This is a genomic window from Halomonas sp. C22 (assembly GCF_007655045.1).
Taxonomy (GTDB): domain Bacteria; phylum Pseudomonadota; class Gammaproteobacteria; order Pseudomonadales; family Halomonadaceae; genus Vreelandella; species Vreelandella hamiltonii.
The window spans coordinates 1-55,401 of record NZ_VBVC01000001.1 but is presented as its reverse complement, the minus strand read 5'-3'; the positions used below and the strand labels follow the sequence as shown (position 1 = coordinate 55,401).

Genomic DNA, 55,401 nt, shown 5'->3' with positions numbered 1-55,401 from the left:
CAGTGCACGCCGGGTCGCTCCCCCATGGGAAGCCAGGTAAGTGGCCAGCACCGCCTTGCCATGACCAGGCCCCGCAGCATGAAACACGCCATAGGCGAAGCTGACTCCCAGCAGCGTCATCCACGCACCCGTAGACGGCGTGCGGGAGAGTTCCGTGATGGCCAGCGTCAGGCTGCGATGCAAGTCGCGCTGCCAGCCCAACAGCTGGTAGCTGACGCCCTGCAGATTGCTTTGCACGACCCAGACCAACAGGATGGCACACAGAATACCGCCTGCTGTCCAGGCCAACTGTTGTCGTGTTACCGGCATCCTCCCTCCACGGCAAAAAAGTTATAAAGTAACAAATTGATATACGATAGCAGGCGTCTGCGTCAGCGGCAATCCACCCTGCCGGTCTCGGCAAAGTGGCGGCCCAGGCCCGGCTCACCCTCTTCGTCCACGTCCAGCAGGGCTGCCTGCAGCACCAGTTCGGGGTCTGGATCGGCCGCGATGATGCTCAGCTCGCAGGCGGGCTCGCCATTCAACACCAGCGCCCCCTTGCTGGGGCCATCGTTATCGGCCTCATGCACCACTTCGATGTAATAGGTAGGGTCAAAGACCTGGTACTCCAGCACGTTGCCTTGCAACGGCTGAGGGCTCTCCAGGGGCAGTATGAACATGAAGGTCAAACGGCCATCCCGCTCCATGGCGGTATACTCCGTCACCTCGCCAAAGGCCAAGCGCTGGCGGTTGATACGCAGCTCGGTAAAGTAGTGCTGGGGCACCAGATTGTCGCGGATATCGCTGCCCAGCTGGTCCAGGCCCTCTTCCAGCGACGCGCCGGGCACCTGCTGCAGCTCCTCGAACACCACCAGGCTGTAAAACGGATCCATGCGCCAGGTTTGATGCACGCCAGTGGCCTCACCCGCCTCGTTGGTGATCACGCGCATGCTGAGATCGATCCAGCCATGGGGGTGCGCCCATACGTTACCACTGGCCAGCCCAAGCCCCATGCCCAGGGCTACTCCTTTCATCCACCCCCAGCGTTTGGCTGTTTTCCACGTCACGGTAACTCTCCTAATCTGCTTTGCAACTCCACCAGCCACGGGTCCAGCACGTACGGGGGAATCGGCTGGCTGCCGCTGAGCGCAGATACCCGCACCAGCGTGCCGCCGCCCGCTTCGCTCACTTGAAGCTGCAACCGGTAGCCGGGCCAGCGGGCCAGCACCGCTTCCGCCCGCCCCAGGGACATATCGGCATGGCGCACCACATACCCCTGTTCGATCATCATCGCGACGGCCTCACGGAACGTCTGCTCGGTATCGGCACGGTAGTGCAGGTCGCGGCTTTCCAGCGGCTGCGTCGTTGCACATCCGGCCAGCCACAGCAGTGTGACCAGCGCGGCTCCCCACTTGATGAAACGGCTCATAAGCCCCCCTGCCCCTGGGCCTGTTGAAAGGCCGTTTGAAAGCGTCCGCAAAAGTCATCGTTACTGGCGCTGTAGGCCTCGCGCTGCTCACCGAAGTGATCGAAACGGCGAATGTCCCGAGACAGGCGTAGCTGCGCGTCACTGACCAGCACCGATACACGCTCCACTTCCGTGGGCGTTTGCCCGACGCCCGCACCAAAACGCCCGCCAACCCCCAGGCCGATGCTGGAGCCGCGTCCCACGCCCATCCCGCCAAACAGCCGGAAGCCGCTGCCGTAGGGGGAGTAATAATCATAACGCTCATAATATCCCACCAGCTCGCGCTCGCGGGAGGCGCTCACCAGGCCAAGCCGAGTGTCGGTGGCGTCCAGGCTAAAGCCCCACTCTTCCAGCACATCGACAGCACGAGTGACCGCCGCCAGGGAGTCGGCCGCCTGATGGACCGGGAATGCACAGGCCGCAGCAGGCCCAGGCTCGGCCTGGGGCAAGCGGTCTGGCACTGTCTGGCAGCCAGCCAAGGCCAGCAGGCAGGTCATGCTGATAGGGATAACCTTCATGTGAATTCCTCTTGCCCTCTGTGCGACTGGTGTGTGGTCCAGCAGCACGCTAAGCTCGCTGGCTAGACACGAAAAAGAACGACAATACGCTGAGACAACGTTTCAAGGAGGTTGTGCGATGAATGTACTGCTTTGCCCGGATAGTTTTAAAGATGCCTTGAGCGCCGAACAAGCGGCCCAGGCCATGGCACACGGCATTACACGGGCGGCACCCTCGGCCATCACGCACCTTTGCCCGCTGGCCGATGGCGGCGAGGGCAGTCTGGATGCCTTGATGGCAGCCACGCAGGCAGAGTGTCGCACGCTCACCGTTCAAGATGCCCTGGGCAGACCCCGCCAGGCCCGCTGGGGCTGGCTTGGCGAGCAGCGTACCGCGTTTATCGAGCTGGCAGAAGCCAGCGGCTTGCAGCACTTGAACAGCGACGAGCGCAACGCCCTGCACACCAGTACCCATGGCGTGGGCGAACTGTTCCTGGCGGCCCTGGACGCCGGCGCCACCCAGGCCCTGCTCCTGTTGGGCGGTAGCGCCACCAACGATGCGGGCGCCGGCATGCTTCAGGCGCTGGGGGCCAGGCTGCTCGACCAGCATGGCCAGCCGCTGCCTCCCGGCGGGGCTGCCCTGCAGCAGCTGGCCACGCTGGACCTCTCCACCCTGGACCCGAGGCTGGCCAGCCTGGACGTCACGGCCGCCGTGGACGTGGATAACCCGCTGCTCGGTGAGCGCGGTGCCAGCGCCGTGTTCGGGCCGCAAAAAGGGGCCAGCCCCGACGACGTGGCCACCCTCGACCACGCTTTGGGGCACTTTGCCACGCTCGCCGCAGAAGCCTTGGGTCGCGATGACCGAGACATGCCGGGCGCGGGTGCCGCGGGCGGCATGGGCTTTGCCGCCAGCAGCTTCTTGAACGCCAGACTCTCGCCGGGTATCGACATGATCATGCAGCAAGCCCAGGTGAGCAGCCTGCTGGCCAAGGCGGATCTGGTGATCACCGGCGAAGGCCGCCTGGATGGCCAGAGTCTCTCTGGAAAGACCCCGATTGGCGTGGCCCGCGCCGCCCAGCGCCTGGGTAAGCCGGTCATCGTGCTGGCGGGCAGCCTGGGGGAGGGCTGGCAGGCCTGCTTGAATGAAGGCGTGACCGCCGCCTTTGCCCTGGCCGATGGCCCCATGGGCCTGGAAGACGCCCTGCCGCGTACCGCTGAACTGCTCAGCGACCGCTGCGACAGCATAGCCCGGCTGTGGCTGGCCCATTGACGGCGGCGGCCCCCTTGAAAAATCGCCGGGTCGCCAACATCTCTTGATAAGTCGCGATGAGTCAGCCGTCGCCAGCTCACCGCCGGTCATGGCAGGCCGCTATGGTGGCGATGCAAAAAACCTGTTTTGCATCGGTCAACCAGGGCCTTAAGCTGGAAAAAACGAAACGATGGAGGAGCAGACAATGGAAGATACCAACAGCATTGGCCTACACGAAGGCAGCGCCAGCCAGCTTGCGGAAAAGCTGAATCATCTACTGGCCAACTACCAGATTTTCTACATGAACGTGCGGGGCTACCACTGGAACGTCAAGGGTAACGACTTTTTCGAGCTGCATGCCAAGTTCGAAGAGTTCTATACCGACCTGCTGACCAAAGTGGACGAAGTCGCCGAACGCATCCTGACTCTGGGGCACAAGCCTGTCCACGCCTACAGCGACTACATCGCCCTGTCGCGCATTCAGGAAGACAAGGACGTTCACGACGGCAAAACCTGCGTCAAAGGCGTGCTCAGCGGATATCAGACATTGATCGAGCTGCAACGCGAGCTGCTGTCGCTGGCCTCGGACGCCGACGACGAAGGTACCGCTTCTCAGGCGGGCGATTACATTCGCGAGCAGGAAAAGACCGTCTGGATGCTCAACGCCTACCTGGGCAAGTAGGCCTCTCGGCGGCGCACCGCCGAGACACCACCCACGGCACCCTTGCGGTGCCGTTTTTGTTGCCCGCCAATGTTGCTGGGCGGGCATGGCAGATCAGACCTGGCGACTGGCCGAGTCGGCGGTTTGCCTGGCCAGGGTTTCGATCAGATCACGCAGCATGGCCCAGAACTCCGCCACGGAAGCGATTTCGACGCGCTCGTCCGGTGAGTGAGCCCCGCGAATCAAGGGCCCGAACGAGATCATGTCCAGATGAGGGTACTTGCTGCCCAGAATCCCGCACTCCAGTCCGGCATGAATGACCTTCACCTCCGGAGCATGCCCCATCAGCGCCGCATGGCGAGTGTTGAAGGTGGCCAGCAGCGGGCTTTCCGGGTTGGGCGCCCAGCCTGGGTAACCATTTTCGACCTTTACGCGGGCACCCATCAGCCCGAACAGCGCCTGGAAGCGCCCGGCCATGGCCATCGCTGCGCTGTCGTGCAGCGAGCGCACCAGTGCACAGAGGTGAAAACGTCCCTGCTCAACGCTCAGCACGCCAAGATTGTTGGAGGTTTCGACCACTCCCGGCACATCGGCGCTCATCCGCTCGACCCCACAAGGAGCCGCATGCAAGGCGGCCAGCAGCATGGCGCTGGCGTCGCGGGTCAGCGGTTCGGCCTCGGCAGGGGCCACTTTCGTAGCCGTCAGCACCAGGCCAGGATCACCGCTTCCCAGCTCCGCCTTGAGCGTTCTGGCAAGGGTTTCCACCGTGGCCAGCGCGGCCTCGACATCGTCGGCGGGCAGCGCCACCTGGGCAAAGGCTTCACGGGGAATGGCATTGCGCAGGGTGCCGCCCTGATAGCTCACCAGCCGTGCATCGAAGGCTTCCAGCGCCCACAGCACGCGTACCAGCAGTCGGTTGGCGTTGCCCAGCGGCTTGTCGATATCCATGCCCGAATGACCGCCCTTGAGGCCGGTCAAGGAGAGCGAGATGACCTGCTCATCGGGCTGCAGCGCAGTACCAGGCAGTTGGGCATCTACCACCACGTCGGCACCGCCCGCGCAGCCGATGTAGACCTGGCCACGGTCTTCACTATCGAGGTTGAGCAGCAGTGAGCCCTCGAGCCACTGCTCGGCCAGATTGAGCGCCCCGCCCATGGAGGTCTCTTCCTCCAGGGTGAACAGCGCTTCCAGCGGCCCGTGGGTCAGTTCCGGGTCCTCCAGCACGGCCAGAATGGCAGCCACACCCATGCCGTTGTCGGCCCCCAGCGTGGTGCCTTCAGCGTGCAGCCACCCCTCCTTGACCACCGTGCGAATGGGGTCCCGCGTGAAATCGTGGGCCTGGCCAGCGTTGGCCTGCGCCACCATATCCAGATGCCCCTGCAGGATGATGCCCGGCGCTGCCTCACACCCCGGTGATGCGGGCTTACGGATACGCAGGTTGCCGAAGGCATCCCGGTCATGGGCAAGCCCCAGGCCATCGGCCCAGGCTTCCAGCTTGGCGACCAGCGCTGCCTCGTGGCCCGATGGCCGAGGGGTATTACACAGCGTGCGAAAATGCTGCCACACCAACGTGGGCGCGAGCGCTTCTAGATGTGCGTTCATGGAAACTCTTCGTCATCGATAACCGGGCTACTTTAACCGCTCCTGCCCATCCGAGAAAAGCATCGACGCGGTCATCAGCTGCTGTGTCACTCGGCGCAGTTGTTGCGTGGCTTCGCGCGTGGCATCGGCCAGCGGCTGATTCTGATAGGCCCAGGCTACCAGCTGCTGATGCGCTAGCCGGGCCTCTCCCAGCGGCACACGGCTGGCCTCCCGCCCCAGCGCCTGCAAGGCAGCCCGCGCCAGGGCGGGGTCGCGATGGGCATAGGCCACGTCGTGGATCGTTTGTCGCTCCACGGCACTCAGCGGCCGTTCAGGCAGCTCGGACAGCAGCAGCGCTACCACCGGCGCGGGCAAGTCGCGTAGCTCGAAGGCCAATAGCCCCTGCAAAGACGCCACAAAGCCTTGCTGCATACTCTGCAATACGGCCTGGCCGGTCTCGTTCAACGGCTTGGCGACCATGATGGCATACTCCCCCGTGGCGGCTTCCCGCGTCACGCCCAGGCGTACCGGCGTGAACCCAAGGGCCAGCCAGAATGACAGCAGCCCCGCCTCCGCACCGAAGGTGGCGCCATACAGCGCGACGCCCTGCTCTGCTGCGCTGGCCATATCGGCTGCCAACAGCCTGCGCCCCAGCCCTTCGCGGCGCCGTTCAGGGTGAGCTGCAATGCGCACCACCCTGCGCCAGCGGGCGGTCAACGCCTCGCGATGGCCCCCGTGAGCCGCCAGGGACTGGGCCAGCAAATGCCCCTGGGGCCGCCGTTGGCCCAGCGCCACCTGTTCGGCCAGCGCCGGGTCAAAGCCGCCCTCCTCCCGAGTGACCAGCACTGCCAGCGGCGCCGTATCGGTGGCCCCCGTGGCAGCAGCCGAGGCGTGCCCCTGGCTTGCCATCACCATGCGCAGCCGCGTACCGGGGCCATCCATCAGCTGGCGCAAGTCGCTGGGGGTGGTGCGATAGTGCGACTGCACCAACAGGCCAAACAGCTGCTCCAGCAGTGGTTCGTTGGCGGCCAGCTGTGCCTGGCTCACGCTGAGGGTCTGCGCGTCGATGAGGCCATGCGCGTGGGCCTCAGGCAGCGGCGCGTTCAGCAGCAGCGCCTGTTGAATGACGCTTTCCAAAGGGTCATTGGCTGCCCAGCGAATCGGGGTTTCCAGGGTCAGCTCCCGCCACTGAGGCGTCTGGCGCTCGAGCACCTCCCGAAAACGCAGCGCAAAGCCCCGGCCAGAGCCCTCGTAACCATGCACCGTCGTGGCAAAGGCCATACGCGGGAACGCGGCCAGCCAGCGGGCCAGCATGGCCGCTGGGAGTGCCGCGGCCTCATCCACCAGCAGCAGCGCCCCGTTGCCTCCCAACGTGCCCTGATCCAGCTGGGTATCGAGCACGTCTGGTGGCAAGAAGCACAGCGAGCTTCCCGTGGCAGGCAGCTGCACCTCGTGGCCGCGGCGCTGCGCCTCAGGGCACAGCGCCATGACACGCTCGAACAGGCTGTCCACCGCGCTGGCTCTGGGGGCGGTGACCAGCAGCCGCGGGTAGCTCCCCTGCTGCAGCAAGCGTGTGCAGGCAATGCCCAGCGCCGCGCTTTTCCCGCGCCCTCGGTCGGCCGTGATGACCAGCGGGCGGCGACGCTTGAGCTTGCTCAGGGCCGTGACCGCCCGGGCCTGATCGGGCGTCAGGCAGGCGGGGTCTTCCGGGCGGCGTGGCGAGGGCTGCCCGGCGGGCAGCCTGGAAAGCACCAGCGGGCCAGCCACCGGCCAGCGCACCACCTGAGGCGAAGCACTCAGTTGGCGTGCCAAACGTGCCAGGTAAAAGCTGCTCAGCGCGGTCCATTCCCAGGGGTGGTCGGCAAACCGTGCGTAGTTCGGGTCGGGGCGCTCACCCCATGGCTCGGGGGTTACCAGCAGCAGTATGCCGCCCGCCGTCAGCGTGCCGGCCAGCGCGCCCAGGGCATCCGGGTCCAGCCCGTCACGGCCGCTGACGTCCATGACGATCAGCTGATGCTCGGCCCCCAGTCGCGTGCGCGCTTTGGCTGCGGGCAGGCAAGGCGACACGGGGGCTTCCTGCGGGCCGCCCACCCACAATGGCGCTTGCCACGGCTGGGCGTGCCACAGCGTGAGCGCCAGTCGGCGAGCCTGCTCGGCAGGCCCGCTGAGCCACACGAGCCCCCGCCAACGGCGGCGTTGCCAGCGCCGCGCATGGCCCACCAGTAGTGATATGCGGCGGTCATCACTTGCTTCGCTCATCACGCTCCTCAAGGGTCGATTGCTTACAACTTTGGTACAACAAGGCACACATTTTCAACGCTTCAACGCGCCATCCAGACCTGTCCAACTGTTTAAATAATGAATTAACCAAATGTTTTTAAACGATTTTTAAATCAAACGATGTTTCATGGCGTGCGTTAACTTCCTGCAAACTCTGATATTGCGCCGCAGCGGGGGGAGTGTGCTAGCTTAGCGGTACAGCCTTGGCCGCTTTTACTTTACGTAAACGTCAGTCCTACTCGCTGTGCTTTCCTGCTTTCAGGTAATCAACACTAATAACGCCAACCGCCAAAGTACCAGGAAATTGATAATGAAAAAGACTACAAAATTTGCCTTGACCAGCCTTGCTGCTGGTGTCGCATTTGCCGCTCTCACCACGACTGCTCAAGCACAAGAGCAGTGGACCATGACCTCCACCTGGCCCGAAAACCTCGACCTGATCAAGCTCGATCAGCACTGGGCCGAGCTGGTCAACCAGCTGGCGGGAGACGAAGTACAGATCAACTTCCGCGCGGGCGGTACGCTGATGCCCGGCACGGAAGTGTTCGATGCCACCGAAACCGGCAGTATCGAAGCCGCCGGTGACTGGCCAGGCTATTGGGCAGGCTTGAACCCCGCGTTCTCGCCGCTGGCCACTACCACCAGCCTGTTCAACGCCGTTGACTACATCAACTGGATTCAGCAGTGGGGCGGCCGTGAACTGTACGAAGAGATTTACGGCCAGTACAACATGATGTACCTGCCCTATGCCGCGCTCAACAACGAGTCCGGCTTCATGGGCCGTACGCCCATCGAAAGCATTGCCGACCTGGAAGGCAAGCGTCTGCGTCTCTCTGGCCGTGACCAGGGCCGCGTACTGGAAGCCCTGGGTGGCTCTCAGGTAACCCTGGCCGGTGGCGAAGTCTATCAGGCCATCGAACGTGGCGTGATCGATGCCGGTGAGTTCTCCACCCCCGGCGTGGATTACAACGCAGGCTTTGCCGAAGTGGCCGACTACTGGGCCACGCCTGGCTGGCACCAGTCCGCCAGCGTCTTCGGTGTCATGATCAACCTCGACGCCTGGAACGCGCTGTCGGAAGAGACCCAGCAGAAGCTGCGTATCGCCGCCGACGCCACCATGGCCTGGTCGCTGGCCTGGTCCGAGCGTGAGTCCACCGATGCCACCCAAAGGTTCATCGATGCAGGCATCACCATCAACCAGTTCTCTGACGAAGACCTGGCCCGTATTCAGGAGATCACCAACGAGGTCATCGTGCGCGGCGCCTGTGAAAACAGCGACCACGCCAAGGTCTACCACTCCATGGTGACCTACCTGGAAGACTACGCCAAATGGCGTGACGTCTCGGCTCCTTTCAACATGAGCCGCACCATGGATAACCTGCCCTCACTGGAAGAGATCGAAGCCTGCCTGTAAGGCGTTTCTGCACCGCCCCGGGCTGCCCGGGGCGGTTTTGTGTGCTGACCGCGGAGATCTTCCATGAATGCGATTGCCAAGGCGATCGATGCAATCAATGAGCTGTTTGGGCGATTGATCGCGCCATTGATTGCCATCATTACCCTCATCGTCCTGTACGACATTGCGTCACGCTTTTTCTTCGGCCGCCCCAGCGACTGGGCGTTCGATGTTACCAAGATGCTGTTTGGTGCCCACTTCATGCTGATGGCTGCCTACGGCTTGCGCCACCACGCCCATGTCGAGGTCGACGTGTTGAAACGTTTGCTGTCACGCAAGCGTCAGGCCCTGATCGAAGTCGTGGCCTACGTGATTTTCTTCGTTCCCTTCATCTGGATGCTGCTGACCTACGGCTGGCGCTTCTTCGAACGCTCCTATACCCGGGGTGAAACCACCTACGGCATGGTGTCGATTCCCGTCTACCCGATCAAAGGCGTTATCGTGGTGGCGGCTGCCCTCATCCTGCTGCAGGCCATTGCCATCGTACTGCGGGCCATCATGCAGTTGCGCGAGGAGAAATCAGCATGAACCTGAGTCCTGAACTGCTGGCGCTGGTGATGTTTGGCGGGCTGCTGATCGGCCTGTTCATGGGTCATCCTCTGGCCTTCGTGCTCGGCGGCGTCGCCGTCATCGGCGCTTTTCTCGGCCCTGGCGAGCGGGTGCTGGGCACCCTGATCAACAACATCTTCGGCAACGCCATGGACAACTACGTGCTGGTTGCCATACCGCTGTTCGTCCTGATGGCACGGTTTCTCAACGATTCCGGGGTCACCGAAAAGATGTTCGATGCCATGCGCCTGCTGCTGGCCAACCTGCGGGGCGGGCTGGCACTGACCGTGGTCATCGTCTCTGTCCTGCTGGCCGCCACCACCGGTATCGTGGGCGCCTCCATTGCCGTCATGGGCATGATTGCGCTGGTACCGATGCTCAAGTATGGCTACAACAAGGAGCTGAGCACCGGGGTCATCATGGCCAGCGGCTGTCTGGGCATCCTGATTCCGCCCAGCATCATGCTGATCCTGATGGCCAGCTACTCGCCGGTATCGGTAGGCGCCCTGTTTGCAGGGGCGATGATTCCTGGCCTGATGCTGGGGGTGATGTACGCGCTCTACGTACTGCTGATCTGCTACTTCAAGCCCTCCTATGGCCCTCCGGTACCCAAGGAAGAGCGCGCGGAAGTCAGCACTCGGCAGCTGCTGATCATGCTGGGCAAGTACGTGGTGCCGCCCATGTCGCTGATCCTCGGGGTACTCGGCGCGCTTTTCACCGGCGTGGCCACCGCTACCGAGGCCTCGGCCATCGGCGTGTTCATTGCCTTTATCCTGTTTTTGATCTTTGGTGACCGCCGGGTCTCCACCTGCTTCAAGACGCTGCTGGAAGCAGGCAAGACCACGACCATGGTCATGCTGGTGCTGGTGGGCGCGACCGCCTTCACCGGGGTGTTCTCGCGGGGCGGCGGCATGCAGGTGATTCAGGACCTGCTGCTGGCCATGCCGGGCGGCACCACCGGCGCGCTGATCATGATGCTGTTTCTGGTGTTCATTCTGGGCATGTTCCTGGACTGGACGGGCATCGTCCTGCTCAGCTTCCCGATCATGCTGCCCATCGTTCAGCAAATGGGCGTCGATCCGCTGTGGTTCGTGGTGATGGTGGCCGTGGTGCTGCAAACCTCCTTCCTCACGCCACCGTTTGGCTATGCGCTCTTCTATCTGAAAGGGGTTTCACCGCCTGGGGTAGAGATCGTCGACCTTTACAAAGCGGTCGTTCCCTTCGTGGCGCTGATCCTGCTGGCGTGCGTATTGATGTCGTTCTTCCCGTGGCTGGTCACCGGCCTGCCCCGCATGCTGCTGGGCTAAGCTGACGCCCTCGCGTTGCCGCCTTGCCGTGCAAGGCGGCAAACTTCATGAAGATGACGCAACACCACGCCCCGTTGCCGGGGCGCTGGCCCTTACGATGGGCGTCACCGGCAATACTTTCCGTTCCCCCGCGACCTGCCCACTGGCGATTTGCGCCAGCAGCAGAGCCACCGCCTCGTCCACCATGGGCTCGACCGGCTGTTGAACCGTGGTGAGCCGATAGCTCGGCCAGGCCGCCATGGGGATATCGTCGAACCCCACCACCGCCACGTCCTCAGGCACCCGCAGCCCCAGCTCGCCGCTGAGCGTATCGATCACCGCAATGGCCATATGATCATTGGCAGCAAAGACTGCATCCGGGTAGGGCGCCGCCTCGAACAGCTTGCGAGTCGCCGCCTGGGCCGCCGCGAAGTCATAGTCGCCGCATGCCTCCCCCCAACAGCTGACACCCTGCGCCGCCAGCGCCGCCATGAAGCCATCACGCCGCTGGCTGCTGGTAGAAGAGTCGGCAAGCCCGGCCACCAGCGCGATGCGCCGATAACCGCCAGAGACCAGGAATTCACCCACCCAATAGCCTCCACGGTAGTTATCGCTGGCGACCTGGCTGCCCCCCTCGAAGGCCACCGTACGGTTGATCAGCACCACCGGAATGCCCCGGGAGACGCACTCGCTGGCCAGCGAAGAGGAAAGCGTCGCTGCCAGCATCAGAATGCCGTCTGCCTGGCTCTGCAGAATGTCCGCCATGACGCCCGCCGTCTGCTGCTCGTTGCTGCTCATGAACAGCAGCAGGTGATAGCCATGCTGCTGAAACCGCCGCGCGGCATACTCCAGCATCTGGGCGTAGAACGGGTTGTCCAGCTGGGTCATGACGACCGCGATGGTGCGCGACGAGCGCGTAATCAAGGAGCGGGCGATGGCATTGGGGCGGTAGCCCAACTGCTGGGCCGCCGCCAATACCTTTTCCCGGGTCTGGGGGGCAATGCTGGCGTGGGGAGAGAAGCAGCGACTGACCGCCGACTGCGACACCCCCGCCAGTTCTGCCACTTGCCGTGACGTCACGGGCCGTTTTTTCATGCTCATCCTCTGGTTGGTCGCAAGGCCTCGGCACCCGCCGCGCTAGGCGTGTTGACGCTGGTGGGCCATCAGCGCCATCAGGCGGCGGTCACGCCAGGCCTGGCGTTCGGCCAGCTGTGCTTCCGACAATATCTCGCGACGCTCCTGCGCCAGGCGTTCGAGTGTTTCGGGCTCCCAGGGGTTGGCCGCGCTGCGCTGGGTATCCACGTCACGGTAGAGCGGGCCATAGCGCCCGGCGTAGTCCACGACACCGGCTGGGGCGTTCAGGTCGATGGTCTCGAAAGGCCCCATGAACGACCAGCGCAGGCCCAGCCCGTGTTTGACCGTCTTATCCAGGTCCTCGGCGGACACATAACCATCGCGGAAGAGGCGCAGCGCTTCGTTGAGCAAAGCGCCCTGCAGCCGATTGAGAATGAACCCCTGCACCTCACGCTTGACCAGAATGGGCGCCTGCCCCACTTCCTGCATCAGCACCAGGGTACGTTCGACCACCGCGGCATGGGTCTGCTCCGAGGGTGCGACTTCCACCAGCGGCACCAGATACGGTGGGTTGACGGGGTGCGCCACCAGACAGCGCTGCGGATGCTGCAAGTGGCCTGCAAACTGCGACGCCACGATACCTGACGTGGAGCTGGCCAGGATCGTGTCAGGCGTCACGACGCTTTCCAGCTGGCTGTACAGCGCTTGCTTCAGGGCCACGTTCTCCGGCCCGCACTCCTGCACGTACTCGACGTCCGCCACGGCGCTGGCAAGGTCAGCGCAGTAGTGGATACGCGCCGCGATGACCTCCGGCTGGTCGATCAATCCGGCGTCCTGCAGGTCGAACAGCGACGCCATCACGAGCCCCTTGGCCAGCGTCAGCTGCTGCTCGTCCACGTCATGAAGCCTTACCGTGACGCCCGCTCGGGCAAAGACGATCGCCCACCCACGCCCAATCAATCCCGCGCCAATGACGGCTACCTGTGTACTCATGGCCACTCACCTCATGTGATTTTATTGTTCTTGCCCTGCTGAATCCATGGCGCGACCCGCCCTGGCAGGCGCAATTCAAATAAGGCCTGCAAGACCAGCATCCGGTTCAACATAGCATGCTCCAAAAGTGTTTGCATTCGTATGCAACAGGCCCTAGCCTTATTCTGCTCCATCATGCTGACCCTACCCAGCTGACTCTACCCAATAACAATCCTTTCAGGAGAGCGTCATGATTCGCCACCTCAAAGCCGGTGCCTCCCTCGAAACCCGCGCCGAAGCGGACCGCCAGGTACGCGAAACCGTCGAGCGTACGCTGGCCGACATCCAGGCCCGAGGCGATGCCGCCATTCGCGAGCTGTCGGAAAAGTTCGATGGCTGGTCACCGGAAAACTTCCGTTTGAGCGAAGCCGAGATTGCTCAGGCCATGAGCGAAGTGTCCGAGCGTGATCTGGACGACATCCGCTTTGCCCAAGCCCAGATACGTCGCTTTGCCGAGGCGCAGCTGGCCTCCATGCAGCCGGTCGAGATCGAAACCCGCCCCGGCGTCATCCTTGGCCACAAACATCTGCCGATGAACGCAGTGGGCTGCTATATCCCCGGGGGTTCCTACCCTATGGTGGCGTCTGCCCACATGAGCGTCCTGACGGCCAAGGTCGCCGGGGTGAAACGCGTCATCGCGGCGGCGCCGCCCTACAAGGGCAAGCCCCACCCCGCCATCGTGGCAGCCATGCACCTGGCAGGCGCGGATGAGATTCTGGTACTCGGCGGCGTTCAGGCCGTGGGCGCCATGGCCATCGGCAGCGACTCCATCGCGCCAGTGGACATGCTGGTGGGCCCTGGCAATGCGTTCGTCGCCGAGGCCAAGCGCCAGCTATATGGCCGTGTCGGCATCGACCTGTTCGCGGGCCCCACCGAGACGCTGGTGATTGCCGACGAGAGCGTGGACGGCTTGCTGTGCGCCACCGACCTGCTGGGGCAGGCAGAGCATGGCCCGACCTCCCCCGCCGCCCTGCTGACCAATTCCGAAGCGCTGGCCCGGGACACCCTGGCGGCCATCGAGGAACTGCTGCAGAAACTGCCCACCGCCGATATCGCGCGCCAGGCCTGGGAGAGTCATGGAGAAATCATCGTCTGTGACACCCACGAGGAAATGCTGCAAGTCGCCAACGAGATGGCTTACGAGCACGTTCAGGTCATGACCGAAGACCCGGATTTCTACCTGGAGAATATGACCAACTACGGCGCGCTGTTCCTTGGCCCGCGCACCAACGTCGCCTATGGGGACAAGGTGATTGGCACCAACCACACGCTGCCCACCAAAAAGGCAGCGCGCTACACGGGCGGCCTGTGGGTGGGCAAGTTCCTCAAGACCTGCACCTATCAGCGGGTATTGACCGATGAAGCCTCGGCTGAGATCGGCAGCTACTGCTCACGACTCTGCATGCTGGAAGGCTTTGCAGGCCACGCCGAACAGGCCAACGAGCGCGTGCGCCGCTATGGCAAACAGGAGGTGCCCTACGCCTCGGCGGTGGACGCATGAACCTTCCCCAGGCCCCCGGCTTCAGGCTGGACGGCATGCAGGCGCTGGTCACCGGCGCCAGCCAGGGCATCGGGTTTGCCTGCGCCTGCGCGCTGGCCAACGCGGGCGCCAGCGTCACGCTGGTGGCCCGCAACCCGGCCACGCTTGACGAGGCCGTGGCCAGCCTGCAAGCCGCTGGCTGGCAGGCGGAAGGTATCGCGCTGGACATCAACGACCACGCGGCCCTGCAACGGGCCATTGCCGGCAGGCACTTCGATATCCTGGTGAACAACGCGGGCACCAATCGACCCAAGCCCCTGCAGGAGGTCAGCCAGGAGGACTATGCGGCAGTCATGGACCTCAACGTCAAGGCCACCTATTTCCTCACCCAGGCCGTCGTGGCGCACATGCCCGCAGGCGGCAGCGTCATCCATGTCTCATCACAAATGGGCCACGTGGGCGCCGCCAACCGCACCTTGTACTGCGCTTCCAAGGCTGCGGTAGAAGGCATGACCAAGGCCATGGCGGTAGAGCTGGGCCCTCGGGGCATCCGGGTGAATACGCTCTGCCCCACCTTCGTGGAAACGCCCATGACGCGCCCGTTCCTGGCCGAGCCCGGCTTCAAGGAGCAGGTCATTGGCAAGATCCCGCTGGGCCGTCTGGGCCAGCTGGAGGACCTGATGGGACCCGTGGTGTTTCTGGCATCGCCTGCCGCTGCGCTGGTCACGGGCAGCGCGCTGATGGTGGATGGCGGCTGGACCGCCCACTGAAGGAGCCCCACGGCTACACGCCTCGACCCTGCCCCACGGGCAGGGTTTTTTAATGGGCGGCCGATGAGCTGCACCCCATCGGCGCAGGTGATACTATTTGCAACCGCTATTTTTTCGCATTGACGAGCCACGCAGCCTCTCGTCCAAGGAGATCACGACGTGTCCACGCCCGCTCGCCGCTCATCATCAGCTCTGCTGTCAGGGGTCGCTTCACGCTTTGCGCTGTCGCTCAACCCCTGGTCTATTGCGCTGTTTCTCATCGCGCTGACCGTGGCACTGCCGATTCTGGTGGTTCTGGGCCATATCGTGCTGCCCACCGACGGCATCTGGCAGCACCTGGCCAGCACCGTCCTGCCCCGCTATCTCAGCAATACCTTCTGGCTGGTGCTGTGGGTAGGCCTCGGTACCTTGGTGATTGGCACGGGAACCGCCTGGCTGGTGGTCATGTGCCGCTTTCCCGGCAAGCGCATCTTCGAGTGGGCGCTGCTGCTGCCGCTGGCCGTTCCCACCTACGTGATCGCCTATGCCTACACGGATTTCCTGCAGGTGGCCGGGCCGCTGCAGAGCATGCTGCGGGAGTGGTTCGACTGGCGAGTGGGCGACTACTACTTTCCCAACATTCGCTCGCTGGGGGGCGCCATCACGCTGATCACCTTCGTGCTCTACCCCTACGTCTACCTGCTGGCCAGGGCTTCGTTTCTGGAGCAGTCGGTGTGCGTGCTGGACGTGGGACGCACGCTGGGGCGCGGGCCTTGGCACCTGTTTGGCACCGTGGCCCTGCCCCTGGCGCGGCCTGCGCTGGTGGGCGGCGTGTCGCTGGTCCTGATGGAAACCCTCAATGAGTTCGGGGCGGTGCAATTCTTTGGCGTGGACACCTTCACCACCGGTATCTACCGCACCTGGTTCGGACTGGGCGAGCCGGTGGCAGCCGCACAGCTGGCGGCCTGCCTGCTGACCTTCGTGATCGTGCTGGTACTGCTGGAGCGCTGGTCACGGGGCAAGCGGCGCTACTTCCATACCTCCAGTCGTTACCAGCAGCTGCCCGAGTACCGTCTGCGCGGCTGGCAGGCCACCGGCGCGTTTCTGGCCTGCCTGCTGCCCATCACCATCGGCTTCCTGCTGCCCAGCGGCCTGCTCTTGAACATGGCGATTCGGATTGGCGACAGCCTGTTCGGCACGCGGTTCATCGGCTTCGCCCTGAACAGCCTCTCGCTGTCGGCCATTGCGGCCCTGATTGCGGTGGGGCTGGCGGTGCTGCTGAGCTACGGCGTACGCCTCAACAACTCCCCCAGCGCACGCCTGTTCACCCGCATTGCGGCCATGGGCTACGCCATTCCGGGCTCCGTGGTGGCGGTCGGCATTCTGATTCCCTTTGCCTGGCTGGACCACACCCTCAACTCCTGGCTGCACGCCAACTACGGCAAGATTATCGGGCTGGTCTTCAGCGGCACGGCCTTCATTCTGATCTACGCCTACGTGGTGCGCTTTCTGGCGGTGTCGTTCAATGCCGTGGAAGCCAGCCTGGGCAAGGTCACCCCCAGCATGGATGCCGCCTCGCGCACTCTGGGCCAAACCGCAGGGGGCACGCTGCGACGCATTCATACGCCCCTGATGCGCAGCAGCCTGTTGGCGGCGGGGATTCTGGTCTTCGTCGATGCCATGAAGGAGCTGCCGGCCACCATCATCCTGCGGCCGTTCAACTTCGATACGCTGGCGGTTCGCGCCCATAACCTGGCGTCGGACGAGCGGCTGGCGGAGGCCTCCACGGCCTCGCTGACCATCGTGGTGGTGGGGATTCTACCGGTGATTCTCCTCAGCCTGGCCATGCGCCGAGCGCGCCCCGGCAGCCAGGCCGAGTAAGTTCAAACATACGTCTTCCCGCGCCTCAGCGTGGGAAGATGAAGACCTGGGAGTGGTCCAGATCGATGTCGATGGGCTGGCCCTCCTGGGGCAGGAACACCCCAGGTACCCGGGCATGCAGGTGCGCTTCCTGGCCATCGTTGCCATGGGCACACAGGTGGATCAGGCTGGTGCGGCCCAGCAGCTTGGCCATGACCACGTGGCTATGGCTGTGGGCTTCGGCTGGCAGGTCTCGCTCCTGAATGCGCAGCGCCTCGGGGCGAATCATCACCTGCACGTCACTGCCTTCCGGCAGCCAGCTGGCATCCACTGCGCCCACGGGGGTCTGCACTCGCCCGCCTTGCACCACTCCCGCCAGCTCGTTGACCTCGCCAAAGAAGGTCACCACGAAGGGGTCGATGGGCGCACAGTAAAGCTCGCGAGGCGTGCCGGTCTGGACGATCTTGCCATCGCGCATCAGTGCGATGCGGTCCGCCATGAACATCGCCTCTTCCGGGTCGTGGGTCACCAGCAGCGTGGCCGAACCCAGCTTTTTCAACACGTGCAGCGTGTCGTCTCGGATACGATCCCGCAGCCGGGCATCCAGGCTGGAAAAGGGCTCGTCCAGCAGCATCAGCCGCGGCGTAGGCGCCAGCGCGCGGGCCAGCGCGACACGCTGCTGCTGGCCTCCCGACAGCATGTGCGGGTAAGTCTCGGCATAGGCGGCCATGCCCAGCTGGTCCAACAGCTCCAAAGCACGCGCGCGGCGCTGGCTGGAGGGCAGCTGTTTCAGGCCAAAGGTGACGTTTTCCAACACGCTCAGATGGGGAAACAGCGCCGAATCCTGGAACGCCAGGCCCACGTTGCGCTTTTCGGGCGGCACATGGCGCTTGCCAGGGGCCGCGATGGCCTGCCCGTCCAGGCTGACCTCGCCTTCCTGCACCACCTCCAGGCCTGCCGCGATACGCAGCAGGGTGGTCTTGCCGCAGCCGGAAGGGCCCAGCAGGCACACCACTTCGCCCTGGCCGATCTCCAGGTCGATGCCCTTGACCACCTTGTTGGCTGCAAACGTGTGCTCGACACCCCGCAGCGACAGCGCCGCCGCCGGTGCTGCCACCTCTGAAAATGACACCGTTGCCGTCATTCGTTCACCCATGGTTAGTGCGCAGCGCAGATGCCTGACTGCGAACACGGTTGAAAGTTATTTGCATTCTATTTTCTATTGGCGGCAGATGCACGTACATGCACAAAAAGTGTTGCGTGTCATTAGCATTTCGCTTGACGTCCATGGAACAAGACGTTTCAATAGGCGCAGTTTGCCAATGCAACTTATTATCATAAACATTTAGGGTGTATGTTATGAAAAAGGCACGTCTTGCAGTCTCTGTCGCCGCCGTCATGGCTGGCTCGGCATTTGCCAGCAGCACACTGGCCAACGAGGTCAACATCTACTCCGCTCGCCACTACGACTCAGACGAGATTCTGTACAACGCGTTCACCGAAGAAACGGGTATCAAGGTGAATGTGCTGGAAGGCGACGCCAATCAGTTGATGGAGCGTATGCAGCGTGAAGGCGTGGCCAGCCCTGCCGACGTCATGCTGACCGTGGATGCCGGCAACCTGTGGCGTGCCGAGCAGGATGGCCTGTTCCAGGCCGTGGATTCCGACGTGCTGAACGAGCGCCTGCCGGAATCCATGCGTCATCCCGAAGGCATGTGGTTTGGCTTCAGCCAGCGCGCACGGGTGATTTTCTACAACCGTGAGAACTTCGACCCGAGCCAGATCGCTACTTATGAAGACCTGGCCGACCCGCAGTTCGAAGGCAAGATCTGTATCCGCTCTTCCAACAACATCTACAACCAGTCTCTGTTGGCCTCGATGATCGAGCACCACGGTGCGGAAGAAGCGCAAGAGTGGGCACAGGGCGTGGTCAACAACCTGGCGCGCAACCCGGAAGGCGGTGATACCGACCAGATTCTGGGCGTGGCCAGCGGCGAATGCGAGCTGGGCGTGGCCAACCACTACTACTATGTTCGTCTGCTGCACTCCAGCGAAGCTTCCGACCGCGAAGCCGCCCGTAAAGTGGGCGTGATCTTCCCGAACCAGGATGATCGCGGCACGCACATCAACGTGGGTGGTGCAGGTCTGGTCGCCAACGCGCAGAACGCCGAGAACGGTATCCGCTTCCTCGAGTTCCTGGCTTCCGACCAGGCCCAGGAAGTGCTGGCCGAGCGTAACTACGAGTTCCCGGTGGTCGATGGCGTGAAGAAGAACCCGGTTCTGGAGTCCTGGGGCGACTTCCAGCGCGACGAAGTGAACATCAGCGAGCTGGGTAACAACAACCCGGAAGCCGTACGCATTTTCGACCGCGTCAACTGGCGCTAAGCGCTGGCCCAAGCAGTATGCAAAACCCCACCTCAAGGTGGGGTTTTTTGTGGATGGCCAGTCAGCCAGGGTTTGAACGGCGCCTGGTACGCTTCTTACTTTAGTGTGCTTCGTCCCAGTTGGCGCCGCTCTGGGCTTCCACGATCAGCGGTACGCTCAGTGTGGCCGCCGACTGCATCCGTGCACTGACCTCCTCGATGAACGCGTCTACCTGAGCTTCAGCCACCTCGAACACCAGTTCGTCGTGCACCTGCATGACCATCAGGGCATCGAACGCGCCTTCCGCCAGCCACGCATCCACGTCGATCATCGCCTGCTTGATGATGTCTGCCGCCGTGCCCTGCATGGGCGCGTTGATTGCGGTGCGCTCGGCCCCCTGGCGGCGGTTGCGGTTCTGCGAGTGGATCTCGGGCAGGTAGAGCCGCCGCCCCATGACGGTCTCGACGAAGCCGTTGTCGGCAGCCTGACTGCGAATGCGGTCCATGTAGCGGGCAACGCCGGGGTAACGGTCGAAGTAGCGGTCGATGTAGGTCTGCGCCTGCTGGCGTTCGAGATGCAGCTGACGCGACAGCCCCCAGGCGCTCATGCCATAGATCAGACCGAAGTTGATCGCCTTGGCACTGCGGCGCTGGTCGGCGGTGACCTTGTCCAGCGCGGTGCCAAACACTTCGGCGGCGGTGGCGGTATGAATGTCGCGGCCCTGTTCGAAGGCTTCCAGCAGCCCCTTGTCTTCCGACAGGTGGGCCATGATGCGCAGCTCGATCTGCGAGTAGTCCGCGGCCACGATGCGATACCCGGGGCGGGCCACGAAGGCCTGGCGAATCTTGCGCCCCTCTTCGGTACGAATCGGGATGTTCTGCAGGTTCGGGTCCGACGAGGAGAGCCGCCCGGTGGCGGTCACCGCCTGGTGATAGCTGGTGTGCACGCGGCCGGTTTTCTTGTTCAACAGGCGCGGCAGCTTGTCGGTATAGGTGGACTTCAGCTTGGCCAGGCCACGGTGCTGCATGATCACCTTGGGCAAGGGGTAGTCCAGCGCCAGCTCTTCCAGCACGGCTTCGGCGGTGGAAGGCGCGCCCTTGGGCGTTTTCTTGATGACCGGAATCTTCTGCTCTTCGAACAGAATCTGGCCCAGCTGCTTGGGGGACCCCAGGTTGAACTCGCGGCCCGCCAGCTCGAAGGCTTCACTTTCAAGCTCGCGAATACGCTGCTCCAGCTGCTGGCTCTGCTGGTGCAGGCGCTCGGCATCCAGCGCCACCCCGTTACGCTCGATCCGCGACAGCACCTTGATCAGCGGCAGCTCCAGATGATCGAGCACCTCGGCCAGGCGGCCTTCCTGCTCGACCTGCGGGCGCAGCGTCTGCTGCAGGCGCAGGGTAATGTCCACGTCTTCGCAGGCGTAGGGCGCGGCCTGTTCCAGAGCTATCTGGTTGAAGGTGAGCTGCTTGGCGCCTTTCCCGGCAATCTCCTCGAAGGAGATGGTCTTTTCCCCCAGGTACTTGAGGGCCAGCGAGTCCATGTCGTGGCGGGTCGCGGTGGAGTTGAGCACGTAGGACGCCAGCATGGTATCGGCAAACGGCCCCGTGACGTGAATATCCTCGTTGGCCAATACGGAAATATCGTACTTGAGGTTCTGGCCGATCTTGGTTTTGCCGGGATCTTCCAGCAGCGGCTTGAGCGCCTCGAGAACGCTGCGGCGGTCGAGCTGGGCAGGCGCATCCAGATAGTCGTGGGCCAGCGGGATATAGGCCGCTTCACCGGGCTCCAGCGCCAGGCCGACCCCGACGATCTCGGCGTCCATGTAGTTGAGGCTGGTGGTTTCCAGATCGAAGCAGAAGCGCTCGGCGCTGCGCAGCCGCTCAAGCCACGCGTCCAGCTCGACCTGCTCGGTGATCACGTGGTCGTGGCGTGGGCCAGGGGCCGTGCCCGACGCCACCTGCTCGGCCTGCGGGGCTGGCTGGCCGCCGCTGACGTCGTCCACGCCCTCGTCCTTGCCCTCCAGCAGCTCCGCCAGCCACTGCTTGAACTCCATCTCCTTGTAGAGCGCCACCAGCGCTTCCCGATCCGGGTGGGCGATCTCCAGGTCGTCCAGCCCTACGGGCAGGTCGCAGTCGACCTTGATGGTGGCCAGCCGATAGGAGAGAAACGCCTGTTCGCGGTGCTCTTCCAGTTTCTTGGGGAGTGTCTTGGCTCCTCGAAAGCCCAGCGTGGTGACTCGTTCCAGGTCGCCATAGATGGTCTCCAGCCCGCCACCCATGCCTTGCAGCAGGCCAATGGCGGTTTTTTCTCCTACGCCGGGCACGCCAGGAATGTTGTCCACCTTGTCGCCCATCAGCGCAAGGAAGTCGATGATCAGCGCAGGCGGCAGCCCAAACTTCTCCTCGACACCGGCCTCATCCAAGGTCTCTTCCTTCATGGTATTGACCAGCGTGATATGGCGGTTCACCAGCTGGGCCATGTCCTTGTCGCCGGTGGAGATCACGGCGTCGCGCCCGGCCTGGGTGGCGTGATGCGCCAGCGTGCCGATGACATCGTCGGCTTCGACGCCTTCGATGCACAGCAGCGGCAGCCCCAGCGCTTTCACGCAGGCGTGTAGCGGTTCGATCTGGCTACGCAGGTCATCGGGCATCGGCGGGCGGTGGGACTTGTAATCGCTGTACATGTCGTCGCGAAACGTCTTGCCTGGCGCATCGAAGACCACCGCCATGGGGCTATCGGGGTAGTCCTTGATCAGCCGCTTGAGCATGTTCAGCACGCCTTTCACGGCGCCCGTGGGCTGGCCGTTGGAGTTCGTCAGCGGCGGCAGCGCGTGGAACGCACGGTAAAGGTACGAAGAGCCATCAACTAGCACGATAGGGGCACGGGCCATAACCAGATTCCATAGTCAGCAGAACAGTAAGAGCGTCTATTCTTCAATGATACGCGTTCGGCGGCGCGACTGCAGAAAAGCACTGCGAAAGCGACCCTTCACCGTTCACAGCGCTGCCAACTGACGCGCCAAGCCGCTACAATGACCGGCTTAGCAACCTGGGCGAGATTCTCATGGCTGTATTTACTCCGCTGAGCGACGCACAGGTCGCCGCGTTTCTGGAAAAATTCGATGTTGGCAGCCTGGTGTCCCTTCAGGGCGTGGCAGGCGGCACGGAAAACTCGACGTTTTTCGTGACCACCGAGCGCCGCGAGATGGTGCTCACGCTGTTCGAACAAGGCGAGCACGAAGAGCTGCCGTTCTTCGTCGAGCTGCTGGACTACCTGGATGAACACGGCCTGCCCGTACCGGGCACCATTCATGACCGCGAAGGGGTGGCGCTGCACAGCCTGGCGGGCAAACCGGCCCTGCTGTTCCCGCGCTTGCCCGGCAAGCACCCCACCGCCCCCAACCTGGTCCAGTGCCAGGCGCTGGGCAGCGCGCTGGGGCGTATGCACAAGGTCTCGCAGCATTTCCCGGGGCATCGTCCCAACCCCCGCGATCTGCACTGGCTGCGCGCCGTGCATCACAAGGTGCTGACCTACATCAGCCCCGACGACCAGACCCTGATGAAAAACGAGGTCGATGATTTCGAGACCGCGTTCAGCCAGTATGGCGCGCTGCCCCAGGGGGCGCTGCACGGAGACCTGTTCCGTGACAACACCCTGTATGAAGGCGACCGCCTGGGCGGCATCATCGACTTCTACAATGGCTGCACCGGCGACCTGCTGTTCGACCTGGCCATCGTCATCAACGACTGGGCCTCCAACGAGGACGGCAGCCTGAACGCCGAGCGCTATCAGGCGATTTTGAGTGCCTACCAGGCACGCCGCCCACTGACCGACACCGAGCGGGCCCTGTGGCCCACCATGCTGCGCTTGACGGCGTTGCGCTACTGGCTGTCGCGCCTGCTGGTGGTGTATGTGGACCCGCCTGCCCATGACCTGACCCCCCACGACCCCGAGCGTTTCCGCGTGATTCTCAAGGCACGCATCGCGCTGGGGGCACTCCCTATCCCGGAGGCTTCCTGATGAGTGACATGGCCGCAACCAGCAGCCCCGCCGTACGCGCCCGTCGTACCTGGAACATGGACCAGTGGGGCAGCGGTTACTTCGATGTCGATGACCACGGCCAGGCGCTGGTGCGCCCCCTGGGCAGCGATGCCGAAGGCCCTGCCCTGCCGATCAGCGCGCTGGTTCGCCAGCTGCAGCAGGCCGGCCTGCGCTTACCGGTGCTGGTACGCTTCAGTGACATTCTTCACGATCGCGTCGAGCAGCTGTGTGGCGCCTTCGACGCCGCCATGCAGGATGTGGCCTATGAAGGCGGCTACACGGCAGTGTACCCGATCAAGGTCAACCAGCAGCGCCGCGTGGTCGAAGAGATTCTGGCCACCTCGGAGCGGGGCAACGGTCGCGTAGGGCTCGAAGCGGGCAGCAAGCCCGAGCTGCTGGCCGTCCTGGCGCTCTCCGACGGCGGTTCGTCGCTGATCGTCTGCAACGGCTATAAAGACCGCGAATACGTGCGCCTGGCGCTGTTGGGCGAGAAGCTGGGCCACCGCGTCTATCTGGTGGTGGAAAAACTCTCCGAGCTGGACCTGATTCTGGAAGAAGCCCGGGAGCTGGACGTGACGCCGCGCATCGGCCTGCGCGCGCGCCTGGCCTCGGTAGGCAAAGGCAAGTGGCAGAACACCGGTGGCGAAAAGTCCAAGTTTGGCCTCACCGCCAGCCAGATCCTGGAAGTCGTGGACACCCTGCGCGCCCAGGACGCCCTGGCCAGCCTGCAGCTGGTGCACTTCCACCTGGGCTCCCAGATCGCCAACATCCGCGACATTCAGCGCGGCCTGCGCGAATGTGCGCGCTTCTACCAGAACCTGATGGCGCTGGGCGCCCCCATCGACACCGTGGACGTGGGTGGCGGCCTGGGGATCGACTACGAAGGCACCCGCTCGCGCAGCTACTGCTCGGCCAACTACTCCATGCAGGAGTACGCGCGCAACGTGGTCAGCGCCTTCGCTCAGCTGTGCCAGGAAGCCGACTTGCCACAGCCACACCTGATCAGTGAATCCGGCCGCTCGTTGACCGCTCACCATGCGGTGCTGATCACCAACGTGATCGGTGAAGAGCGTATCGACCACACCCCGCCGGTGCGCAGCGTTACCGACGACCCCCAGGTGGATGAGCTGTGGCGCGTGCTGGACCAGCTGGCCGAACACCAGGAGCCCAGGGTGCTGGTCGAAGCCTGGCACGACCTGCTGCAAGCCGTCAGCGAGCTTCAGGATCGTTTCGTACTGGGCTTGAGCAGCATCAGCGCCCGCGCCGAAGGCGAACGCCTCTACATGGCTGCCTGCGCGCGCCTGCGGGGCAAGCTCGATACCCGCAACCGTGCCCACCGGGAAATCATGGACGAGCTGGCCGAGAAACTGGCCGACAAGCTGTTCGTCAATTTCTCGCTGTTCCAGTCGGTGCCGGATGTCTGGGGGATCGAGCAGATTTTCCCGGTGCTGCCACTCAGCGGGCTGGACAAGGCGCCCACTCGCCGCGCGGTGATTCAGGACATCACCTGTGACTCCGACGGCCGCATTGACAGCTACGTGGACGGCCAGGGCGTCGAGAGCACGCTACCGCTGCCGGAATGGGCCAACGATGACGAGCGCTGGCTGGGCTTTTTCCTGGTGGGTGCCTACCAGGAGATTCTCGGCGATCTGCACAACCTGTTCGGCGATACCGACTCGGTGGATGCCGCGCTGGGCGCCGACGGCGAGTGGGTACTCTCCAACCCGCAGGCTGGCGACACCGTGGCGGACGTGCTGGCCTACGTCAATTTCGATGCCCGCGTCCTGAAGCAGAAGCTGACCGAACAGCTGGTGACCAGCGGCTTCTCGGCCGAAGAGCAGGCGCACTTTGCCGCCAGCCTGACCGAAGGGCTGGAAGGCTACACTTATCTGGAGTAACGCTCTGGGGTAAGGGGGAGGAGTAAGGGGGCAGGAGCCCCCTTCTCGCCTGACATTCCAGCATAAAAAAAGCCACCGTTGCCCAGGCAGCGGTGGCTTTCGACGTTCAGCCGGTGGGGTCGTTTATTCGACCACGCTGGTGTTGATCTCCAGCCCGCCGGTGAGCGTGAAGCGCAGTGATGCGCCGCGAGTCAGCTCACCCACCCCAGCAGGCGTGCCGGTCAGGATGACATCGCCGGGCTCCAGGGTGAAATGACGGCTCATTTCCGCGACCAGCGTCGGGATCGCAAAGATCATGTCCGAGCCTTCGCCGTGCTGGCGCTCCTCGCCGTCGATTTCCAGCGTGAAGCTCAGCGCGTTCCAGTTGGGCACGCGGCTCAACGGCAGGAACGGTGACAGCGGGCAAGCCCCATCAAAGGCCTTGGCGATTTCCCAAGGATGGCCTTTCTCTTTCAACGTGGTTTGCACATCGCGCAGCGTCAAATCCATCGCCAGGCCGATCCCGGCAATGGCACGCTCCGCTTCATCCTGAGTGGCGTGGGTCAGGGTTTCCCCTACCAGCAGCGCCAGCTCGACTTCATAATGCACTTCACCGCGTGAAAACGGCGGGTCCAGCGGCTTGGTCAAATCCACCACGCTGGTGGCCGGCTTGATGAACAGCAGCGGTTCACTGGGAACCGGGTTGTCCAGTTCCTTCGCGTGGTCGGCGTAGTTGCGGCCTACACACACGACTTTGCCCAGCGCGTGGGGAAACTCCTGGCCATCGGTAAACTGTGGAACAAAACGCATGGCGGGTATTCTCCTTCTCATTATGCGTGCCGCATTCGCAACGACAGGCGCACTAGTCTACCCCACCCTTGCGCTTGTTCCACAACCTTCCCGCTGCTTTTCTTGCACCCTGGCTTATGTTCCCAAAGCACGTAAACGTTTAAACGCCCGGCTGCCAAGGCTGGTCAGGCCCATGGGCCAGAAACGCTGGGCGCTGTTTGGGGGCGGCAAACGGCGCACCGCAGCGGTTGTCCGGCCGATTGAACACGAAAAAGACATTGCTGCGCGGGTCCGGTGACAGGTTCGCATTGGAAGCGTGCAGCGTGTTGCAATCGAACAGCAGCAAGCCCCCTGCTCGCCCCTTCGGCGCTTCGATGCCGTACTGGTCGACCATGTAACGCAGTGCCTCCGGGCTTGGCACCCCGACCTCCTGGGCTTTCAACGAGCTTTTGTGGTTATCCTCGGGTGTTTCTCCAAGGCAGGGCACGAACGCTTTGTGCGACCCTGGAATCAGCATCAACGGGCCGTTGAACTCGTGGTTATCGGTGAGAATCAGCGACGCACTGACCGCATGCATGTTGGGCATACCGTCTTCGGCGTGCCAGGTCTCGAAATCCGAGTGCCAGTTGAACCCCTTGCCTGCAAAGCCGGGCTTGTAGTTGATGCGCGACTGATGCACGTAAGGGTCGTCACCGATGATCTGACGTGCCGCCCCTGCCAGCCGCTCGTCGTTGGCCAGCGCCCCCAAACGGGAAGAGAGATGGTGCACGGCGAACAGCGAACGAATCTCCTGGCTTTCCGGCTCGGTGATGCTGAACTCCCGCTCGCGGTAAGCATCGTTGCTCATCAACGACTCGATTTCATCGCGAAGCGCATCCAGCTCGTCGCCATGGATCAGGTCTGGAATAAACAGATAGCCCTTGCGCTCGAACTCATCCAGCTGCGCCTGGGTAAGCGGCCCCGGCAGCGCACGCCCTTTGACCACGTCGTCACGGCGTGCCTGGGTCAACGATGCCGGCGCGGTGGCCAGCCGAGTAGGATAGAGGTCCACTCGCGTATTGCTGGCAGAAGGGGTATCTGCTATGTCGCTGTACTGCTTGTGGGCCGTCAGGTTTTTGAGAGGTGTATTGCCGACTGTCATCTAATCCACTCCTTGTATGATTAAATTTCAGTTAAAACGTGTCTCATTCAGAAACACAGTGCAGAGAGAAGCCTAGCCCACGCATGACGGCTTGCAACCCTTGGGAACCACGCTCATAACGTGCGTTATGACATTTTTTTCATGCTCATGGAGACCCCGTTGAGGCCCACTGCAGCAACCACCCTGCGCACAGCGGACTACGGGCGAATTTCAATGTTTGATAAACATCGGCCCAAAAAAAGCGCCGCTCGAAGGAAGCAGCGCGGGTGGCGGGCGAGGGACGTGCGCTAACCCAGGCATATATGGCCGTAGATGAAATCCCGGTCGAAGCCCGTATTACGCGCCATCTCTTCCGGCTGCAGCAGCTTGATGCTGCTACGCGTCTTGCGGATCAGCTTCTTCTGCTCCAACGCGGTCATGCAGCGGCTGACGTGCACGCTGGTCATGCCCAGAAGCTCTCCTACGATGTCCTGGGTCACCGGAAAGGAGAATACGTTGCTGTTCAGCAGGCCTTTGAAATTGAATCGCGCATAGACTTCCAACAAGAAGTGCGCCACTCGCTCTTCTGACCGATGATGCGTACAACTTCGCAAACGCTCGATGGTAATATTGTCGTTGACCATGACATACGAGGTAATGGCCTTGCGGATTTCGTCGCTGGTTTTAAACAACGCATGCAAATCATCTACCGATACTTTTTCCAACTTGCAATGTGTCAGCGAGAGAATCACGATATCGTGACTTTCAAAAAAGCTTTCTCGCATTCCGATAATATCGCCCGGCATGAAGACGTTACAAATATCTTGCCCACGTGTAGAAGTGGCATGGGATAGACTTGCCCAGCCCTCTTTCACCACGAAGATATCGGCACGCCCCTCGCATAGCGAAAAGACTTTCTGGTTTCTCTTCAGCTCGACAGGTTTTTGTCGAACGTTGGCCAAGGCCTCCAGTGACTCTGCCCCCAGCTCACCGTACAGCCCCAACACTTCACCAATACTTATACAACCACCCTCGGCCCCCAGGGGGCCCGGCAAACCATTGCGACTTCTATCTTCCACTAGATTATACTCTTCTGCAGTAACCTTATTCATCTCTACACTCCTTTGTAGTTAGACAAATGCTATACTCACCCGGAATTGTTTATAATTTCTATACACTAAAAGGAAGATAACGCGACAAAAATATAGACAACTATAAACATACAAACAAGAAACTTTCATAGTTTGCGCTATCAAACGCCAAGAAACCCATCATGATTAACATTTGTTAAGAAAAACACGCAAACCCTAAAAAACCTTAATAACATAACACTACATTGAACCTGCCCAATATCGGCATCAAACCATCAGAACTTTCTTTGTGAAAACGGTCCACTAAAACACTCGACATAAAACCACCAACAAAACACCCCCTCTTCCAGCAACATTACAGAAACATCCAAAAACATTCACTCCTGTAGCTTTAACGCACCTCTGCCACATACATTAATTTTAAAACTGACGACTTATAATAGACTAGCCAATAAACTTTTCATTTCATAATCTTCATCACGGCGACAAGGATCTCACGCCTAACGTTACCTGATGGAGCAGGCCATGAAACGCAATGTCTTTATTATCGCTCTGGAAGAAAAGCAACAAAAAGCACTACAAACATTAAGAGATAGAAAGTCTCTGGAACTGCATGGGCTATTGACCGTCGAAAGCGCGGTCGAGGCACCCAATGTCTCATTCAACCAGTTATTGAAACGAGTCGAAAAACAGCTCTCGGCATTTCCCGGCACCATTGATGCCATCATTGCCCAATGGGACTTCCCTACCAGCGTCATGGTGCCCCTGCTGTGCCAGCAGTATCAAATCCCCTCTCCTTCGCTCACCAGCGTCTTGAAGTGCGAGCACAAGCTGTGGAGCCGTATCGAGCAGCAACACGTCATTCCTGAGGTGGTGCCCGATTTTTGCGGCCTCGACCCGTTCGCCGAAGAGCCACTGGCACAGGTCACCCTGCCCTTTCCGTTCTGGCTCAAGCCGGTCAAGGCCTTTTCTTCCCACCTGGGCTTCAAGATCGAGAATGAGGCAGATTTTCACCATGCCATCGGCGAGATTCGCCAGGGCATTCGTCAGTTGGGCGATGCCTTCAACGAAGCGCTGGCCTACGCCGAGCTGCCCGATGACATCGCCCACCTGGGAGGCAATGCGTGCATCGCGGAGTCGCTGATCAGCGGTGTCCAGGCCGCGCCGGAGGGGTCTGTCTTCCAGGGCGAGTTCAATGTGCACGGCATCATTGCTCAGCCCAAGGCAGAGCACTCGGCGTCTCTGTTCGACCGGCTGGAGTATCCCAGCCATTTGCCCGAGCACGTGCATCACAAGATGGTGGATACCGCCAAGCGCTTTTTGACCCACATCGGTTACAACAATGGCTGCTTCAATGCCGAGTTCATGTGGGACGAGGCTCGCCAGCAGCTCTGGCTGATCGAGTTCAACACCCGCATTTCGCAGTCCCATAGCGATATTTTCGTGCTGGTGGACGGCATGTCCAATCACGAGATCGCCGTGGACATTGCGCTGGGCCAACGCCCTTCCCTGCTCAGCCGCCAGGGCGTCGCGCCCGTGGCGGCCAAATGCTTCATTCCATACCCCCACGAGGATGGCGTGGTCAAACGCATCCCCAGCCCTGCCGAGATTGCCGAGCTGCAAGCTCGCCTACCCCACACGGAGGTGCTCATCGATGTCGCCCCCGGCCAGCAGCTCAGCCAGCTGATGCACCAGGACAGCTTCTGCTACCGCCTGGGCACGTTGCATCTCACCGGCACGACCCATGAAGAAATAGAGGAGCGCTATCAATACTGCCTGGACTTTCTCAATTTCGAGATCGAACCGATCCGCCGATAAGGAGACCCCATGGATATCGTCCGCGACTTTCCCTACCCCGTTCGCCACATCGAAAACGTCTTTATTCCCCTGAGCGATGGCCAGCGCTTGGCTGCCAAGCTGTGGCTGCCCGAGACGCCAGATGACACGCCGTTTCCTGCCATCATGGAGTACATCCCTTACCGCAAGCGTGACGTGACCCGCGGGCGGGATGCCGGCAATCACCCGTACATGGCGGGCCATGGTTATGCCTGTATTCGCATCGACATGCGGGGTAGCGGTGACTCGGATGGCGTGCTCACCGATGAGTACACCCAGCAGGAGCAGCAGGACGCCGTGGAGGCGATTGCCTGGCTGGCCGAGCAGCCCTGGTGCAGCGGCCAGGTCGGCATGATGGGTATCTCGTGGGGCGGCTTCAACAGCCTGCAAGTGGCGGCCCGCCAGCCACCGGCCTTGAAGGCCGTCATCAGCCTCTGCTCCAGCGATGATTTGTACGCCGATAACATGCACTACATGGGCGGCTGCCTGCTGGGCGACAACCTGTCGGAAGCCACCGTCATGCTGGCCTTCAACGCCCTGCCGCCCGACCCGGAGATCGTCGGTGAGCGCTGGCGGGAAATGTGGTTCGAGCGCATGGAGCACAGCGGCCTCTGGATCGACCAGTGGCTGCGCCACCAGCGCCGCGACGACTACTGGACGGCAAGCTCGGTGGGAGAACGCTACGATGCCATACGCTGCCCGGTCTACGCGGTAGGCGGATGGGCCGACGGCTTTACCAATACCGTGTTTCGCCTCATGGAGCACCTCGACGTACCGCGCAAGGGCCTGATAGGGCCCTGGGGCCACAAGTACCCTCATCAGGGCATTCCCGGCCCAGCCATTGGCTTTCTGCAGGAAGCCTTGCGCTGGTGGGATTACTGGCTGAAGGGCAAGCAGAACGGCATCATGGACGACCCCATGCTGCAGGTGTGGCAGCAGGACAGCGTGCCCCCCGACAACCGTTATTGCCATCGCCCAGGGCGCTGGGTAAGCGAACCGCAATGGCCCTCTCCGGGCATTCAACCTACGCGCTACTACCTGCAGCCCTACCGCTTGACCACGGTGCCTCCTGCCGAGGAGGCTTCGCCGCCCCGCCAGGGCTTGCAGTCGCCCATCAGCGTGGGCATGGCGGCAGGCAAGTGGTGCTCCTACGCCGCCACGCCCGACCTGCCCGGCGACCAGCGTGAAGAAGATGGCGGGTCGCTGATCTTCAGCAGCGGCCCGCTCTCCGAGCCGTTGGACATCGTCGGCATCCCCAGCGTGACCCTCACGGTGACCAGCGACCAGCCCCAGGCCATGCTGGCCGTTCGCCTTTCCGACGTGGCCCCGGACGGCAAGGCCACCCGCGTTACCTACGGGCTATTGAACCTGACCCACCGCGACAGCGATGCTCATCCCCGCCCATTGACCCCAGGCGAAGCTTACCGGGTGAGCATTCCCATGAACGGCATTGCCCAGCGCTTCCCTGCAGGCCATCAGTTGAGGGTCTCGCTCTCTACCTCTTACTGGCCGCTGGCATGGCTCTCTCCTCGGCCTGCTCAGGTGGATATCATTTACGACCAGTGCGCGCTGCACCTGCCGGTACGGCACGCCCCCGACCACGAGCCCGCGCAGCCCTTTGGCCCACCCGAGCAAGCGCCCCCATTGGCCACGACGCCGCTGGCCCCCAGCCAGCACAACTGGCTGCTGCACCGTGACCTGGCCACCAAGCGCTCGACCCTGGAAGTCATCAACGATCAGGGGCGCTTTTGCATCGACGACACGGGCACCGAGGTACACCGCTGTGCGCGGGAGTACTACAGCACGGTGACGGATGATTTCACCTCGGCTCGGGGAGAAACCCTCACCGAAAGCCACTTCAAACGGGGCGATTGGGATACCGAGGTGTATACCCGCACGGTGCTGAGCTGTACCGACACGCACTTTATCGTCCATGCCCAGCTGGATGCCTACGAGCAGTCGTATCGCGTGTTTTCCAAGAACTGGTCGTCGAGGATTCCTCGGGACCATCTGTAATCTTCGGTACTGGCTGTAATCTTCTGACGCTCGGCCCGCTTTTCTGGCGGGCCAACCACAAAAAAACCCCGGCCAAAGGCCGGGGAAGCGGGCATAGCAGGGCTGGGCTTGGCCGCGCTATCTCTTCGCTTTCAGGTCATCATTTTCAGCCCGAGCCAAAAAGGCCTGGGTGGTGTCATCAAGATGCTGGCTCAACCAGTCGGCCATGGCCTGCTCTTCCTGGAGGATTTCCTGGCAGACTTGTACCACTTGAGGCTGATTGGCCTTTTCGGCGGCCGCTATCAGCGCGCGATAGCTGGCAATTTCAAAGCACTCGAAGGCGTAGCTGGCAATGCCGCCTTTCACGACTTCGTCACCCGCCATCATGCCACCCAGCGCCTGGCCAAAGGCAGAGAGCTTGCCGCCCAGGTCTTTCATGGCCGAGGTGTCGATGCCCAGGTCATGCATGACCCGCTCCAGCTTCTCGGCCTGGTGCTCGGTTTCATGCAGGTGCTGGTCGATTCTGGCGCGCAGCTCAGGGTAATGTTCCAGACGTTTCGCCTGTGACTTCAACATATCCTCAGCCTGCTTTTCCATGGCATGGGCATCGCGCAGCCAGTTTTCCAGATAGTGAGCTTCCATGGTGTCCTCTCCTTGTGTCACACGCCTACTTGTTCGGGTCGATTTGCTCTTTCTGGGCGCCAGACTTCTCTTTGGCCCCGCCCAGACTCGGCTCCTGCCCTTCCGGTGATGGCTGGTTGCGCACGCTGAATTCACTGCGGCCATCCAGCGAAGGGCCTTCTGCCCAGCGGCCCTGGGGCGCTTCCTTGTCCAGCAGGGTATTGAGGTAGTAGTAGGAGTGCTGCATGGCCTCATGGTCCTGAGGCGTCGCGTTGGGGATCGGCAACTGCTTCTCGAAGCCGCCCAGCTCTTCGATGACCGCCAGCCACTGCTGCTGGTGGTAGGTATCCCGGGCAATCAGGAACGACAGAAAATCCTTCATGCCGTGGTCGTCGGTCCAGTTGTATAGCCTCGAGGCCAGCACGCGGCCACCCGCTTCGGCGGTGGCATTGGCCAGCATGTCGGCGGCAATATTGCCGGTGGCGTATACATGGCTCATGTCGAAAGGCACGCCGTTGGCGTTCACCGGCATGGCCGACAGTCCCGACGAAAGCAGGTGGCGGGGGTTGGCGCCCCCCAGAATGGCGTTCATCACCGGATCCTGAGCCGTGGCTTCCTGGTAGGCCACGGGCGCGCCCTCCAGGTTCAAGGCGACGGCATGACCCAGCATCTCGATATGCGACAGCTCTTCCGTCGCCGTAGACATCAGCATGTCTCGAATCCGATCATCGCCCCGCGCGCCCATTGCCTGAAAAAAATACTGCATGGCCACGCGAATCTCCCCTTCGATGCCGCCAATGGCCTGTTGCAGCAGCATGGCGAACTCGGGGTTGGGCTTATCCACTTTCACGGGATACTGAAGCTTGCTGGAATGGTGGAACATAGCGCGATCTCCTCCTTGATAGCCGAGGTGATGGCCAGGGGGCACTCCCCTGGCCAGTCACTCAAAGCTTCTGTTTCAGTTGCTTCCGTGCCTGCTCGGCAATGTCCTCATAGCTCTTGGCCACTCGGTCGAAAAACTGCTGCGCTTCGTCGTCCGAGTGCTGTTTGGCATCTTCCGAGAACTGCGAACACAGCTGAACACCTTTGGACGCATGATAAAGCGTGCTCACCATGTCGAAGTTCTTGTCATTCACGGGACTATTCATCCATCTCTCCTTGAGTCGTGAGTGCATACCGGTATCCGTGGCTTCGAGCCCGTTCAACCAACGGGATCAAAAGGAGCGCCAACGGCACATTGGCGCTCCTGGACGGGCATCAACACCACGCCTGGCGTGGCCGAGCCCGATGCGGTCAGCGCTGGTTGCCACCACCGCCATGGCTATTTTCGCCGCCCTTCTTGCCTGCTTCCGAGGCACGTTCAGGGTCGTTGGCAAAATTGCCACCGCTGTTCTGGCCGCCTTTCTGGCCAATCTCTTCGTAAAACTCTTTACCGTGGTTGCGGGAAGTCGCCTCACCGCCTTTCTGTCCTGCCTCTTCGCGACTCATTCCGCCATCGTTGCGATTATTCGCCATGATCAATCTCCTTATTGCATGTAATCGGCAAAACTCATTGATTGAGAGCGCTCGATTTATCGCTCGAGCCCTTTGAGGTTAGTGAACGCCAAGGGCATATCAAGGAAAGAGAACGACAATCATGAACGTTTAATATTTATGATTGGGTGTTGGGATATGTATTAATAAGAAAGCAACCGACCAACTAGAAAAACAACAAAAGACAAGAAGCGAAGCAACATCAATAAATCGTTTTAATGCGGAGAAAGGAGCTTTCGATGTCACACTATTGCCACATAGCCCTCTTAAGGTAATAGTGATATACGTTGCCCAAAACCCCGTACCAGGAGTGCCGCGATGAGCCATACAGCGCAGCCAGACCTTATGCATACGCTGCAAGAAGCAGCCCGGCTGGCTGGAAAAGTCCTCACTGAGGGGTATCACAAAGCGGGGGGTATCGACTTCGAACGCAAGGGAAGCTCGGACTTCGTCACCCATTACGATCAGGCAGCTGAACACGCCATTATCGATACCATTCAGCGTGCGCATCCAGAGGTGGGATTTCTTGGCGAGGAAACGGGCGTTACGTCGTCTCGCAGTAGCGACCTTACCGTCATCATCGACCCGCTCGACGGCACTAACAACTTCCTGCACCGGGTGCCGCATTTTTCGGTTTCTATCGCGGTGCGCCAAGGCGCAACGCTCATACAGGGTGTGGTCTATCATCCCTTACTGGACGAAATGCTCTGGGCCGTGCGAGGCCAAGGAGCCTACCAAGGGTCAAGACGATTACCCATCTTATCGGCCCGCCCCCTCAACGAGATGCTGGTTGGCACTTGCTTACCGTATCATCATAAAGGCGACTGTATGACGAGCCAACGCCAGCTCGCGGCGCTGATGCCCCATGTGGCAGGCATTCGCAGCCCCGGCTCTGCGGCATTGGAAATTGCCTATGCAGGCATGGGCAGGTTTGACGCCTTCTGGTCTCAAGGTGCGGAGCTAGAGCTTTGGGATATTGCAGCGGGTATTGTCATCGCACGTGAGGCTGGGTGCCAGGTTAGCGACCTTGCTGGCCACGATGATCCCGACGAATGGAACAGCTTGCTGATCGCCCATCCCGAACAACATGGCACACTCAGGAGCCTGCTAAATGAGTGACTGGACTGACCACTAAACTAACCATGGTGCTGAGCTTACCTGCATTGAAGAGACGGGCACGCTAGAATAGTGGCAACCCTATATTGGTGCGCTCTGCCTTGGCAATGACAGGCTAGCGCTAAGCGTGTGCGTTGCTTTTGCTGGGCCATTATTTCACCTGCTGGGGCTAGAGTCGGGCGGCTTCCATCTATACGGGGAGAGTTCAGGCGGTAAAACCACACACCTTTAAGCGGCTGTTTCCGTATACGGCTCGCCTAAGCTAGTGCGTAGCTGGCGCTCTACTGACAATGCCCTTGAGTCAATCGCTTCCGCGCGCTCTGACAGCCTGCTTGCCTTGGATAAAATAGGCATGTGTATGTAGCCCGCGCATCACCGGTGAAACGGTGTACATGCTGGGCAACGGTGCCGGGAGGGCCCGGGCGAATGATCGCGGCAACAGTAAGCCCGTGCGCCGCTGGCGGTTGTTGTTTCTCTCTACGGGGCAAAAGACGCTAGAGCAGCACAGGGATGAAGCCAACCAGATGCACAGGGCGGGCATGGATATCCATATGCTTGGCGTTCCTGCTGATGCTAACGCTGGTATGGGCCTGTTTCAAGAGCTTCATGGCTTCGACAACGCGGCGGATCTGTCTGATTCCCTCAAGGCCAGCGTTAATAAGTATTACGGCACCCCGCTAGTGAAGTTCCTGGAAGCACTCACCACCCCTGATAACATGCGTACCATTATCAAAGCGTTTCCCAAAAAGCTTCAAGCCTTTGAGAAAGAGACACTCCCGAAGGATGCCAGCGGACAAGCGCACCGCGCCGCTGCTCGCTTTGCCCTGGCGGCCTTGGCGGGTGAATACGCCACCGAGTGGGGAGCAACGAGCTGGCCTGCCTATACCGCATGTAATGCAGTTAAGGCGTGTTTCTCTGCCTAGCTGACTGAGCGCGGCGGGGCTGGCAGTCAGGAAGAATCCAAGGTACTCGATGCTCTTTGCCACCTGATTGAAACACACGGGGAGGCGCGATTCTCTCGCCTGAACATGGATTGCCAGCACGATACCCATGCCCCGCGCACCGTCAATGAGCTGGGCTATCGACACACAGCAACGCTAGGCAGCGGCGCTGAGTGCAGCACCATCACGACCTATTACATTGCGTGGACAAAAGAGGTGTGGAGCCGTACGGGGCTACCCTCAGCACGCCAAGCCAACAAGATGTTAAAGGCTCATGACGTGCTTCAACTTGACCATGAAGGCAAAACATCTATCAAGGTACCCGGCATCAGGGGCGGCGCAGTGCGCTACTACGTGTTCACCAATGAAGCGCTCTACAGGGCACAGGGGGCGGCGAATGATGACGAACAAGCTAAAGCTGCTTGATTTAATCAGCAAAGAGGCTGGTTGACAAATCCGCAGAATAGCCATATATTTTGGTTGACAAAACTCAAAATCAGCCAGGAAACATCATGATCCTACCTCATCCTTCAGCTTTCTATGCCGAACTTACAGATGAACGCTTGACAACTATTGCAGAGCTATTGCTAGACATCAGGTTCAACACTCGAAGAGAGCTGAACTCAGAGCATGATGACTCATACACGCGTGAAACTACTACCTTTGGGCGCTCCCGGAATGCTCTTATCCAACTATGTCAAAGCGGCCGCTTCGATTGGCTAACATTGGCAAGTCCTGGTATGGACGTAACTTTCTTTATCGGGAATGTTCCCTGCCGCTTTTTCCGGGATGATCCTGAAACACCTTCTAAAAAGGGTTTCTTTCGACGCAATCAAGTAGACGATTTATTCGCTGAAGATGACCAGCAGCCAGTCATGTGGCGTTTCATTGTAGAACGGGCAATGACTGAAGAGGATGAGGATCGCGCTTTCTTTATTGGCTATAACGCATATCAAAACGAGGTAAGTACGTGGGCGTATGCATCTAGCGCCACTATTCTACATTCGGTTGATAAAGATACTCCCCCTGCTACTGAGTTACTGTCTCCTGATGTTGATGTTCTTGACGACACCAATAGCAGTGAAGAAGCTGACAACATTCCATTTCAACAAAGGCGTTCTAACGACGCTCTCGATGAGTAATAACGATGAGCTTTACTTTTGACGGATCATCTTTGAGACTAGCACGGATATTTAATGACTTTGCCTTAGAAGAGGTTGCTGAGAAGGTTGGCAAAACACGCCAATACTTGCATAAGCTAGAGACGGGGCAAAGCTCGCCTACGCCGGAGCTGTCTGAGTCTCTAGCTCATGCTTTGTATGTTCTGCCTAATTTTTTTAGTAAAAAAGAGTATCGACTCAACGAAGATCAGTTTCATTTCCGCAAGCTATTCACAACTAAAAATAGCATCAAGCAGGTCGCAATAGCTCGAGGAGAGATGATGCACCTGCTTATTAAGGAGCTGGAGAAAGAGCTAAAATTCCCTCCTGTGAACATCCCCTGCTTTCAAAACATCATGAGAAATGATGATATCGAACAAGCAGCAGAGGAATGTAGGAAACACTGGGGACTAGGATTAGCACCTATACATAACATGACTCGTTTAGCAGAAAACATAGGTGCAATTGTCACTAATTTTAATATTGTATCGAAAGAGGTCGATGCTTTATCTGTTTCTGTTGAGCGTCCTTTTATTGTGAGAAACACAGCAAAAGAAAGCGTATGTAGACAACGCTTCGACATTGCCCATGAAATCGGACATCTCGTAATGCATGAAGGCATTGTCACTGGTGACAGAACTACTGAAAATCAAGCCAATCGGTTTGCAAGCGCTTTATTACTCCCAAGGCCAATGATGCTTAAGCTATATCCTCGCCCAAATGGTAATAGGCTAGACTGGAAGGGGATGAGGGAATTCAAATTAAACTGGAAAGTTAGTAAAGCTGCTATATTGTATAGAGCCAGGCAACTTGACCTCATAACAGAATCCCAATACAAAACAGGCGTTATCACTCTTAGAAAATACGGCGAAACACAAGGTGAAAAGGAAGATCATTTAATAGCACCTGAGCCTCCAGAGCTATTAGAGAAGTCATTAAGAGTTTTACTAGAAAAGAAAAACCTTGGTTTTTCTGAGCTAGCGAGAAAACTTGAAGTACAACCAAAATTCATTCAGGAAGTCACAGGCCTGAGCATGCGCGAAGCCCTGAGAAAGCCAACTCTAAAGCTAGTACAGTGAATGACAGCTGCATAACTGTTCTGCAGTAAGTGACCAGCCGCCACCTCTGATTGCACAGACCCCCTACTCGCTCAGGCCCCGTAACACACTACGGGGCCTGAGCTGCTTCTTTTATGCCTATCGTTGGACCTACACTGGTGCTGCTACTGAAGATGGGGTGACGTCGCCATCGCTCGACTGACTGAATTTGCCCAGCAACGTGGCCAACGCACACGCGGTGAAAAAGGCGCGTGCGCGCCTTACCTCTGGATCGTGATGAAGCTGACTTAAATTTGCAGCTTACGCGGGATTGAGGTCGTCACGCTAACCGATGCCAACAGCACGGCCGATGGCGTGATGACTAACCGCCGCAAAGGCTCCCGGGATAATGTCGTTCGCTGGTACCCAAGACTATCCGCCGCCTGGTCCGCCGCCGCCGAGCGCCGCGCTGGAATTTGGAAAGCCAAAGGCAGACCGGTACCGATGCACCCAGAAAACCGCCCACTCATCGTGGCGGCGGACAGCAGCGAGCTACGTAAATCGGGCCTAGACACTGCCTGGCAGCGGTTGATCAGGTTGGCCATCGAAGAGGGAATCATTACAGGGGAAGAGCTCTTCGGCCTTCACGACTTAAAACGGCGCGGCATCACCGACACCAAAGGCACCCGCCACGAAAAACAAGAAGCTAGCGGGCACCGCTCAGCCTCAATGATGGATACCAACGATCTGAGCGTGCCGGTGGTGAGGCACCCTGGTGAAGAATAAGGGTTTTAACTGCACTTTAGTCAATATGTTTATAGGTAGGGATCACAATCGATTCACCTATATTGTCTTTTAGTGCTTCATTAATTCTAGACCATACATTTTCATCTTCAGATATACCTAGAGCTTCCTTAACCTTTTTGAGATCGGCCTTGAAAGAAGTAGGTGACCAAATCTCACCGGGCTCTCTTGGGTCATTTTTTACACGCACTTCAAATGGCTCCAAATAGCCGGTATGCCCCATCTCAACATATTTGTGTGAAAGCAGACATGCTAGAGCGAAGTCCATGAACGTACCCTCTAGCGAGTCAATACTTACAGACACAGTCGTTGTTTCAGGTGAGCTATATCGCCCCCCTGCGGCAGCGTGAGATTGGTATGTGAGACTCATTTAAATGCCCATATCTATGTAAAGTACTACGGAAACGAAAAAGCCGCCCCAAAGGGCGGCTTGATCATGTTCTCTAACGCTTTGCTTTTAAACCACTTTTAGTGGTGCCGACACCAGGAGTCGAACCCGGGACCTACTGATTACAAGTCAGTTGCTCTACCAACTGAGCTATGTCGGCGCGTCGCGTTTTCTTGAGAATTTGATTGGGTTGCCGTTAAGCTAGCCAATCAACAAGAAATCTTGTTGGCAATGGCTGGGGTACCAGGATTCGAACCTGGGAATGCCGATACCAAAAACCGGTGCCTTACCACTTGGCGATACCCCAACGTTGTGGTGGCCAGAGACGGAATCGAACCGCCGACACGGGGATTTTCAATCCCCTGCTCTACCAACTGAGCTATCTGGCCCTTGCCAACGGTGCGTATTAAACCAAAAGCTTCGGTTTTCGTCAACACCTTTGTGAAACTTTCTTTCTCGTCACATGCTTAGGGCACATTGGGCCGCGTGAGCCACGGCCACGCCTGCGCCCTTTGCGGGTAACGGCGGAGCCCTGGCGGGGGCTTATGCCTGGCTGGGGGGCACGTACCCTTCGGCCTGGTCGGTGGCTTCGTTGTTCAGGAAGCGTTCCATCTGCTCCATCAGGTAGGCGCGTGCTTCGGGGTCGAGCATGTTCAAGTGCTTTTCATTGATCAGGCGGGTTTGCAAGGCCTGCCACTCTTGCCAGGCGGGCTGTGACACCGTGGCCTGTATTTCCTGGCCCTGCTTGCCGGGCAGCGGCGGGAAAGGTAGCGCGGGCAGCTCTTTTTGATACTTGCGGCAAAAAACGGTGTTGCTCATGGAATAGCTCCTGGGCGGATGCCTAATGAAAATCGTGCCAGTCGTCAGCGCGCTGGCCCCGGTGCCGGGTCGAGGTCAAACGGCGCCAGCTGGCTCAGCAGCGATTTGACGGGTGCCGCCAAGCCTAACGCAGGTGGCTGGTGAACGTCATACCATAGGCCATTTTCGCGCACTCCGGTGAGCCGTTCACAGCTCACTGGCTGCGGGGTGATCAAAAGCTTGAAGTGGCTGAAGGTATGCGTAAAGGCGGGCAGCGGCGCCAGGCGCCGGGCGGCGACGACGTTATCCTCCAGCCAGTGGTTCAGCTCGCCGTGGCGCTCGAACTGCGGCAGGCTCCAGAGCCCGCCCCACAGGCCGCTGGGCGGGCGTTGTTCCAGCCACACGCGCCCCTGGGGGTCCTGCAGCATCAGCATGAGGGTTTCACGGGTGGGGGTAACTTTTTTGGGCTTCGATTCCGGGAAGCGCTGCGGTTCGCCCTGGGCGTAGGCGCGGCATACGTCATTGAACGGGCAGATGGGGCAATCAGGCTTGCTGCGTTTGCACAGCGTGGCGCCAAAGTCCATCACCGCCTGGGTGTAGTCGGCCAACCGCGTGGTGGGGGTGAAGTACTCGGCCAGCGCCCACAGGGAGCGCTCTACCGCAGGCTGGCCGGGCCAGCCCGCCACGGCGTGCAGCCGTGTCAGCGAACGCTTGACGTTGCCATCCAGAATGGCGGCCTGCTGGCCGGTGCTTTGCGCAATGATCGCCCCGGCAGTGGAACGGCCGATGCCGGGCAGCGTCATCAGCATATCGACGCTCTGGGTGGGCAGCTCGCCGCCATGCTCGGCCAGCGCCAGCTGGGCCGCCTTGTGCAGGTTGCGGGCGCGGGCGTAGTAGCCCAGCCCTGTCCAGAGGTGCAGCACTTCATCCTGAGGGGCGCAGGCCAGGGCCTCCAGCGTGGGGAAGCGCTCCATGAAACGTTCGAAGTAGGGAATTACCGTGGCCACCTGGGTTTGCTGCAGCATGATTTCCGACACCCAGACGCGGTAGGCGCTGCGGGGTGACTGCCAGGGCAGATCGTGGCGGCCATACTGGTCGAACCAGCGCAGTAGACGGTGTTGAAACTCATCGGCCGCCAGGCACGGCGTAGGTATCTCGGCCATGGTCACTCCTGAAGTGCTTGCCATGAAAAAAGCGCCGGCGGTAAGGCCGGCGCATGCAGGGGGTGGTGCCTCCTTCTCTATAAGAAGGCAGGCGTATCAATTGAACAGGCGGCGAATACCTTCGCGCAGCTCCTGGCCCGCGCCCTCGCCCAGGCGCTCGTCGATGCGCTCGATGGTGGTGCCCAGGCGCTCTTCGAGCTCTTCTTCCAGACGGCCGCCCGCTTCAGTGCGCAGCAAATCCACCACGCTGGCCTGGAACGCGGTGCGGTCGAAGCGGCACCATTCGGCTTTATCATCCCCCAGGTGGCCTTCACAGCGGATGGGCAGCGGCAGCTGCTCCAGGCGCGGGTTCACCTGGCAGGCGGCGTCGGCGGTATCGACCAGGCGTGCATTGGCCAACGTCATGAAGTCCTGAGAGGTCAGGTTGAGCTCGCCTTCGCCTTGCACTTCGATACCCGGCAGGGTGATCGACAAGTCATCGCTGTGCACGACGCCGTTGCGTACCTGGAACGTGGCGTCGAAGCGCTCGAAGCGCGTATCGGGATGCCACTCACGGGTGGTGCCCTGGCCTTCCAGCAGCGCCGCCAGCTCGCACATCTCACGGGAAATATTGGTACGCAGGATAGCGCCTTCGTTCAGCCGGGCATCCAGCTCGCCGTTGAGGTTGCTGAGCAGCACCTGACGGCTGTTGCCCTGGGTCGTCAAGTCGCCTTCCAGATTGAAGCGGCCGCGCAGCGGGGCCTCTTCGTCACTGAAGGTTTCGATCAACGGGGCCACTTGCACATTGCTGATGCGCGGCGCGAATTGCCAGGTCATCACGCTGTCGGTGGCGTCCAGCGCGCCGGTGGCGTTGAGTTCGCCGCCATAGAAACGCGATTCGAAGCCGGTCAGGCGATGGTTGCCCTCGTCACCGCGCAGCGCCAGCTGGGTGTCGTTGAAGGTCATGCCCGCCAGCTGCAGCTCGCCGACGCTGAGGTCACCCTGCAGGGTCAGGCCGCTGAGCCACTCCTGGGGCAGCAGGGCTTCTTCGGCCTGGGCAAAGGCGCTGCGCAGCAGGCCCCGGCTGGCTTGCTCGGGGGCGGCAGGCCGCGGCAGGTAGCGGTCCAGGTTGAGCTGGTCACCGTCCAGATTGAAGCTCAATTGGCTGCCATCCAGAGCAGCACTCACGTCGCCGGTAAAGGTGCTGTCATCGATGACCAACGAGAGGCGTGGCAAGGCGATGCGCGAGAGATCACCTTCGACCGGGCTGGTCAGGGCCACGTCGCTCAGCGCCGCTTCGCTGGTGGTATTGAGCGTTGCGCCGGTGCGCGAGATCCAGGGCCGCAGGGTAAAGGGGGCTGCGGTGAGCTGGCCGCTGTACCGGGGCGCTTCCAGCAGCTGTTCGAGGTTGAGGTGGCCGCTGACCCGCAGGCCATCCGGCCCGGTCAGTTGCAGGTCCTTCAACTGGGCGGTCTGAGCGGCCAGGTCGCCTTCCAGGCCGAACGCCAGCGAAAGGGCCAGGCGTCCCTGCCAGTTGTCGGCATGGCGCAGGCCGACATCCAGCACGCCTTGGCGAATGCTGAGCTGCTGCTCGCCCATGCGCGCCACGATTTCAGCCGCTTTCAGGCTGAGCTGCTGGGGCTCGCTGTTGGCGCCTGGGCGGGTCTGCGTGGTGAGCTGGGTATTCTCCAGAGTGATCTGCTCATCCTGCAGGCCAAGGCGCAGGCGAGTTTCCAGGTTGACCTCGCTGGTCATGTCCGGCGTGCGCTCCAGCACTTCGGCATCCAGGCGGTTGTGCCGGGAGAGCGTGAACATGGCCTTGAGCGGGAAGGAGCGCACCGGGTTGACGTTGGTGCCCGAAATGTTCAGTGGCTGTACCCGCCACAGGGCCTGGCTCTGTTCGTCGCGGTAGCGAATATCCGCCCCTTTGACTTCCACGCTGGCGATGTTCAGCACCACCGAGAGGTTGCCTGCATCGGCATTGGGGCCTGCGCTGGCCGGTGCCAGCACGGTTTCGGCGGACTCGTTGCCGTGTTCGGAGAGACGCTCCAGCAGCGGCGCCCAGTTGCCCTCGCCTTCGGCGTTTTTCACCAGGTTCAGGCGCATGCCGTCGAGCGTCAGGCCATCCACGGCGATTTCACCCCGTAGCAGCGGCGCGAAGGCCACGCTCACCTCGGCCCGGTTGATCGCCGCGAAAGCAGACTCGTCCACCGACTGTTCGGGCAGCCAGGCACGGGCCTGCTCGACGCTGACACCGATACGCGGGTAGAACGACCAGCTGATCGGGCCTTCCAGCGCCAGATTGAGCCCTGTCTGCTCTTCCACCACGGCGGTCAGCCGGGGCTTGAAGTCTTCCGGGTCCAGAAAGGTGGTGACGTAGACCACGGCAGCGACGGCGGCAATGGCAAGAATGCCGATGGCCGCCAGTAAAATACGGAGTAGCTGTTTCATTAACCTTTCCCTTGGGGGTCTAGCTCTACAAAATCACTGGTGGCCGGGAGGCCCGGTTCCGTTGGCTCGGCATCGGCGATGGGCCGATAGCCCAATTTGGATAGCAGCACGCGGTCGGCCAGCGGCAGCGTGGTGGTGGCAATACGCAGTACGCGGCCCTCTTCCTTGGCCTGTTCGCCCATCAGCGCCATCAGCCGTGAGCCCACGCCACGCCGCCGCGTGGTCTTGCGCACGCACAGCTCGGATAGCCACCAGGCGCGGTCATCGCCCTCCTGCACCGCCACGGCTCCCAGCAGGCGGTCGTTGAACAGGGCGCAGGCAAACACGTGCTGCCCTTGTAAATGCTGCTCTATGAAGGGCAAGACCCTGGGGGGTGGCATGCGCTCTTGCGGTGCGTCTTCATAGATACGCACGAGGTCGATACGCACTTGCTCATCGGCGTCCCATCGGGCCTGGTCGACGTATTGCAGTGTCACCGGCATGGTGAAATCCTCGTTGCCAATGCAGCCAGGCTGCTGTTTGAGCGCCGCAATTGGCGGCGACATTTCACGCATTGTAGCGGATGGGGGGGCCGATTCTCTATAATGCTTGTTTTGGCCGCAGCCGCCGCCCGCCGATTATTCCTCAGAGTGCGCCTCGGCGCAGGAGATGCAACATGTCAGCGCGTATTGCCACGGTTAGCCGTGACACCAACGAAACGCAGATCACGGTCAGCGTCAACCTTGATGGTGAAGGCCGTCTTCGCTGCCAGACGGGCGTTCCGTTTTTGGACCATATGCTTGACCAGGTGGCTCGGCACGGAATGGTCGACCTCGATATCGACGCCAAGGGCGACCTGCATATCGACGACCACCACACCGTCGAAGACCTGGGCATCACCCTGGGCCAGGCCTTTCATGAGGCGATTGGCGACAAGCGCGGCATCTACCGTTACGGCCACGCCTACGTGCCACTGGACGAAGCGCTCTCACGGGTGGTCATCGATTTCTCCGGGCGTCCCGGCCTCTTCATGAACGTGGAATTTACCCGCGATACCATCGGCAGCATGGACACCCAGCTTTTCTGGGAGTTCTTCCAGGGCTTCGTGAACCATGCGCGGGTGACGCTGCACATCGACAACATCAAGGGCTTCAACGCCCACCATCAGGCAGAAACCATCTTCAAGGCCTTTGGCCGCGCCCTGCGCATGGCCGTGTCGGAAGACCCCCGCATGGCCGGGCAGATGCCCTCCACCAAAGGGTGCCTGTAATGCCTAACGCAGCGATCAGCCATCGCTCGATGACCTCGACAAGGAGCGCTTCATGACCATTGCCGTGATCGATTATGGAATGGGCAACCTGCACTCGGTCGCCAAGGCGCTCGAACACGTCACCCATGAGAACGTGATCATTACCCGTGACCCCCGGCGCATTCTGGGCGCGACCCGCGTGGTGCTACCTGGCCAGGGGGCCATCCGCGACTGCGTGGGCGAGTTGGAGCGTACCGAGCTGCGCGGGCTGGTGGAGGAGATTCTGACCCGCCAGGCCAAGCCGCTGCTGGGTATCTGCGTGGGTCAGCAAATGCTGATGGAGCGCAGCGAAGAGAATGGCGGCGTGGACTGCCTGGGCTTCTTCCAGGGCAGCGTCGACCGCTTCCCGGCGGACATGCGCGATGCCCAGGAGCAGCGTTTGAAAGTGCCGCACATGGGCTGGAATCTGGTCGCCCAGCATCATGACCACCCGCTGTGGGCCGGCATCGATGACCGCGAACACTTCTATTTCGTGCACAGCTACTACGTGAATGCCGCCGACGATGCCCAGGTATTCGGCACGACGGACTACGGTCGCGTCAGCGCCCACGTGGCGATTGGCCGCGATGCCACCTTCGCGGTGCAGTTTCACCCGGAAAAAAGCTCCCGCGCAGGCCTTCGCCTGCTGGAAAATTTTGTCACCTGGACGCCCTGAGAGGTTTCACTATGTTGGTAATTCCCGCGATTGATCTCAAAGACGGCCAGTGTGTGCGCTTGAAGCAGGGCCGCATGGACGAAGCCACTTCCTACGGCGACGACCCGGTGGCCATGGCCGCGCGCTGGGTAGAAGCCGGTGCGCGTCGCTTGCATCTGGTAGACCTGAACGGCGCTTTCGAAGGCAAACCGGTCAATGGCGACGCGGTGACGGCCATTGCCCGCGCTTACCCTAACCTGCCGATTCAAATTGGCGGCGGCATCCGCTCGGCGGACACCATCGAGCACTACCTGAACGCCGGGGTCTCTTACGTGATCATCGGTACCAAGGCGGTCAAGGAACCGGAATTCGTCGGTGAAATGTGCCGCGCCTTCCCGGGCCACATTATTGTTGGCCTGGATGCCAAAGATGGCTATGTGGCCACCGATGGCTGGGCAGAAGTCTCCACCACCAAAGCTACCGAGCTTGCCAAGCGCTTCGCCAACGATGGCGTCTCCAGCATCGTCTACACCGATATCGCCCGCGACGGTATGATGCAGGGCGTGAACGTGGAAGCCACCGCGGCGCTGGCCCGCGAAGGCGGCCTGCCGGTGATCGCCTCGGGCGGCGTCACCAACCTGGATGACATTCGCGCGCTGTGCGGCGTGGCCGACAGCGGCATTCTGGGGGCGATTACCGGACGCGCCATCTACGAAGGCAGCCTGGATGTCGCCGAAGCCCAGCGCCTGAGCGACGAGCTGAGCGGAGGCCGTGCATGAGCCTGGCCAAGCGCATTATTCCCTGCCTGGACGTCGATGCCGGGCGCGTGGTGAAGGGCGTGAACTTCGTCGGTATCCGCGATGCCGGTGACCCGGTGGAGATCGCCCAGCGCTACAATCAGCAAGGCGCCGATGAAATCACCTTCCTCGACATCACCGCCAGCCACGAAGACCGCGCCACCACCGTGGACATGGTCGAGCGGATCGCTGGCGAGGTGTTCATCCCGCTGACCGTGGGGGGTGGCATTCGCACCTGCGACGATATTCGCACCATGCTCAACGCGGGCGCCGACAAGGTGTCGATCAACACCGCCGCCGTGACCAACCCGGAGTTCGTGCGGGAAGCCGCCGACCGGTTTGGCAGCCAGTGCATCGTGGTGGCCATCGACGCCAAGAAGGTTTCTCAGGAGGGCGAACCCGACCGCTGGGAAATCTTCACCCACGGTGGGCGCCGCCCGACAGGCCTGGATGCCGTCGAGTGGGCCAGGAAAATGGTCGAGTTCGGCGCAGGCGAGCTGCTGCTGACCAGCATGGACCGCGACGGCACCAAAATCGGGTTCGATCTGGGCGTGACCCACGCCATTTCCGAGGCCGTCAGCGTGCCGGTGATTGCCTCGGGTGGCGTCGGCAACCTGGACCATCTGGTGGACGGCGTATTGAAAGGCGGTGCGGATGCGGTATTGGCCGCCAGCATTTTCCATTTTGGCGAGCACACGATTCCCGAGGCCAAGCGTTACATGGCCGAGCGCGGCATCGAGATGCGTCTTTAGGAGAGTGACATGCCCCGTGCCTGCACCTGGTTAGGTGGCCTGGCAATGATTTGGCTGAGCGCATCTGCCTCGGCCTTTTCTATGCCTGACTGGCCACCGGCCTTCGAACTGGACCACACGCTGGTGCAAACCAGCCTGTTGACTCGACACTTCAGCCCCGACCCGGAGCACACCAACCAGCAGGATCTGGTGAGTGTCGAGCTGCACAACCCTGACCGCTGGCTGGCGGGTGCCGCCTGGTTCAAGAACTCCTTCGACCAGCCCACCTGGTACTTCTACGCTGGGCGGGAGTTTCCGCTGGGGCAGCTGGGCGACAACATCAACGTGCGCGCCAAGCTCACCGGCGGGCTGCTGCGGGGCTACAAGGATGAGTTCCGCGACAAGATTCCCTTCAACCGCTACGAAATCGCCCCCGCCCTGCTGCCCAGCGTGGGCATTCAATGGGGGCGCGTCGAGTCGGACCTGATCGTGTTCGGCACGGCGGGCATGATGATCACGGCGGGCGTCCGTTTTTAAGGCCGTTCGTTCGCAAGACCCAAGGGCGGCTACTTGTCGCCCTCTTCCAGCGAAAGCCCCAGGTTGCTGATGCCGTTGTTGCGCCCCAGCAAGCGAATCTCTTTTAGCGCCGCTTTGGTGAGCGGCTCGCTGACGGCTTCCAGCACCGCATCCTGAAAGTCGTTTTCATCGGCCATCAGCGGGTGGTCGCGGATGATCAGCGCCAGCGCCTGTGCATCCACCTCTCCCTCGGTCAGCTCGATGAATGCCCGCACTCCTGCCCGGGAGGTGCGGCTCACGTCCAGCACCGCTTCCGGCGACTCACCCTGCAAGGTATCCAGCAGCGCCGAGATCGAGACCACGGCGTCCAGCGCGCGGCGCGCCCCGAAACTGTCATCGTTGGCCGGAGGCTCGCACTCCGCCAGCTTTTCCGCCTGACGGGCAAAGTCGATACTGGCATTGGGCACGCTCAAGCGCTCCCACACCAGGCTCAGCACAGTACGCAGGGTATGCCCATCACCGTGGCCCGTGGTTTGCTCGTAGAGGGCGTAGTTGGGTAGCAGCCGCTCGCACAAGGCCGCCATGAAGGCTTGCTGGGCGGGCAGCGGCAGCAGTTGCAGACGCTGATAGAATCCTGTGGGTTTTGCCACCATGCTGATGTCCTGGGTCACTGTGTTGATGAAGAGGGTATTGATGAAACGGTATTGATAAACGGTATTGGTGAAGTGGACGCGATACGTTATCGTCCCACACTCGCGGCGGACAAGCTCCGCCGCGCTTGATGTGTGCGGCCGGCGAGGAGATTACCATGCATATTCATCTGCTACAGCACGGCCCTGACCATGGACCCGCTCGCCTGCAAGACTGGCTGGAGAGCATGGGCCATAGTTACACCGTTTTTCATCTATACGCAGGGGAGCTGACCCCGCGCCCTGGCGAGTGCGACGCGCTCATCGTACTGAGCGGCCCCGACGCGCTGTTCAGCGCCCCGCCCGCCTGGCAAAAGGCAGAGCGCAAGCTCATCCACCGCTACCTCGATGGCCAAAAACCCGTCATGGGCATTGGCCTGGGGGCGCTATGGATCGCCGAAGCCCTGGGCGCCGTCATCGCCCCCGGCACCTACCCCGAAACGGGCTGGCACCCTGTCACCCTGGCGCCAGAGAGCACCTTTGACCTGCCCGAGCAGTTCGATGCCTTCATGTGGCATCGCCTGGTATTTAGCCTGCCTGACGGCGCGCTGCCCCTGGGCGGCAGTGCGGCGGCACCGCTCCAGGGGTTCAGTTGGGATGCTGGTCGCGTGGTGGCGCTGCTATGCCATCTCGAAATGACCCAGGCCAGCGCGGCTTCCTTGCTGAATGCCGAGACGCTCCCCACGGCCAGGAGCCCTTCCGCCGGGCGCTTCCTGCAAACCGGCGATCAGATACAGGCAGACCCCAAGCGCTTTCAGCGTCTGGCGCCGCTGCTGGACCGGGTCATGACCCAGTGGCTCAAAAGCCTCTGATGCGTATCGGCCGCCGCTAGGCACTCCACTGCCGAGCGGCGGCCAGGCAGCTTTCCCAGTCCCCCACGTGCAGTTCGGGCGGCCGGTGGCTCTGCTGTTTCTCCAGGTGGTAACGATAGAGCGGGTCGTAATACTCGGTGAGCAGCGGGGCCAGCCACGCCTCGTGAGCCTGGACGTCGCCCGCCTCGTGGGCACGAAACGCCATGGCCTGCAGCCGCTGCAAACGCTGTAGCCGTGCATGCCCCAGCCGCTTGGCCAGCCGTTCCAGGGCGCTTGCGAGCTGTCGCTGCATGCGCTGACGCCCCTCATCGGGGCCAAAGCGGGCCGTATAGCCTCTCTCCAGCGCTTCGATATAGTCCCGGCGCAGCTGGTCCAACCGCCAGTCCAGCGGCATTTCAATGCGGATGCGCGGCGCTTGTTGCAGTGCCTGCCATAGCGGCAGCGGGATATTGGCATTGCCGATCTGCCGCGACTCGTCCTCCATCACCAGCTTGCCTGGCTGGCCAATCAGCCGCTGGGCCAGCGCATGCTCGAAATCGATCTGCGTGGCGGGCTCCTCCGGCTGACGCCCAAACGCGGAACCCTTGTGTTGGGCGCACGCCTCCAGGTCGATGCCATTGGGCAACTGGTTGATCAACGGCGTCTTGGCGCAGCCCGTCAGGCCAGACACCACCAGCAGCGGCTGGTGGGCGGCCTCGTCGATGCGCTGGCAGAGCTTTTGCCGCAGTGCTTTCCAGCCACCTTCGATGCGGGGCCGCAGCAGGCCCGCCTCGGCCAGCCACTGCTGGCTGATTTGGGAGCGCAATCCGCCACGGTAGCAGTAGATCAGTGCATCAGGATAACGCGCCAGGTGAGCCTGCCAGGCCAGCACCCGGGACTGCTTCACCGCACCGCTGACCAGCCGTTCACCCAGCGCAATCGCCGCCTGCTGGCCCTGCTGTTTATAGGCAATGCCTACCTGGCGGCGCTCTTCATCGTCCATCAGCGGCAAGTTCACCGCTCCCGGCAGGCTGCCCTGGGCGAACTCCACCGGCGCACGCACATCGATCAAGGGCGTATTACGCGCCACCAGCTCCAAAGAAGCAGGCAGCGTGGGCAGCGTCATCCGACCACCTGGATCACGGCGTTGCCCTTGGCAGGCTGCATCTCGCCAAACGGTTCCAGCGTGACGCCGTGCTCGCGACCTATGCGCTCCACGTCGTCCTGCCAGGCGGGATCGACACTCAGCAGCAGCCCTCCCGAGGTTTGCGGGTCGCATAGCCACTGCCAGTGGGCTTCGTCCATGGCGGGCAAGGCGCTGCCCAGCGCCTGCTGATTGCGCTGGGTGCCTCCGGGAACGGCTCCCTGGCGGCGGTAGCCTTCGGCCTCGGCCAGGCGCGGCAAGCGGCGAAAGTCCACGTGGGCCTTCACGCCACTGGCGCTGCACATTTCCGCCAGATGGCCTGCCAACCCGAAGCCGGTCACGTCGGTCATGGCGTTCACTCCTTTGACACCGGCCAACGCGATGCCAATGGTGTTGGGCTTGAGCATGGTTTCACGGGCAAGCCCCTGATGCCCTGCTTCCAGCAGGCCGCGCTTTTCAGCGGTGGTCAACAGCCCCACGCCCAACGGCTTGGTGAGATACAGCAAGTCACCGGGCTTGGCCTGGCTATTGAGCTTTAGCTGGTCAAGCGACACCAGGCCATTGACGGCCAGGCCAAAGATCGGCTCTGGAGCATCGATGGAGTGCCCGCCCGCCAGCGCAATGCCCAACTCGCGGCATACCGCCTGCGCTCCGGCCACGACGTCTCCGGCTATTTCGGGCGCGAGTTTGTCGAGTGGCCAGCCCAGAATGCCCAGCGCCATCACCGGCGTGCCGCCCATGGCGTAAACATCACTGATGGCGTTGGTGGCCGCAATGCGTCCAAAATCGAAGGGGTCATCGACGATGGGCATGAAGAAATCGGTGGTGGCAATCATGCCCCGCCCATCGCCCAGGTCGTACACTGCGGCGTCTTCTCGCCCCTGGTTGCCCACGATCAGGCGCTGATGCCCCGCGGCGGGGCCCGCCTTGGCCAGAATGCCGTCCAGCACGTCTGGGGCAATCTTGCAGCCGCAGCCTGCTCCATGGCTGTACTGGGTCAATCGAATCGAACTCATGGTGACTCTCCTTTGCTGTGCTCGGGGCTGGCGTTTCTGCTATCCAGCATAGTCCATGTCACAACGCCTCAAGGGCATCGCTAAGCTTGTCGACCGGGATGACCTCCATACCCTTGGGCGACTGCTTTGGCGCATTGGCGCGCGGCACGATGGCGCGCAAGAAGCCATGCTTGGCCGCCTCGGTAATACGCTCCTGCCCGCTGGGCACGGGGCGAATCTCGCCGGAAAGCCCCACTTCGCCAAACACGACCAGCTCCTTGGGCAGCGCACGGTTTTGCAGGCTCGACACTACCGCCAGCAGCACCGCCAGGTCGGCACTGGTTTCCAGCACCTTGACCCCGCCCACCACGTTCAAGAACACGTCCTGGTCACCGGTGAATAGCCCACCATGCCGGTTCAATACCGCCAACAGCATCGCCAGGCGGTTCTGATCGACCCCGACGGCGACCCGGCGCGGGTTCCCCAGGGCTGACTCATCGACCAGCGCCTGCACTTCCACCAGTATCGGCCGCGTGCCTTCCCATACCACCATCACCAGGCTGCCGGGAGCCTGCTCTTCCTGGCGCGACAGGAAGATGGCACTGGGGTTTTTCACTTCCTTCAAGCCCTGCTCCAGCATGGCGAACACGCCCAGCTCGTTCACCGCGCCGAAGCGGTTCTTCTGGCCACGCAGGGTGCGAAAACGCGAGTCCGCCCCGCCCTCCAGCAGTAGCGAGGCATCGATCATGTGCTCGAGCACCTTGGGGCCTGCCAGGGTGCCATCCTTGGTGACATGCCCCACCAGCAGCAGGACGGTGTTCGTCTGCTTGGCAAAGCGGGTCAGCGCTGCGGCAGACTCGCGCACCTGCGCCACGCCGCCGGGCGCCGAGCTGATATCCTCCAGGTGCATGGTCTGAATGGAGTCGATGACCAGAATCTCGGGCTTTTCACGCTCGGCAACGGCCAGAATGGTCTCGACGCTGGTTTCCGCCAACATTTTCAAGCCGTTGGTGGGAAGCTGCAGGCGATGCGCTCGCATGGCGACCTGGGAAAGCGACTCCTCGCCGGTCACATAGAGGATGCGGCGTTGCTGAGCCAGCTTGCAGGCCGTTTGCAGCAGCAGCGTCGACTTGCCTGCCCCGGGGTTCCCGCCCAGCAGCACGGCCGAGCCCGGTACCAAGCCGCCTCCCAATACACGGTCGAACTCGGCAAAGGTGGAGGTCAACCGTGGCACTTCGCTGAGGTCGACGTTACTGAGGTCCACGACTTCCTTCGAGAGGTTGCCCGCATAGCCAGCGCGCCCGGTCGCCGTCGCTCCGCTGCCAGGCCGCGCACTGGTCAACCGGATCTCACTGAGCGTATTCCACTCCTGACAGCTGGTGCACTGCCCCTGCCACTTGCGATACTCGGCACCACACTCGGTACACACAAAGGCGCTCTTTGCTTTTGCCACCGCTAGCCGCTCCTGTCTCGCATGACTGTACTTGCCACTGTTGTTACAACGGTTGTTGCAACAGTTGTTGCGACGGTCGTTAAGACGGTTGTAACGACCGTCATTGCTACTGTTTCACCACCGCCAGACATACAAAAGGCGGCCAATGGCCGCCTTGATGCGATGCGCTCAGCGATTACTGGCGACGCAGTTGCAGCATCTCGCCGTTTTCAAAGCGACGACGCTCCGGGTCGATCAGCTCGAGCGTACGCTCGTCGATCCGCTGGAAGTAGTAGATCTGGCCGTCACCGTCCGGTGTCAGTTCATAGACCGTCGCGTCGGGGTCGGCAGGCGTACCCGTCAGCACTTCCCAGTTACCGGCGTAGTTTTCATCGGGCGGTGTCTGGGGGTGATTGCGGTAAGTCGCATTCAAGGTAAAGGTACGCTCTTCCGGAGCGGCCATTTCTTCACCCTGCATGGTCACATCCAGGTCAATGCCGTCACAGTTACGGCAGGGCAGAGTACCCTGATAGTTAGCCTGTGAGGCGCTCATGCCTGCGTCGTCGCGCTGATCCGTCGGGCCAGCTGCGCAGCCCGCCAGCAGTGCCAACATAGCCGAACCGGCTAGCAAACTCCTGAATTGCATTGCGTGTCTCCTTATGGTGTTGGACATACATTTCTTTCGCGCGCTTATGACAGCATAACCGCTACAAGGTGCGACGCCCACCCCTTCACAGGAGAAGTATGGGCCGAATCGCGGCCAATGGGAATGCTTGCGCTCTTGCGGCCATCAGGCGACCATGGGGATATTCACATCCGCACAATCAGGTTACCCCCATGAGCCAATACTGGAGCCCTGCCGTCAGGGATCTTACCCCGTATATTCCCGGCGAACAGCCCCGCGAGCGCGTGATCAAGCTCAACACCAACGAGAACCCCTACCCCCCGGCTCCTGGTGTCAGCCAGGCGCTGGCCCAATACCCTACCGATCATTTACGACTCTACCCCGACCCTACCTCTCTGGCGCTGCGTGAAACCCTGGCCAGCCGCTACGGCGTCAGCGTCGCGGAAACCTTCGTGGGCAACGGCTCCGATGAAGTCCTGGCCTTCGCATTTCAGGCGTTTTTTTGCCAAGGGGCACCTCTCGATGTCCCCAGCATCACCTACAGTTTCTATCCGGTATATGCCAACCTTTACGGCGTAGAGCTGCGCAAGCATCCCTTGAATGCCCAGTGGGAAGTGGATATGGATGCGTTGACCAGCGCGAGTGAGCGAAGCGGCGTCATCTTTGCCAACCCTAACGCCCCCACGGGCCATGCTCACCCGCTGGAAGCCATCGAGGCGCTTCTGCAGAAAGTCACCGACCGCGTGGTGCTGGTGGATGAGGCGTACGTGGATTTCGGCGCTGACAGCGCCGTGTCGCTGATTAGCCGCTACCCGAACCTGCTGGTCACGGGCACATTCTCCAAGTCACGTAGCCTGGCAGGATTGAGGCTGGGCTATGCGATTGGCTCCAGCGAGCTGATCGAAGGCCTGCAGCGGGTCAAGGACTCCTTCAACTCTTACCCCGTAGATAGCCTGGCCAGCCTGGTGGGCATCGAAGCCCTGAAGGATACCGAACACTTCGACGCATGCCGCAATAACGTGATCGCCACCCGGGAGCGCACCCGCCAGCGCCTGGAGCGGCTTGGATTCGAGGTATTGCCTTCCAAGGCCAACTTCCTGTTCGCCCAGCACCCTCACCATGAAGGCGCCCAGCTCTTCGCTGGCCTGCGTGAGCGCGGCATTCTGGTCAGGCACTTCAACACCGAGGCGCTGAACAACTTTCTGCGCATTACCATCGGCACGGACGACGAAATGGACAGCTTTATCGAAGCCATGGAAACGCTCTGCGCCTGACGATGCTCACACCCAGCCTTTGGCTGGGTGTTTCGACGTATGCTACGCACAGCAAAAAGCCCCGAACACAATGTGCTCGGGGCTTTCTACGGGATAAGTGCCTGACGATGACCTACTCTCACATGGGGAGACCCCACACTACCATCGGCGCTAAGCGGTTTCACTTCTGAGTTCGGCATGGGATCA

Annotated in this window: 53 protein-coding genes, 3 tRNA genes, 1 rRNA gene and 1 pseudogene (1 of these 58 only partly in view); 27 read left to right on the top strand and 31 right to left on the bottom strand. The window is 61.3% G+C overall.

All coding sequences use genetic code 11. From position 1 onward, the window contains the following. The 4 genes from FEU76_RS00295 to FEU76_RS00280 form a co-directional block, all read right to left on the bottom strand. A protein-coding gene (locus tag FEU76_RS00295) for a nickel/cobalt transporter (protein WP_144979470.1) crosses the window boundary here: on the bottom strand, positions 1–309 show its 5' end (the start). The gene continues 723 nt to the left of window position 1, outside the view; 309 of the gene's 1,032 nt are visible here — the first part of the coding sequence; the start codon lies at positions 307–309; its stop codon lies beyond the left edge, outside the window. A gap of 62 nt (positions 310–371) precedes the next feature. Then, positions 372–1,013, bottom strand: coding sequence for a DUF1007 family protein (locus tag FEU76_RS00290; protein ID WP_144980255.1), 642 nt, complete (start codon positions 1,011–1,013; stop codon positions 372–374). A 29-nt stretch (positions 1,014–1,042) separates the two neighbouring features. Next, positions 1,043–1,408 (bottom strand): hypothetical protein, encoded by a 366-nt coding sequence (locus FEU76_RS00285; RefSeq protein ID WP_144979468.1) that lies wholly within the window; start codon positions 1,406–1,408, stop codon positions 1,043–1,045. After that, the gene (locus tag FEU76_RS00280; RefSeq protein ID WP_144979466.1) at positions 1,405–1,965 is read right to left on the bottom strand and encodes a hypothetical protein; all 561 of its coding nucleotides are present in this window, start codon (positions 1,963–1,965) and stop codon (positions 1,405–1,407) included. Before FEU76_RS00280 ends, FEU76_RS00285 begins: the two co-directional genes overlap by 4 nt. A 118-nt stretch (positions 1,966–2,083) precedes the next feature. Here FEU76_RS00280 and FEU76_RS00275 point away from each other — a divergent pair, with 118 nt between their 5' ends. Continuing rightward, positions 2,084–3,214, top strand: coding sequence for a glycerate kinase family protein (locus FEU76_RS00275; RefSeq protein ID WP_144979464.1), 1,131 nt, complete (start codon positions 2,084–2,086; stop codon positions 3,212–3,214). A 184-nt stretch (positions 3,215–3,398) separates the two neighbouring features. Beyond that, positions 3,399–3,875 carry a Dps family protein gene (locus tag FEU76_RS00270; RefSeq protein WP_096921498.1) on the top strand — a complete coding sequence of 159 codons (477 nt, stop codon included), beginning with the start codon at positions 3,399–3,401 and terminating at the stop codon, positions 3,873–3,875. 93 nt (positions 3,876–3,968) lie between these two features. Here FEU76_RS00270 and FEU76_RS00265 read toward each other — a convergent pair whose 3' ends face one another. Both FEU76_RS00265 and FEU76_RS00260 read right to left on the bottom strand, forming a co-directional pair. Then, positions 3,969–5,456, bottom strand: coding sequence for an aminoacyl-histidine dipeptidase (locus FEU76_RS00265; protein ID WP_144979462.1), 1,488 nt, complete (start codon positions 5,454–5,456; stop codon positions 3,969–3,971). Positions 5,457–5,483: 27 nt separating this feature from the next. Then, complete coding sequence (locus FEU76_RS00260) at positions 5,484–7,694, bottom strand: GNAT family N-acetyltransferase (protein ID WP_144979460.1); 2,211 nt, start codon at positions 7,692–7,694, stop codon at positions 5,484–5,486. A gap of 331 nt (positions 7,695–8,025) precedes the next feature. Here FEU76_RS00260 and dctP point away from each other — a divergent pair, with 331 nt between their 5' ends. The 3 genes from dctP to FEU76_RS00245 all read left to right on the top strand — a co-directional run bounded on the left by dctP (position 8,026) and on the right by FEU76_RS00245 (position 11,024). Next, positions 8,026–9,129: a TRAP transporter substrate-binding protein DctP gene (gene dctP, locus FEU76_RS00255; protein ID WP_096921501.1), complete on the top strand. Its 1,104-nt coding sequence runs from the start codon at positions 8,026–8,028 to the stop codon at positions 9,127–9,129. A 63-nt stretch (positions 9,130–9,192) separates the two neighbouring features. Beyond that, positions 9,193–9,696 (top strand): TRAP transporter small permease subunit, encoded by a 504-nt coding sequence (locus FEU76_RS00250; RefSeq protein ID WP_039182820.1) that lies wholly within the window; start codon positions 9,193–9,195, stop codon positions 9,694–9,696. Beyond that, entirely contained in the window at positions 9,693–11,024 is a 1,332-nt protein-coding gene (locus tag FEU76_RS00245; protein WP_144979458.1) for a TRAP transporter large permease, read from the top strand. The genes FEU76_RS00250 and FEU76_RS00245 overlap by 4 nt, the downstream gene beginning before the upstream one ends. Before the next feature lie 45 nt (positions 11,025–11,069). Here FEU76_RS00245 and FEU76_RS00240 read toward each other — a convergent pair whose 3' ends face one another. Continuing rightward, a complete protein-coding gene (locus FEU76_RS00240; RefSeq protein ID WP_144979456.1) occupies positions 11,070–12,098 on the bottom strand; it encodes a LacI family DNA-binding transcriptional regulator in 1,029 nt (342 codons plus the stop codon). A gap of 42 nt (positions 12,099–12,140) precedes the next feature. Further along, positions 12,141–13,070 carry a 3-hydroxyacyl-CoA dehydrogenase gene (locus tag FEU76_RS00235; RefSeq protein ID WP_039182813.1) on the bottom strand — a complete coding sequence of 310 codons (930 nt, stop codon included), beginning with the start codon at positions 13,068–13,070 and terminating at the stop codon, positions 12,141–12,143. A gap of 229 nt (positions 13,071–13,299) precedes the next feature. On the opposite strand from FEU76_RS00235, the gene hisD reads away from it, so the two are divergent. The 3 genes from hisD to FEU76_RS00220 all read left to right on the top strand — a co-directional run bounded on the left by hisD (position 13,300) and on the right by FEU76_RS00220 (position 17,219). Next, the gene (hisD, locus tag FEU76_RS00230) at positions 13,300–14,610 is read left to right on the top strand and encodes a histidinol dehydrogenase (protein WP_039182810.1); all 1,311 of its coding nucleotides are present in this window, start codon (positions 13,300–13,302) and stop codon (positions 14,608–14,610) included. Beyond that, on the top strand, positions 14,607–15,359 hold the full coding sequence (locus tag FEU76_RS00225) for an SDR family NAD(P)-dependent oxidoreductase (RefSeq protein ID WP_039182808.1): 753 nt from the start codon (positions 14,607–14,609) through the stop codon (positions 15,357–15,359). The genes hisD and FEU76_RS00225 overlap by 4 nt, the downstream gene beginning before the upstream one ends. A 159-nt stretch (positions 15,360–15,518) precedes the next feature. After that, positions 15,519–17,219, top strand: a complete 1,701-nt coding sequence (locus FEU76_RS00220) for an ABC transporter permease (protein ID WP_039182805.1) — start codon at positions 15,519–15,521, stop codon at positions 17,217–17,219. A 25-nt stretch (positions 17,220–17,244) separates the two neighbouring features. Here the strand turns inward: FEU76_RS00220 and FEU76_RS00215 are convergent, their stop codons facing one another. Beyond that, positions 17,245–18,342, bottom strand: coding sequence for an ABC transporter ATP-binding protein (locus FEU76_RS00215; RefSeq protein ID WP_096921506.1), 1,098 nt, complete (start codon positions 18,340–18,342; stop codon positions 17,245–17,247). A gap of 215 nt (positions 18,343–18,557) precedes the next feature. Here FEU76_RS00215 and FEU76_RS00210 point away from each other — a divergent pair, with 215 nt between their 5' ends. Further along, on the top strand, positions 18,558–19,583 hold the full coding sequence (locus tag FEU76_RS00210; protein WP_039182799.1) for a Fe(3+) ABC transporter substrate-binding protein: 1,026 nt from the start codon (positions 18,558–18,560) through the stop codon (positions 19,581–19,583). 100 nt (positions 19,584–19,683) lie between these two features. Here FEU76_RS00210 and polA read toward each other — a convergent pair whose 3' ends face one another. Beyond that, on the bottom strand, positions 19,684–22,449 hold the full coding sequence (gene polA / locus FEU76_RS00205) for a DNA polymerase I (protein ID WP_144979454.1): 2,766 nt from the start codon (positions 22,447–22,449) through the stop codon (positions 19,684–19,686). Positions 22,450–22,622: 173 nt separating this feature from the next. Here polA and FEU76_RS00200 point away from each other — a divergent pair, with 173 nt between their 5' ends. Then, on the top strand, positions 22,623–23,579 hold the full coding sequence (locus FEU76_RS00200) for a homoserine kinase (protein WP_096921507.1): 957 nt from the start codon (positions 22,623–22,625) through the stop codon (positions 23,577–23,579). An 8-nt stretch (positions 23,580–23,587) separates the two neighbouring features. Continuing rightward, entirely contained in the window at positions 23,588–25,498 is a 1,911-nt protein-coding gene (gene speA, locus FEU76_RS00195; RefSeq protein WP_371317415.1) for a biosynthetic arginine decarboxylase, read from the top strand. A gap of 123 nt (positions 25,499–25,621) precedes the next feature. On the opposite strand, the gene FEU76_RS00190 is transcribed toward speA, so the two are convergent. From FEU76_RS00190 to FEU76_RS00180, 3 genes are all read right to left on the bottom strand, one after another. Next, positions 25,622–26,287: a fumarylacetoacetate hydrolase family protein gene (locus tag FEU76_RS00190; RefSeq protein WP_039182787.1), complete on the bottom strand. Its 666-nt coding sequence runs from the start codon at positions 26,285–26,287 to the stop codon at positions 25,622–25,624. Positions 26,288–26,426: 139 nt separating this feature from the next. After that, positions 26,427–27,407 (bottom strand): ectoine hydroxylase, encoded by a 981-nt coding sequence (gene thpD / locus FEU76_RS00185; RefSeq protein ID WP_144979452.1) that lies wholly within the window; start codon positions 27,405–27,407, stop codon positions 26,427–26,429. A gap of 287 nt (positions 27,408–27,694) precedes the next feature. Next, positions 27,695–28,498, bottom strand: coding sequence for a Crp/Fnr family transcriptional regulator (locus FEU76_RS00180; RefSeq protein ID WP_144979450.1), 804 nt, complete (start codon positions 28,496–28,498; stop codon positions 27,695–27,697). A gap of 504 nt (positions 28,499–29,002) precedes the next feature. On the opposite strand from FEU76_RS00180, the gene FEU76_RS00175 reads away from it, so the two are divergent. Together FEU76_RS00175 and FEU76_RS00170 are read left to right on the top strand one after the other, a co-directional pair. Further along, positions 29,003–30,295, top strand: a complete 1,293-nt coding sequence (locus FEU76_RS00175) for an ATP-grasp domain-containing protein (RefSeq protein ID WP_144979448.1) — start codon at positions 29,003–29,005, stop codon at positions 30,293–30,295. A 9-nt stretch (positions 30,296–30,304) separates the two neighbouring features. Beyond that, positions 30,305–32,329: a CocE/NonD family hydrolase gene (locus FEU76_RS00170; protein ID WP_144979446.1), complete on the top strand. Its 2,025-nt coding sequence runs from the start codon at positions 30,305–30,307 to the stop codon at positions 32,327–32,329. Between the two features lie 117 nt (positions 32,330–32,446). On the opposite strand, the gene FEU76_RS00165 is transcribed toward FEU76_RS00170, so the two are convergent. From FEU76_RS00165 to FEU76_RS00150, 4 genes are all read right to left on the bottom strand, one after another. Continuing rightward, complete coding sequence (locus tag FEU76_RS00165; protein ID WP_039182776.1) at positions 32,447–32,950, bottom strand: ferritin-like domain-containing protein; 504 nt, start codon at positions 32,948–32,950, stop codon at positions 32,447–32,449. A 25-nt stretch (positions 32,951–32,975) separates the two neighbouring features. Next, positions 32,976–33,812 carry a manganese catalase family protein gene (locus FEU76_RS00160; protein WP_039182774.1) on the bottom strand — a complete coding sequence of 279 codons (837 nt, stop codon included), beginning with the start codon at positions 33,810–33,812 and terminating at the stop codon, positions 32,976–32,978. Positions 33,813–33,873: 61 nt separating this feature from the next. Next, positions 33,874–34,077 (bottom strand): hypothetical protein, encoded by a 204-nt coding sequence (locus tag FEU76_RS00155; RefSeq protein ID WP_039182769.1) that lies wholly within the window; start codon positions 34,075–34,077, stop codon positions 33,874–33,876. Positions 34,078–34,222: 145 nt separating this feature from the next. After that, positions 34,223–34,444 (bottom strand): general stress protein, encoded by a 222-nt coding sequence (locus FEU76_RS00150; RefSeq protein WP_039182913.1) that lies wholly within the window; start codon positions 34,442–34,444, stop codon positions 34,223–34,225. Positions 34,445–34,780: 336 nt separating this feature from the next. Here FEU76_RS00150 and FEU76_RS00145 point away from each other — a divergent pair, with 336 nt between their 5' ends. From FEU76_RS00145 to FEU76_RS18630, 7 genes and pseudogenes are all read left to right on the top strand, one after another. Next, on the top strand, positions 34,781–35,581 hold the full coding sequence (locus tag FEU76_RS00145; RefSeq protein ID WP_144979444.1) for an inositol monophosphatase family protein: 801 nt from the start codon (positions 34,781–34,783) through the stop codon (positions 35,579–35,581). An 82-nt stretch (positions 35,582–35,663) separates the two neighbouring features. Then, positions 35,664–35,942 (top strand): annotated as a pseudogene (locus FEU76_RS18790) (DUF927 domain-containing protein). A 28-nt stretch (positions 35,943–35,970) separates the two neighbouring features. Further along, complete coding sequence (locus FEU76_RS00130; protein ID WP_186299069.1) at positions 35,971–36,501, top strand: hypothetical protein; 531 nt, start codon at positions 35,971–35,973, stop codon at positions 36,499–36,501. 105 nt (positions 36,502–36,606) lie between these two features. After that, complete coding sequence (locus FEU76_RS18635; protein ID WP_144979438.1) at positions 36,607–36,945, top strand: hypothetical protein; 339 nt, start codon at positions 36,607–36,609, stop codon at positions 36,943–36,945. An 86-nt stretch (positions 36,946–37,031) separates the two neighbouring features. Beyond that, complete coding sequence (locus FEU76_RS00120; RefSeq protein ID WP_222114769.1) at positions 37,032–37,661, top strand: hypothetical protein; 630 nt, start codon at positions 37,032–37,034, stop codon at positions 37,659–37,661. 5 nt (positions 37,662–37,666) lie between these two features. Further along, positions 37,667–38,758 carry an XRE family transcriptional regulator gene (locus FEU76_RS00115; protein WP_144979436.1) on the top strand — a complete coding sequence of 364 codons (1,092 nt, stop codon included), beginning with the start codon at positions 37,667–37,669 and terminating at the stop codon, positions 38,756–38,758. 336 nt (positions 38,759–39,094) lie between these two features. Further along, positions 39,095–39,502, top strand: a complete 408-nt coding sequence (locus FEU76_RS18630) for a hypothetical protein (RefSeq protein ID WP_260851279.1) — start codon at positions 39,095–39,097, stop codon at positions 39,500–39,502. Positions 39,503–39,518: 16 nt separating this feature from the next. Here FEU76_RS18630 and FEU76_RS00105 read toward each other — a convergent pair whose 3' ends face one another. The 8 genes from FEU76_RS00105 to FEU76_RS00070 all read right to left on the bottom strand — a co-directional run bounded on the left by FEU76_RS00105 (position 39,519) and on the right by FEU76_RS00070 (position 44,781). After that, the gene (locus tag FEU76_RS00105) at positions 39,519–39,788 is read right to left on the bottom strand and encodes a hypothetical protein (protein WP_144979434.1); all 270 of its coding nucleotides are present in this window, start codon (positions 39,786–39,788) and stop codon (positions 39,519–39,521) included. Between the two features lie 204 nt (positions 39,789–39,992). After that, positions 39,993–40,068: transfer RNA gene (locus tag FEU76_RS00100), tRNA-Thr, on the bottom strand. Between the two features lie 72 nt (positions 40,069–40,140). Beyond that, positions 40,141–40,215, bottom strand: a tRNA-Gln gene (locus FEU76_RS00095). 6 nt (positions 40,216–40,221) lie between these two features. Next, a tRNA-Phe gene (locus tag FEU76_RS00090) sits at positions 40,222–40,297 on the bottom strand. Between the two features lie 154 nt (positions 40,298–40,451). After that, a complete protein-coding gene (locus FEU76_RS00085; RefSeq protein WP_039182763.1) occupies positions 40,452–40,727 on the bottom strand; it encodes an oxidative damage protection protein in 276 nt (91 codons plus the stop codon). Positions 40,728–40,771: 44 nt separating this feature from the next. Next, positions 40,772–41,869 (bottom strand): A/G-specific adenine glycosylase, encoded by a 1,098-nt coding sequence (gene mutY / locus FEU76_RS00080; RefSeq protein WP_144979432.1) that lies wholly within the window; start codon positions 41,867–41,869, stop codon positions 40,772–40,774. A 96-nt stretch (positions 41,870–41,965) separates the two neighbouring features. After that, positions 41,966–44,299 (bottom strand): AsmA family protein, encoded by a 2,334-nt coding sequence (locus FEU76_RS00075; RefSeq protein ID WP_144979430.1) that lies wholly within the window; start codon positions 44,297–44,299, stop codon positions 41,966–41,968. Continuing rightward, positions 44,299–44,781 (bottom strand): acetyl-CoA sensor PanZ family protein, encoded by a 483-nt coding sequence (locus FEU76_RS00070; protein ID WP_096923338.1) that lies wholly within the window; start codon positions 44,779–44,781, stop codon positions 44,299–44,301. The genes FEU76_RS00075 and FEU76_RS00070 overlap by 1 nt, the downstream gene beginning before the upstream one ends. Before the next feature lie 173 nt (positions 44,782–44,954). Between FEU76_RS00070 and hisB the strand changes: the two genes are divergently transcribed. The 5 genes from hisB to FEU76_RS00045 are packed head-to-tail and all read left to right on the top strand — an operon-like array spanning position 44,955 to position 48,286. Further along, positions 44,955–45,548 (top strand): imidazoleglycerol-phosphate dehydratase HisB, encoded by a 594-nt coding sequence (gene hisB / locus FEU76_RS00065; protein WP_039182755.1) that lies wholly within the window; start codon positions 44,955–44,957, stop codon positions 45,546–45,548. A 52-nt stretch (positions 45,549–45,600) separates the two neighbouring features. Beyond that, positions 45,601–46,242: an imidazole glycerol phosphate synthase subunit HisH gene (hisH, locus tag FEU76_RS00060; RefSeq protein WP_016916063.1), complete on the top strand. Its 642-nt coding sequence runs from the start codon at positions 45,601–45,603 to the stop codon at positions 46,240–46,242. A gap of 11 nt (positions 46,243–46,253) precedes the next feature. Beyond that, positions 46,254–47,000 carry a 1-(5-phosphoribosyl)-5-[(5-phosphoribosylamino)methylideneamino]imidazole-4-carboxamide isomerase gene (gene hisA, locus FEU76_RS00055; protein WP_144979428.1) on the top strand — a complete coding sequence of 249 codons (747 nt, stop codon included), beginning with the start codon at positions 46,254–46,256 and terminating at the stop codon, positions 46,998–47,000. Further along, a complete protein-coding gene (hisF, locus tag FEU76_RS00050; protein ID WP_081136412.1) occupies positions 46,997–47,770 on the top strand; it encodes an imidazole glycerol phosphate synthase subunit HisF in 774 nt (257 codons plus the stop codon). Before hisA ends, hisF begins: the two co-directional genes overlap by 4 nt. Positions 47,771–47,779: 9 nt before the next feature. Then, entirely contained in the window at positions 47,780–48,286 is a 507-nt protein-coding gene (locus FEU76_RS00045) for a hypothetical protein (protein ID WP_039182746.1), read from the top strand. 29 nt (positions 48,287–48,315) lie between these two features. On the opposite strand, the gene FEU76_RS00040 is transcribed toward FEU76_RS00045, so the two are convergent. Continuing rightward, complete coding sequence (locus tag FEU76_RS00040) at positions 48,316–48,918, bottom strand: YjaG family protein (RefSeq protein ID WP_144979426.1); 603 nt, start codon at positions 48,916–48,918, stop codon at positions 48,316–48,318. Positions 48,919–49,073: 155 nt separating this feature from the next. On the opposite strand from FEU76_RS00040, the gene FEU76_RS00035 reads away from it, so the two are divergent. Continuing rightward, positions 49,074–49,766 carry a type 1 glutamine amidotransferase gene (locus FEU76_RS00035; RefSeq protein ID WP_144979424.1) on the top strand — a complete coding sequence of 231 codons (693 nt, stop codon included), beginning with the start codon at positions 49,074–49,076 and terminating at the stop codon, positions 49,764–49,766. Between the two features lie 16 nt (positions 49,767–49,782). Here the strand turns inward: FEU76_RS00035 and mnmH are convergent, their stop codons facing one another. The 4 genes from mnmH to FEU76_RS00015 form a co-directional block, all read right to left on the bottom strand. Beyond that, positions 49,783–50,871 (bottom strand): tRNA 2-selenouridine(34) synthase MnmH, encoded by a 1,089-nt coding sequence (gene mnmH, locus FEU76_RS00030; RefSeq protein ID WP_039182736.1) that lies wholly within the window; start codon positions 50,869–50,871, stop codon positions 49,783–49,785. After that, positions 50,868–51,905, bottom strand: a complete 1,038-nt coding sequence (selD, locus tag FEU76_RS00025) for a selenide, water dikinase SelD (protein WP_144979422.1) — start codon at positions 51,903–51,905, stop codon at positions 50,868–50,870. Before selD ends, mnmH begins: the two co-directional genes overlap by 4 nt. Before the next feature lie 58 nt (positions 51,906–51,963). Next, a complete protein-coding gene (gene radA / locus FEU76_RS00020; RefSeq protein ID WP_144979420.1) occupies positions 51,964–53,337 on the bottom strand; it encodes a DNA repair protein RadA in 1,374 nt (457 codons plus the stop codon). A 175-nt stretch (positions 53,338–53,512) separates the two neighbouring features. Further along, positions 53,513–53,962, bottom strand: coding sequence for a copper resistance protein NlpE N-terminal domain-containing protein (locus FEU76_RS00015; RefSeq protein ID WP_026001970.1), 450 nt, complete (start codon positions 53,960–53,962; stop codon positions 53,513–53,515). Positions 53,963–54,153: 191 nt separating this feature from the next. Here FEU76_RS00015 and hisC point away from each other — a divergent pair, with 191 nt between their 5' ends. Then, positions 54,154–55,215 (top strand): histidinol-phosphate transaminase, encoded by a 1,062-nt coding sequence (gene hisC / locus FEU76_RS00010; RefSeq protein ID WP_144979418.1) that lies wholly within the window; start codon positions 54,154–54,156, stop codon positions 55,213–55,215. A 99-nt stretch (positions 55,216–55,314) separates the two neighbouring features. On the opposite strand, the gene rrf is transcribed toward hisC, so the two are convergent. Continuing rightward, positions 55,315–55,401, bottom strand: a 5S ribosomal RNA gene (rrf, locus tag FEU76_RS00005); the annotation flags it as partial.

Bases quoted from the DNA above. Each gene is read 5' to 3' on its own strand.
- FEU76_RS00290 (WP_144980255.1), bottom strand. From the start codon at position 1,013: ATGAAAGGAGTAGCCCTGGGCATGGGGCTTGGGCTGGCCAGTGGTAAC.
- FEU76_RS00285 (WP_144979468.1), bottom strand. From the start codon at position 1,408: ATGAGCCGTTTCATCAAGTGGGGAGCCGCGCTGGTCACACTGCTGTGG.
- FEU76_RS00280 (WP_144979466.1), bottom strand. From the start codon at position 1,965: ATGAAGGTTATCCCTATCAGCATGACCTGCCTGCTGGCCTTGGCTGGC.
- FEU76_RS00275 (WP_144979464.1), top strand. From the start codon at position 2,084: ATGAATGTACTGCTTTGCCCGGATAGTTTTAAAGATGCCTTGAGCGCC.
- FEU76_RS00270 (WP_096921498.1), top strand. From the start codon at position 3,399: ATGGAAGATACCAACAGCATTGGCCTACACGAAGGCAGCGCCAGCCAG.
- FEU76_RS00265 (WP_144979462.1), bottom strand. From the start codon at position 5,456: ATGAACGCACATCTAGAAGCGCTCGCGCCCACGTTGGTGTGGCAGCAT.
- FEU76_RS00260 (WP_144979460.1), bottom strand. From the start codon at position 7,694: ATGAGCGAAGCAAGTGATGACCGCCGCATATCACTACTGGTGGGCCAT.
- dctP (WP_096921501.1), top strand. From the start codon at position 8,026: ATGAAAAAGACTACAAAATTTGCCTTGACCAGCCTTGCTGCTGGTGTC.
- FEU76_RS00250 (WP_039182820.1), top strand. From the start codon at position 9,193: ATGAATGCGATTGCCAAGGCGATCGATGCAATCAATGAGCTGTTTGGG.
- FEU76_RS00245 (WP_144979458.1), top strand. From the start codon at position 9,693: ATGAACCTGAGTCCTGAACTGCTGGCGCTGGTGATGTTTGGCGGGCTG.
- FEU76_RS00240 (WP_144979456.1), bottom strand. From the start codon at position 12,098: ATGAAAAAACGGCCCGTGACGTCACGGCAAGTGGCAGAACTGGCGGGG.
- FEU76_RS00235 (WP_039182813.1), bottom strand. From the start codon at position 13,070: ATGAGTACACAGGTAGCCGTCATTGGCGCGGGATTGATTGGGCGTGGG.
- hisD (WP_039182810.1), top strand. From the start codon at position 13,300: ATGATTCGCCACCTCAAAGCCGGTGCCTCCCTCGAAACCCGCGCCGAA.
- FEU76_RS00225 (WP_039182808.1), top strand. From the start codon at position 14,607: ATGAACCTTCCCCAGGCCCCCGGCTTCAGGCTGGACGGCATGCAGGCG.
- FEU76_RS00215 (WP_096921506.1), bottom strand. From the start codon at position 18,342: ATGACGGCAACGGTGTCATTTTCAGAGGTGGCAGCACCGGCGGCGGCG.
- FEU76_RS00210 (WP_039182799.1), top strand. From the start codon at position 18,558: ATGAAAAAGGCACGTCTTGCAGTCTCTGTCGCCGCCGTCATGGCTGGC.
- polA (WP_144979454.1), bottom strand. From the start codon at position 22,449: ATGGCCCGTGCCCCTATCGTGCTAGTTGATGGCTCTTCGTACCTTTAC.
- FEU76_RS00200 (WP_096921507.1), top strand. From the start codon at position 22,623: ATGGCTGTATTTACTCCGCTGAGCGACGCACAGGTCGCCGCGTTTCTG.
- speA (WP_371317415.1), top strand. From the start codon at position 23,588: ATGGCCGCAACCAGCAGCCCCGCCGTACGCGCCCGTCGTACCTGGAAC.
- FEU76_RS00190 (WP_039182787.1), bottom strand. From the start codon at position 26,287: ATGCGTTTTGTTCCACAGTTTACCGATGGCCAGGAGTTTCCCCACGCG.
- thpD (WP_144979452.1), bottom strand. From the start codon at position 27,407: ATGACAGTCGGCAATACACCTCTCAAAAACCTGACGGCCCACAAGCAG.
- FEU76_RS00180 (WP_144979450.1), bottom strand. From the start codon at position 28,498: ATGAATAAGGTTACTGCAGAAGAGTATAATCTAGTGGAAGATAGAAGT.
- FEU76_RS00175 (WP_144979448.1), top strand. From the start codon at position 29,003: ATGAAACGCAATGTCTTTATTATCGCTCTGGAAGAAAAGCAACAAAAA.
- FEU76_RS00170 (WP_144979446.1), top strand. From the start codon at position 30,305: ATGGATATCGTCCGCGACTTTCCCTACCCCGTTCGCCACATCGAAAAC.
- FEU76_RS00165 (WP_039182776.1), bottom strand. From the start codon at position 32,950: ATGGAAGCTCACTATCTGGAAAACTGGCTGCGCGATGCCCATGCCATG.
- FEU76_RS00160 (WP_039182774.1), bottom strand. From the start codon at position 33,812: ATGTTCCACCATTCCAGCAAGCTTCAGTATCCCGTGAAAGTGGATAAG.
- FEU76_RS00155 (WP_039182769.1), bottom strand. From the start codon at position 34,077: ATGAATAGTCCCGTGAATGACAAGAACTTCGACATGGTGAGCACGCTT.
- FEU76_RS00150 (WP_039182913.1), bottom strand. From the start codon at position 34,444: ATGGCGAATAATCGCAACGATGGCGGAATGAGTCGCGAAGAGGCAGGA.
- FEU76_RS00145 (WP_144979444.1), top strand. From the start codon at position 34,781: ATGAGCCATACAGCGCAGCCAGACCTTATGCATACGCTGCAAGAAGCA.
- FEU76_RS00130 (WP_186299069.1), top strand. From the start codon at position 35,971: ATGCTGGGCAACGGTGCCGGGAGGGCCCGGGCGAATGATCGCGGCAAC.
- FEU76_RS18635 (WP_144979438.1), top strand. From the start codon at position 36,607: ATGGATTGCCAGCACGATACCCATGCCCCGCGCACCGTCAATGAGCTG.
- FEU76_RS00120 (WP_222114769.1), top strand. From the start codon at position 37,032: ATGATCCTACCTCATCCTTCAGCTTTCTATGCCGAACTTACAGATGAA.
- FEU76_RS00115 (WP_144979436.1), top strand. From the start codon at position 37,667: ATGAGCTTTACTTTTGACGGATCATCTTTGAGACTAGCACGGATATTT.
- FEU76_RS18630 (WP_260851279.1), top strand. From the start codon at position 39,095: ATGACTAACCGCCGCAAAGGCTCCCGGGATAATGTCGTTCGCTGGTAC.
- FEU76_RS00105 (WP_144979434.1), bottom strand. From the start codon at position 39,788: ATGGACTTCGCTCTAGCATGTCTGCTTTCACACAAATATGTTGAGATG.
- FEU76_RS00085 (WP_039182763.1), bottom strand. From the start codon at position 40,727: ATGAGCAACACCGTTTTTTGCCGCAAGTATCAAAAAGAGCTGCCCGCG.
- mutY (WP_144979432.1), bottom strand. From the start codon at position 41,869: ATGGCCGAGATACCTACGCCGTGCCTGGCGGCCGATGAGTTTCAACAC.
- FEU76_RS00075 (WP_144979430.1), bottom strand. From the start codon at position 44,299: ATGAAACAGCTACTCCGTATTTTACTGGCGGCCATCGGCATTCTTGCC.
- FEU76_RS00070 (WP_096923338.1), bottom strand. From the start codon at position 44,781: ATGCCGGTGACACTGCAATACGTCGACCAGGCCCGATGGGACGCCGAT.
- hisB (WP_039182755.1), top strand. From the start codon at position 44,955: ATGTCAGCGCGTATTGCCACGGTTAGCCGTGACACCAACGAAACGCAG.
- hisH (WP_016916063.1), top strand. From the start codon at position 45,601: ATGACCATTGCCGTGATCGATTATGGAATGGGCAACCTGCACTCGGTC.
- hisA (WP_144979428.1), top strand. From the start codon at position 46,254: ATGTTGGTAATTCCCGCGATTGATCTCAAAGACGGCCAGTGTGTGCGC.
- hisF (WP_081136412.1), top strand. From the start codon at position 46,997: ATGAGCCTGGCCAAGCGCATTATTCCCTGCCTGGACGTCGATGCCGGG.
- FEU76_RS00045 (WP_039182746.1), top strand. From the start codon at position 47,780: ATGCCCCGTGCCTGCACCTGGTTAGGTGGCCTGGCAATGATTTGGCTG.
- FEU76_RS00040 (WP_144979426.1), bottom strand. From the start codon at position 48,918: ATGGTGGCAAAACCCACAGGATTCTATCAGCGTCTGCAACTGCTGCCG.
- FEU76_RS00035 (WP_144979424.1), top strand. From the start codon at position 49,074: ATGCATATTCATCTGCTACAGCACGGCCCTGACCATGGACCCGCTCGC.
- mnmH (WP_039182736.1), bottom strand. From the start codon at position 50,871: ATGACGCTGCCCACGCTGCCTGCTTCTTTGGAGCTGGTGGCGCGTAAT.
- selD (WP_144979422.1), bottom strand. From the start codon at position 51,905: ATGAGTTCGATTCGATTGACCCAGTACAGCCATGGAGCAGGCTGCGGC.
- FEU76_RS00015 (WP_026001970.1), bottom strand. From the start codon at position 53,962: ATGCAATTCAGGAGTTTGCTAGCCGGTTCGGCTATGTTGGCACTGCTG.
- hisC (WP_144979418.1), top strand. From the start codon at position 54,154: ATGAGCCAATACTGGAGCCCTGCCGTCAGGGATCTTACCCCGTATATT.